The 57,518-nt window shown below is 67.6% G+C and carries 52 protein-coding genes and 1 pseudogene (2 of these 53 running past the window's edge); 37 read left to right on the top strand and 16 right to left on the bottom strand.

The window, feature by feature from the left end:
- From ABD793_RS04595 to ABD793_RS04575, 5 genes are all read right to left on the bottom strand, one after another.
- Positions 1-955, bottom strand: partial view of a TetR/AcrR family transcriptional regulator gene (locus tag ABD793_RS04595; protein WP_344855609.1) — the 5' portion only. Its footprint begins 254 nt before the window's first position; 955 of the gene's 1,209 nt are visible here — the first part of the coding sequence; its start codon is at positions 953-955; its stop codon lies beyond the left edge, outside the window.
- 118 nt (positions 956-1,073) lie between these two features.
- Positions 1,074-2,423 carry an MFS transporter gene (locus tag ABD793_RS04590; protein ID WP_344855607.1) on the bottom strand — a complete coding sequence of 450 codons (1,350 nt, stop codon included), beginning with the start codon at positions 2,421-2,423 and terminating at the stop codon, positions 1,074-1,076.
- Positions 2,424-2,519: 96 nt separating this feature from the next.
- Positions 2,520-3,920, bottom strand: coding sequence for a thiolase family protein (locus ABD793_RS04585; protein ID WP_344855605.1), 1,401 nt, complete (start codon positions 3,918-3,920; stop codon positions 2,520-2,522).
- A 26-nt stretch (positions 3,921-3,946) separates the two neighbouring features.
- The gene (locus ABD793_RS04580; RefSeq protein WP_344855603.1) at positions 3,947-5,653 is read right to left on the bottom strand and encodes an acyl-CoA synthetase; all 1,707 of its coding nucleotides are present in this window, start codon (positions 5,651-5,653) and stop codon (positions 3,947-3,949) included.
- Positions 5,550-6,182 (bottom strand): cupin domain-containing protein, encoded by a 633-nt coding sequence (locus tag ABD793_RS04575; RefSeq protein WP_344855601.1) that lies wholly within the window; start codon positions 6,180-6,182, stop codon positions 5,550-5,552. The genes ABD793_RS04580 and ABD793_RS04575 overlap by 104 nt, the downstream gene beginning before the upstream one ends.
- A 610-nt stretch (positions 6,183-6,792) precedes the next feature.
- Between ABD793_RS04575 and ABD793_RS04570 the strand changes: the two genes are divergently transcribed.
- The 3 genes and pseudogenes from ABD793_RS04570 to ABD793_RS42600 form a co-directional block, all read left to right on the top strand.
- Positions 6,793-7,134, top strand: coding sequence for a hypothetical protein (locus tag ABD793_RS04570; RefSeq protein ID WP_344855599.1), 342 nt, complete (start codon positions 6,793-6,795; stop codon positions 7,132-7,134).
- Positions 7,135-7,305: 171 nt separating this feature from the next.
- Positions 7,306-7,623 carry a transposase gene (locus ABD793_RS04565; RefSeq protein ID WP_344855788.1) on the top strand — a complete coding sequence of 106 codons (318 nt, stop codon included), beginning with the start codon at positions 7,306-7,308 and terminating at the stop codon, positions 7,621-7,623.
- A 156-nt stretch (positions 7,624-7,779) separates the two neighbouring features.
- A pseudogene (locus tag ABD793_RS42600) lies at positions 7,780-7,884 on the top strand (IS5/IS1182 family transposase); the annotation flags it as partial.
- A gap of 620 nt (positions 7,885-8,504) precedes the next feature.
- On the opposite strand, the gene ABD793_RS04560 reads toward ABD793_RS42600, so the two are convergent.
- Both ABD793_RS04560 and ABD793_RS04555 read right to left on the bottom strand, forming a co-directional pair.
- On the bottom strand, positions 8,505-9,584 hold the full coding sequence (locus ABD793_RS04560; RefSeq protein ID WP_344855597.1) for a hypothetical protein: 1,080 nt from the start codon (positions 9,582-9,584) through the stop codon (positions 8,505-8,507).
- A gap of 212 nt (positions 9,585-9,796) precedes the next feature.
- Complete coding sequence (locus ABD793_RS04555; protein ID WP_344855595.1) at positions 9,797-10,357, bottom strand: hypothetical protein; 561 nt, start codon at positions 10,355-10,357, stop codon at positions 9,797-9,799.
- A gap of 278 nt (positions 10,358-10,635) precedes the next feature.
- On the opposite strand from ABD793_RS04555, the gene ABD793_RS04550 reads away from it, so the two are divergent.
- From ABD793_RS04550 to ABD793_RS04515, 8 genes are all read left to right on the top strand, one after another.
- Positions 10,636-11,280, top strand: a complete 645-nt coding sequence (locus ABD793_RS04550) for an RNA polymerase sigma factor (protein ID WP_425548645.1) — start codon at positions 10,636-10,638, stop codon at positions 11,278-11,280.
- Positions 11,277-12,014 (top strand): hypothetical protein, encoded by a 738-nt coding sequence (locus ABD793_RS04545; protein WP_344855593.1) that lies wholly within the window; start codon positions 11,277-11,279, stop codon positions 12,012-12,014. The genes ABD793_RS04550 and ABD793_RS04545 overlap by 4 nt, the downstream gene beginning before the upstream one ends.
- A 566-nt stretch (positions 12,015-12,580) precedes the next feature.
- Positions 12,581-14,113 carry an amidohydrolase family protein gene (locus tag ABD793_RS04540; RefSeq protein WP_344855591.1) on the top strand — a complete coding sequence of 511 codons (1,533 nt, stop codon included), beginning with the start codon at positions 12,581-12,583 and terminating at the stop codon, positions 14,111-14,113.
- Positions 14,110-15,507 (top strand): serine hydrolase domain-containing protein, encoded by a 1,398-nt coding sequence (locus tag ABD793_RS04535; RefSeq protein WP_344855589.1) that lies wholly within the window; start codon positions 14,110-14,112, stop codon positions 15,505-15,507. The genes ABD793_RS04540 and ABD793_RS04535 overlap by 4 nt, the downstream gene beginning before the upstream one ends.
- Positions 15,504-17,102, top strand: coding sequence for a DUF885 domain-containing protein (locus tag ABD793_RS04530; protein ID WP_344855586.1), 1,599 nt, complete (start codon positions 15,504-15,506; stop codon positions 17,100-17,102). The genes ABD793_RS04535 and ABD793_RS04530 overlap by 4 nt, the downstream gene beginning before the upstream one ends.
- Positions 17,099-18,448: an alpha/beta hydrolase-fold protein gene (locus ABD793_RS04525; protein ID WP_344855584.1), complete on the top strand. Its 1,350-nt coding sequence runs from the start codon at positions 17,099-17,101 to the stop codon at positions 18,446-18,448. Before ABD793_RS04530 ends, ABD793_RS04525 begins: the two co-directional genes overlap by 4 nt.
- Positions 18,445-20,520: a S9 family peptidase gene (locus tag ABD793_RS04520; RefSeq protein ID WP_344855581.1), complete on the top strand. Its 2,076-nt coding sequence runs from the start codon at positions 18,445-18,447 to the stop codon at positions 20,518-20,520. Before ABD793_RS04525 ends, ABD793_RS04520 begins: the two co-directional genes overlap by 4 nt.
- Before the next feature lie 13 nt (positions 20,521-20,533).
- Positions 20,534-21,310 carry an SMI1/KNR4 family protein gene (locus ABD793_RS04515; protein ID WP_344855578.1) on the top strand — a complete coding sequence of 259 codons (777 nt, stop codon included), beginning with the start codon at positions 20,534-20,536 and terminating at the stop codon, positions 21,308-21,310.
- A 407-nt stretch (positions 21,311-21,717) separates the two neighbouring features.
- On the opposite strand, the gene ABD793_RS04510 is transcribed toward ABD793_RS04515, so the two are convergent.
- On the bottom strand, positions 21,718-22,833 hold the full coding sequence (locus ABD793_RS04510; protein WP_344855576.1) for an AsnC family transcriptional regulator: 1,116 nt from the start codon (positions 22,831-22,833) through the stop codon (positions 21,718-21,720).
- Positions 22,834-23,067: 234 nt separating this feature from the next.
- On the opposite strand from ABD793_RS04510, the gene ABD793_RS04505 reads away from it, so the two are divergent.
- The 4 genes from ABD793_RS04505 to ABD793_RS04490 all read left to right on the top strand — a co-directional run bounded on the left by ABD793_RS04505 (position 23,068) and on the right by ABD793_RS04490 (position 26,788).
- Positions 23,068-23,901 (top strand): LLM class F420-dependent oxidoreductase, encoded by an 834-nt coding sequence (locus ABD793_RS04505; RefSeq protein ID WP_344855574.1) that lies wholly within the window; start codon positions 23,068-23,070, stop codon positions 23,899-23,901.
- 25 nt (positions 23,902-23,926) lie between these two features.
- Entirely contained in the window at positions 23,927-24,943 is a 1,017-nt protein-coding gene (locus ABD793_RS04500; RefSeq protein ID WP_344855572.1) for an amidohydrolase family protein, read from the top strand.
- A 111-nt stretch (positions 24,944-25,054) separates the two neighbouring features.
- Positions 25,055-25,660, top strand: a complete 606-nt coding sequence (locus tag ABD793_RS04495) for a nitroreductase family protein (protein WP_344855570.1) — start codon at positions 25,055-25,057, stop codon at positions 25,658-25,660.
- A 51-nt stretch (positions 25,661-25,711) separates the two neighbouring features.
- Complete coding sequence (locus tag ABD793_RS04490) at positions 25,712-26,788, top strand: FAD-dependent oxidoreductase (protein ID WP_344855567.1); 1,077 nt, start codon at positions 25,712-25,714, stop codon at positions 26,786-26,788.
- A 328-nt stretch (positions 26,789-27,116) separates the two neighbouring features.
- On the opposite strand, the gene ABD793_RS04485 is transcribed toward ABD793_RS04490, so the two are convergent.
- Positions 27,117-27,326: a hypothetical protein gene (locus tag ABD793_RS04485; RefSeq protein ID WP_344855563.1), complete on the bottom strand. Its 210-nt coding sequence runs from the start codon at positions 27,324-27,326 to the stop codon at positions 27,117-27,119.
- A 798-nt stretch (positions 27,327-28,124) separates the two neighbouring features.
- On the opposite strand from ABD793_RS04485, the gene ABD793_RS04480 reads away from it, so the two are divergent.
- Positions 28,125-28,250, top strand: a complete 126-nt coding sequence (locus ABD793_RS04480) for a hypothetical protein (protein ID WP_344855560.1) — start codon at positions 28,125-28,127, stop codon at positions 28,248-28,250.
- Between the two features lie 401 nt (positions 28,251-28,651).
- Here the strand turns inward: ABD793_RS04480 and ABD793_RS04475 are convergent, their stop codons facing one another.
- Together ABD793_RS04475 and ABD793_RS04470 are read right to left on the bottom strand one after the other, a co-directional pair.
- Complete coding sequence (locus ABD793_RS04475; RefSeq protein WP_344855556.1) at positions 28,652-29,335, bottom strand: TetR/AcrR family transcriptional regulator; 684 nt, start codon at positions 29,333-29,335, stop codon at positions 28,652-28,654.
- A gap of 131 nt (positions 29,336-29,466) precedes the next feature.
- Positions 29,467-30,342, bottom strand: coding sequence for an alpha/beta hydrolase (locus tag ABD793_RS04470; protein WP_344855553.1), 876 nt, complete (start codon positions 30,340-30,342; stop codon positions 29,467-29,469).
- A 174-nt stretch (positions 30,343-30,516) separates the two neighbouring features.
- On the opposite strand from ABD793_RS04470, the gene ABD793_RS04465 reads away from it, so the two are divergent.
- The 12 genes from ABD793_RS04465 to ABD793_RS04410 all read left to right on the top strand — a co-directional run bounded on the left by ABD793_RS04465 (position 30,517) and on the right by ABD793_RS04410 (position 42,726).
- Complete coding sequence (locus tag ABD793_RS04465; protein ID WP_344855551.1) at positions 30,517-31,128, top strand: VOC family protein; 612 nt, start codon at positions 30,517-30,519, stop codon at positions 31,126-31,128.
- Positions 31,125-31,382, top strand: a complete 258-nt coding sequence (locus ABD793_RS04460) for a hypothetical protein (RefSeq protein ID WP_344855549.1) — start codon at positions 31,125-31,127, stop codon at positions 31,380-31,382. The genes ABD793_RS04465 and ABD793_RS04460 overlap by 4 nt, the downstream gene beginning before the upstream one ends.
- The gene (locus ABD793_RS04455; RefSeq protein ID WP_344855547.1) at positions 31,379-32,641 is read left to right on the top strand and encodes an alpha/beta hydrolase; all 1,263 of its coding nucleotides are present in this window, start codon (positions 31,379-31,381) and stop codon (positions 32,639-32,641) included. The genes ABD793_RS04460 and ABD793_RS04455 overlap by 4 nt, the downstream gene beginning before the upstream one ends.
- Positions 32,642-32,646: 5 nt before the next feature.
- On the top strand, positions 32,647-33,219 hold the full coding sequence (locus ABD793_RS04450) for a flavodoxin family protein (RefSeq protein ID WP_344855545.1): 573 nt from the start codon (positions 32,647-32,649) through the stop codon (positions 33,217-33,219).
- Positions 33,216-34,358 (top strand): FAD-dependent monooxygenase, encoded by a 1,143-nt coding sequence (locus ABD793_RS04445; RefSeq protein WP_344855542.1) that lies wholly within the window; start codon positions 33,216-33,218, stop codon positions 34,356-34,358. The genes ABD793_RS04450 and ABD793_RS04445 overlap by 4 nt, the downstream gene beginning before the upstream one ends.
- A 32-nt stretch (positions 34,359-34,390) precedes the next feature.
- Complete coding sequence (locus tag ABD793_RS04440) at positions 34,391-36,061, top strand: AMP-binding protein (RefSeq protein ID WP_344855540.1); 1,671 nt, start codon at positions 34,391-34,393, stop codon at positions 36,059-36,061.
- Positions 36,062-36,090: 29 nt separating this feature from the next.
- Positions 36,091-37,080: an AraC family transcriptional regulator gene (locus ABD793_RS04435; protein WP_344855538.1), complete on the top strand. Its 990-nt coding sequence runs from the start codon at positions 36,091-36,093 to the stop codon at positions 37,078-37,080.
- 58 nt (positions 37,081-37,138) lie between these two features.
- Positions 37,139-38,323, top strand: coding sequence for a cytochrome P450 (locus ABD793_RS04430; RefSeq protein ID WP_344855535.1), 1,185 nt, complete (start codon positions 37,139-37,141; stop codon positions 38,321-38,323).
- Complete coding sequence (locus ABD793_RS04425) at positions 38,320-39,270, top strand: PDR/VanB family oxidoreductase (protein ID WP_344855533.1); 951 nt, start codon at positions 38,320-38,322, stop codon at positions 39,268-39,270. Before ABD793_RS04430 ends, ABD793_RS04425 begins: the two co-directional genes overlap by 4 nt.
- A gap of 310 nt (positions 39,271-39,580) precedes the next feature.
- On the top strand, positions 39,581-40,741 hold the full coding sequence (locus ABD793_RS04420) for an NAD-dependent formate dehydrogenase (protein ID WP_344855531.1): 1,161 nt from the start codon (positions 39,581-39,583) through the stop codon (positions 40,739-40,741).
- A gap of 65 nt (positions 40,742-40,806) precedes the next feature.
- Positions 40,807-41,715, top strand: coding sequence for a LysR family transcriptional regulator (locus ABD793_RS04415; RefSeq protein WP_344855529.1), 909 nt, complete (start codon positions 40,807-40,809; stop codon positions 41,713-41,715).
- 246 nt (positions 41,716-41,961) lie between these two features.
- A complete protein-coding gene (locus tag ABD793_RS04410; protein WP_344855784.1) occupies positions 41,962-42,726 on the top strand; it encodes an IS5 family transposase in 765 nt (254 codons plus the stop codon).
- A 135-nt stretch (positions 42,727-42,861) separates the two neighbouring features.
- On the opposite strand, the gene ABD793_RS04405 is transcribed toward ABD793_RS04410, so the two are convergent.
- From ABD793_RS04405 to ABD793_RS04395, 3 genes are read right to left on the bottom strand one after another with little or no spacing between them, the layout of a single operon-like run.
- Entirely contained in the window at positions 42,862-43,617 is a 756-nt protein-coding gene (locus ABD793_RS04405) for an SDR family NAD(P)-dependent oxidoreductase (protein ID WP_344855527.1), read from the bottom strand.
- A 31-nt stretch (positions 43,618-43,648) separates the two neighbouring features.
- Complete coding sequence (locus tag ABD793_RS04400; RefSeq protein WP_344855525.1) at positions 43,649-44,641, bottom strand: LLM class flavin-dependent oxidoreductase; 993 nt, start codon at positions 44,639-44,641, stop codon at positions 43,649-43,651.
- Positions 44,642-44,677: 36 nt separating this feature from the next.
- Entirely contained in the window at positions 44,678-46,216 is a 1,539-nt protein-coding gene (locus ABD793_RS04395) for an acyl-CoA synthetase (RefSeq protein WP_344855523.1), read from the bottom strand.
- Between the two features lie 127 nt (positions 46,217-46,343).
- Between ABD793_RS04395 and ABD793_RS04390 the strand changes: the two genes are divergently transcribed.
- Both ABD793_RS04390 and ABD793_RS04385 read left to right on the top strand, forming a co-directional pair.
- Complete coding sequence (locus ABD793_RS04390; RefSeq protein ID WP_344855521.1) at positions 46,344-46,958, top strand: TetR family transcriptional regulator; 615 nt, start codon at positions 46,344-46,346, stop codon at positions 46,956-46,958.
- Positions 46,959-47,370: 412 nt separating this feature from the next.
- Entirely contained in the window at positions 47,371-48,069 is a 699-nt protein-coding gene (locus ABD793_RS04385; protein WP_344855519.1) for a GntR family transcriptional regulator, read from the top strand.
- Positions 48,070-48,386: 317 nt separating this feature from the next.
- Here the strand turns inward: ABD793_RS04385 and ABD793_RS04380 are convergent, their stop codons facing one another.
- Positions 48,387-49,346, bottom strand: coding sequence for a glutamate cyclase domain-containing protein (locus ABD793_RS04380; RefSeq protein ID WP_344855517.1), 960 nt, complete (start codon positions 49,344-49,346; stop codon positions 48,387-48,389).
- 292 nt (positions 49,347-49,638) lie between these two features.
- Here ABD793_RS04380 and ABD793_RS04375 point away from each other — a divergent pair, with 292 nt between their 5' ends.
- The 7 genes from ABD793_RS04375 to ABD793_RS04345 all read left to right on the top strand — a co-directional run bounded on the left by ABD793_RS04375 (position 49,639) and on the right by ABD793_RS04345 (position 56,535).
- A complete protein-coding gene (locus ABD793_RS04375; protein ID WP_344855515.1) occupies positions 49,639-50,376 on the top strand; it encodes a fumarylacetoacetate hydrolase family protein in 738 nt (245 codons plus the stop codon).
- Positions 50,373-51,683 (top strand): alanine racemase, encoded by a 1,311-nt coding sequence (locus ABD793_RS04370; protein WP_344855513.1) that lies wholly within the window; start codon positions 50,373-50,375, stop codon positions 51,681-51,683. The genes ABD793_RS04375 and ABD793_RS04370 overlap by 4 nt, the downstream gene beginning before the upstream one ends.
- 15 nt (positions 51,684-51,698) lie before the next feature.
- Entirely contained in the window at positions 51,699-52,097 is a 399-nt protein-coding gene (locus ABD793_RS04365; RefSeq protein WP_344855511.1) for a RidA family protein, read from the top strand.
- A gap of 10 nt (positions 52,098-52,107) precedes the next feature.
- Positions 52,108-52,890: an SDR family oxidoreductase gene (locus ABD793_RS04360; RefSeq protein WP_344855509.1), complete on the top strand. Its 783-nt coding sequence runs from the start codon at positions 52,108-52,110 to the stop codon at positions 52,888-52,890.
- A gap of 111 nt (positions 52,891-53,001) precedes the next feature.
- Positions 53,002-54,309 carry an MFS transporter gene (locus ABD793_RS04355; RefSeq protein WP_344855507.1) on the top strand — a complete coding sequence of 436 codons (1,308 nt, stop codon included), beginning with the start codon at positions 53,002-53,004 and terminating at the stop codon, positions 54,307-54,309.
- A 292-nt stretch (positions 54,310-54,601) separates the two neighbouring features.
- The gene (locus tag ABD793_RS04350; protein WP_344855506.1) at positions 54,602-55,456 is read left to right on the top strand and encodes an alpha/beta fold hydrolase; all 855 of its coding nucleotides are present in this window, start codon (positions 54,602-54,604) and stop codon (positions 55,454-55,456) included.
- A 143-nt stretch (positions 55,457-55,599) separates the two neighbouring features.
- On the top strand, positions 55,600-56,535 hold the full coding sequence (locus ABD793_RS04345; protein ID WP_344855505.1) for a dihydrodipicolinate synthase family protein: 936 nt from the start codon (positions 55,600-55,602) through the stop codon (positions 56,533-56,535).
- A gap of 108 nt (positions 56,536-56,643) precedes the next feature.
- Here ABD793_RS04345 and ABD793_RS04340 read toward each other — a convergent pair whose 3' ends face one another.
- Positions 56,644-57,518, bottom strand: partial view of a bifunctional 3-(3-hydroxy-phenyl)propionate/3-hydroxycinnamic acid hydroxylase gene (locus ABD793_RS04340; protein ID WP_344855504.1) — the 3' portion only. Its footprint extends 676 nt past the window's final position; the window shows 875 of its 1,551 coding nt (coding positions 677-1,551); the start codon falls outside the window, past its right edge; it ends in the stop codon at positions 56,644-56,646.

The following is a 57,518-nucleotide window of genomic DNA, read 5'->3' as shown; positions in this document are numbered from 1 at the left end:
CGATCGATGTCCCCAATGACCCCAAGGTCTCACCTGTCGGATCTTCCAGAGTGGCCGCCCCGGGCTGGATCACTCGTACCCAAGACACGAGCGCCATCGCCAAGGCTTTCGCTGCATCTGAGACGGTGGCAAGCACGGCGTCGAGCTCTATCCATAAGGCGTGCGCCTCTCGTTCGTGCACGGCGCGCAAGACGTCTGCCTTGTTCTTGAAATGTAGATACAAGCTTGGTCCAGTTACCCCGGCCGTCATCCCGATGCTCGACATGGCTGTTCCGTGGTACCCGTCGCCTCGCCCGAAGTGCTCCGACGCAGCGAGCAAGATCCGCTCCCGCAGCGACACCGGCATGCGTCGTCGAGCCTCGTCGTTCGGTCTTGCACGCGGTGCGGCGAGTTCTGTTGTGACGATGCCTTTGATTGCGGCGCGCACCGCCGATACCTGCTCCGCAGGGGGAACGCGAATCGCGCGACGGCCCAGATAGAACAATGCCGACTGAGTGGCGGCCAAGAGCAAGTCGATCTGTCCGAGAGTCAGATCTGGGTGCATCGACTGCAATGCCGACCGCAAGGATCCGCGCCATCGGTCCATACGGCGTGCCAGCGCAGTGTTCGAGTCCACCGGCAGATACCGGCGCTCGTGGATCCATAGACGAGCGACGAAAGTCTGGTCGACCAGCACGCCAATCGCCTCGTCGACCACCTCGAAGAATTCACCCGGACCCAGTGGATTGTCGAGCCACGCGAAGCTCTCCTCGAAAACGCGCTCGAGCACCGTCGACTTGTTCTCGAAGTGCCGGTACAAGGCCCCTGCCGTGATCCCGACCTCCTCCGCGATTCTCGCCATCGATACGTCCGGATAGCCGACCCTGGCGAAAAGACGTCGTGCGGCGAGGAGTATCTGCTGCTTGCGGTCGGGCGGCCTACGTCGCTGCCTCGGCGCACCTGGCGGTGTGGACACGACGCGATCCTAGCAGCCGTAATGTGGCCCTCCCCGAATCCTGAAGGACTTCCCTGTGCGGCTTCCCGCGCGCGGTCGCCACGTACAGCTTCGGGCCCCAGTGGTCGGGCACCAGTGGTTATTTCGCCCTCCCATCCAGCGTTCGGCCGGGGTCGAGGCCCGGCACAGGTTCCGAATGATGTGTGTGGTGGCTCCTGACCGTCAACAGGACCGCCAGCCCGAGCACAGCGGCAGCGACCACGAGCAGCGCTGCCGCCGCAGGACTTCCGGTCGCACGGCTGAGCAAGGTAGCCAGCGGCGGCGTCGCACCTGCAACCAGTACTGCGGCGAAATTCCAGCCGAGAGAAGTTCCCGAATACCTTACCGCAGTGGGGAACAGATTGACCAGGACAGGCTGGATCGTGGCAGTCACGACGTTGCTCAGGGCCGCTATGACGAGATACATCAGTGCCATGACGGCGATATTGCCCCCAACGCCCATCAGAAGCATCGCCGGATAAACGATCAACCCACACGCCAGGAGCGCGCCGGCAACGCTGCGTGCGACACCGAAGCGGTCCGCGGCCCAGCCGCCGAGGGTGTAACCCGGTAACGCAAACAGCAGGACGAAAGCTGACAACCAGTAAACTGCCTGACGCTCAACGCCAAGGGACTCAGAGAGATATATGTTCATGTAAACGATGACGAAGTACGGTGGTATACCCGCTGCGGTCGCCAACACGAACGACTGCAGCAGCGGCCGCCTGAACTCGGTGAAGATTCGCCACACAAGTGTCTTTTGTCTTCGATCACTGTTAACGAGCACGGTGAACTCAGCCGAGTCCTCGAGGCGCATTCGCAGCACAAGGGAGCACATGAACAGCGGGATCGCTGCCAAGAACGGCATTCGCCATCCCCAGGCCGACATTGCGTCCGCGCCGACCAGTAACGTGACAACTCCGACGACCAACGGAGCGAGCGCCGCTCCGATCCCGATACCCAGGGAACCCCGGGAGATCATACGTCCGCGCCGGTTGTCTTCTGCCATTTCCCCGAGGTAGGTGGCGGCACCCATGACCTCGCCGCCGGCCGCAAAGCCCTGCGCGAGACGGACGATGACGAGCAATGCCGGGGAGAGCAATCCGGCTGTCTCGTAAACAGGCAAGAGACCCATCAGCGCCGTTGCGACACCCATCATCAGGACCGTGAGCAGCATGGCGTCCTTACGGCCACGCCGGTCGCCCAAGCGGCCGAAGAACGCGCCGCCGAGTGGCTTGGCGAGGTAGCCGGCACCGAACACCGCAAGCGTCGCCAGAAGAGAGGCCGTGGAATTATCTGCCGGAAAGAACTGCGGCGCAATCACGACCGCCAAAAAGGCGTATGCATTGAAGTCGTAGTACTCGATCACGCCGCCGACCAGACCTGCCACGCTCGCGCGGCGGCGCATTGCCTGGCTTACACCTGGGCCATCCGGTTCGTTGCTCTCCATTGTCCACCTAGCACCTTCGCCGTCCAACTCCGCCGCCTGGGCAAGACACCGCTACTATGCTGGTACCAGTCCGGATTCCACTGCCGCCTTTTCGGCTCACCGCGACCGCCCCGGACGAGCGGGAGCCCCAAGAATCGTGACCGCGGAGACGGCGTTGTCCTGACCTACGATCCCGCCTCCGTTCTCCGCGAGCCCGACCCGCGCGCGGGGCAGTTGCAGTGCCTCGGCTTCGCCACGCAGCTGCAAGGCCACCTCGTTGAGCATCATGATTCCCGTCGCACCGATCGGATGACCGCGGGACACGAGGCCGCCCGACGTATTCACCGGGATCTCCCCGTCGTGTGCCGTTGCGCCCGATGCGGTGAATGATCCGCCCTGCCCTCGGGCGCAGAGGCCCAGATCCTCGACCAGAAGAATCTCCGCTATCGAGGTGGCGTCGTGCAGCTCTACCAGGTCCAGATCCGGCGGCCCGATCCCCGCCCTCTGGTAGGCGCGTCCGGCTGCCCGAGCGGCCGCACGGTCATCCTCGAACAACGACCATCGCCGACCGCCACAGGCGGAATGCCCGAGAATCGGCAACGCACGCTCACGCACGGCGCGGGACTGTTTTTCCAGGTACGTGCGTGAGCACACCAGGACCGCCGCGGCTGCGTCACCCGTCGGGGCACACATGGCGCGTGTGAGCGGCTGGGTGACCATTCTGTCGGCGAGTACCTCCTCGATGGTCATCGGGAATCGGTATTGGGCCCGGGGGTTGTCCACGGCATTGGTGTGATTCTTCGCGGCCGCGGCGGCGATCTGCTGGTCCGTGGTCCCGAAGGCCTGTTTGTGAGCCTGGGCCCACAGGGCGTAGACATCCATGGCGATCGACCGGCCCTCTTCGCCGGGACTGAAGCTGACGTCGAGTTCGGCGGCGAGCTTGCGATGTGGGGCGTAGAAGTACTCTGCGTCAAGCTGGCCCGCGGTGCCTTCGATCCATGCGAGGATGTCTCCCCGTGGCCGTGTCGGATGGTTCATTTTCTCGACCCCCACGGCGAGCGCGACCTCTGCCTCGCCGGACAGGACGTCGCTCAGGGCCCCGAAGAACGCCGTCGTCCCGCTGGCGCATCCGGCCTCCACGTTCTGGATGCACAGACCGTGCGGCAGCAAGCCTTCATCGCACAGCGGAGTGAGGACTTCCTGGCCGCGGCACGCACGCTGGCCCCAGAAGTCCATCAACACGCTCGAGAACCACGCGCGCTCGACCGGCAGATCGGCGAAGCCGGCGTCTTCGCCAACCCCGATGACCACGTTGCGACACAGGTCGAGGAACGATCGGTCGGGAAAGCGACCAGCGGGTGTGCTTGCGATGCCCAGGATGAAGACGTCCCCAGTTGCAGTCATCAGTTGCCTTTCGTAGCCGCGCGGCTTACCGGATTCCGGTCGCCAGATCCGGATCGAAGAATTGCGTCTTCGGATTCGAGCGTGGGAGGACGTCGTGCGCCAGGTGTCGATCACCGGTCAACACCTGGGCGTCTCGAGCGTCAATGAGCCCTATCGGAGTCGGGCCAGTACGGCGCGCTCAGCTTGCGCTTGTCGATCTTGCCCGTCCCGGAGACCGGAAGAGCGTCGACGAACTCCACACTGCGTGGCGACTTGTATCCCGCTATCAGTCCCTTGCTGTGCTCGCGGATTTCCTCGTCGGTCGGCGTCTGCGCCCCGGGTTTGAGCACCACGACCGCGTGCACTCGCTCACCCCAGCGGTCATCCGGGACCCCGATCACCGCGCAGGCCGCGACGGCTGGGTGCTTGGTGACGGCGTTCTCGACCTCGGCCGCGTAGACATTCTCGCCGCCCGAAATGATCATGTCCTTGATCCGGTCGGCGATGAAGAGGTAGCCCTCGTCGTCCATGTAGCCGCCGTCGCCGGTGTGCATCCATCCGTCGCGCAACGCCTTGGCCGTCGCTTCGGGCTTTTTCCAGTAACCGAGCATTACGTGGCCACCGCGCACGACGACCTCGCCGACCGTGCCCCGTGGCACCTCGTTGTCTTCCTTGTCGACCACCCGCACCTCGGCGTGCGCCACCGCGCGGCCGGCCGAACGCAATCGTGATCCCTCGCGGTGTTCCTTCCCTGACAGCATCGTGGCCACGGGAGCGAGCTCGGTCATTCCGTAGCACTGCACGAAGTCTGCCTGGGGGAAGGCGTGCATCGCCCGCTTGAGCAGAACCTCGGTGATCGGCTCGGCACCGTAGACGATGGCACGCACGCTCGACAGGTCGTATTGCGCCAGCTGCGGGTGGTCCACCAGCATCTGGATCATGCTGGGCACCAGCACGACATTGGTGACACTGTGCTCGTCGATGGCAGCCATGACCGTTGGCGGGTCGAAGGCGGGAAGTACCACGTGCGCGCCCCCGACCATCGAGTGCGCCACCCAGATCGCGAGGTCGGCGAGGTGGAACATCGGCGCGACGTGCAACGCACGCCCGTGCGGAACGACGAAGGGGCAGGTGGCCTGGCTGCCGAGCGCGGAGATCAGGATGTTCGCGTGGCTGAGCATGACCCCTTTCGGGAATCCGGTCGTGCCACCGGTGTAGAACAGGCCGGCGAGCGCCGCGCCGCCACGCACCGAGTCGGTGAGCGGCGCAGTCGCGGCGATCAGATCTTCGAATCCGAGGGCGCCTTCGAGCGGCGGCGGCCCGTCGCCCATGTGGACCACGGCACGCAGGCCCTCATATTCCTGGCGCAATGCGGCAACCATCGGGGCGAAGGTGTCATCGACCAGGAGGATCCCGGTTTCGGACTCCGTCAGGGAGTAGCCGATCTCGGCTGCGCTCCAGCGGAAGTTGACCGGGTTGAGCACCCCGTTGGCCCACGGCACGGCAAGGAGCGCTTCAAGATATCTGTCGGAGTTGTGCGACAGGATGCCCACCCGCTCGCCGTCGACCACTCCGAGCTCCCGCAGCGCCCCGGCCAACCGGGCGACCCGGTCGGCTTGCTCGGCGAAGGTGCGCACCCGCTTGCCGAAAATCGTGGCGGGCGCGTTCGGGCTCTGTCGGAGCGATCGGTGCAGACCTTGGGTCAGGTACACGATTCCCTCTCTCTGTTCTTTTGGAAGGAAACCTCGACGGACTGGGATTGCGTCAGTGTTCGTGCCGGGCTTCTGATTCGTTTGCCAGCGCAGCGATACGCTTCCGCACGTCGTCCATCGTTCCGGACGGTTCTTCGCCCTGGCGGCGCGGCGCATGAAATTCCGTGACGACTACGGTGCACGACTCCTCGGAGATCACTTGCCACCTGTGGTTCGAACCACAAAAGAAGACGACGTCGCCCTGCTTCAGGATTTCGCGGGTTCCATCGGACGCCTCGACCGCGATCGTTCCGCTGACAACCGTATCGATGGCAATACTGTCGTGGGAATGAAAGCACCCAAAGCCGACGCCGTCATACCAATGGATCCCGCTGGGCTGCGCGTCAAGGAGCTTCTTCTGCTCCGGGGCGGCCGGCGACCACTTCATCTCCGCCAATCGCGACAGCGGGGGGAAGTGTGCGCCGAACACTCGCAGACCGCCAGGATTGGCCAACACGCTGCGAACCTTGTACGGCTCGTCCGGATAATAGGGCAAGGTCGGGGTTTCGTCGTAGCCCCAAATGTGCGCCGCGCCGAAACCATCCGGGTCCGTGGACTCGACCTCCGCAATTTCAAACTTCGATATTCCGGTCTCGATCTCCCCGAGCAGAACCCTTCTCCACGGAACAATTCCCATGTCTTTCATCTCTCCTTTCGCTCAACCGGGACGACCAGAATCCTCGCGTGCGGGCCGGTGTCGTTCCACATCCGACGAAGCGGTGCGACCCGCGCTCGACCGCGTGTCTCCTCGCCCCACAGTCCAGGGAAAGCCCGGGCGACGTGGCTGATCATCACTTATTTAGCGTTTACTTAACACGGGGTGACACGGTGCCGTCAAGCCTCGGCCCGAGAGGAAGATGCACTGCCCGGCCCCGGTCGGGCACCCATCTTGCCTCGGGGCCTCTTCTTCTCTCCAGGGGTGCTCGGGGCGGCCGACGTGCGTCTTTATCCAGGTCAGGAGCTCGAACAAGCGGGTCAGTTCCCGGGGTTGAGTCTTGCTGAGCGGGCCTTTGGCGCCCTACTTGGGGGGCGATCATCGGAGGCTGCAAGCGCCGGCCAAGCCAGGGAGCTTCGCGGTGACGGTCTACTAAATATTCGTTGACAGCGGCGAGCGAAGACCGCTACGGTCGGCTCGATGGCGTGGTGGATGCAACGCACCGCGCCACGCCGTGGGTGGACTTTCGCGACGTGCTCAGCCCTCGGGCAGGACGCGCGTGCACCTCTTATGTCCGGAATTCGGGAAGGACGTTTGGTTTATGCCAACCGTGCAGCTTCGGCGTTATCAGGTCAAGTCGGATGAGCTGGAAGGCTTTGTCAATCGTTGGCATCTGGTGTTGCCCGTGCGGCGACAGTATGGGTTCGAGGTGCTCTTCGCCTTCGTGGACAGGTCTACGAACCAGTTCGTGTGGGCAGTCAGCCACGAAGGAGAGAGCGACGAATTTGATGCTGCCGAGAAATTATTGATGGAGTCCCCCGAAGGGGCCGCCATAAGGGCGGATTATCAAGCCGCTGATCACTCCGGTCGGCTTCCTGTGGAACTCCTGGATGAAATGTTCATCGCCAAGGTCGACGTCCTCCATCAAATCTGGGGCGACTAATTGAACGGGCGCTTCAGCTCGACCTGTGGTCGTGATTGAGCAATATTTGAAGCGACCTGCACCTGCCGGCGGAGCCTCTCAATCCGGCTTTTGACGTCCAGCACTGGCGCACGTTGCAACGACATCCGCACGATCGGGACGAGTTGTGGGTGCTGATGGAGCCGTCGATCCCTGCGGCCGCAGGGTGGTGGTCGTTCCCGGACTGATCCGCGGGCGGTGTTCACGGCGATCGTGTTCGCGCTGAGCATTGACTGCGCGTGGCGGCATCTCGCACCCTCGTTCGGCGTGACCGTGCCGACTGCACACCCGACCTTCACCGCATGGACCGAGGCCAGCTTGTGGCAGCAGCTGCACCACGCAGTCCTGGACGAACTCGGCAGTCACGGGACGATCGACTGCTCCCTGGTGGTCCTCGACGCAGCGTCGGTCAGGGCGAAAAAGGGCTCTGTTGATCTACGTGTGGTTCGGTTGGGTGGTTCGGGGCAGTAGCCGTCGAAGACAGGGGAGATCGGGCCGTGAGGGTTTTCCGGGGCTGACCGGACCGCACTCCGTCGACCGCGTTACATCGGGCTTGAAACACTCATGACAGGGTCGCACGACGGTCACTGGTCAACGTGAGCCCCGTCATCCGCTCACGACGAGGCCCGTGAACCTGCACAACTCCACGCCGACAGGGCCAACAACATCCCCGCGCTGCGCGACTTGCTACGCCGGCGCGGCATCATCCCGCGTATCGCCCGCAAAGGCATCTAATCCGGCGAGAAACTCTGACGACACCGCTGGGGCATCGAACGCACCATTGCCTGACTCTCCGGACCTTCGCCGAGCGGGACAACTCGCACGTCGTGCGCTGGTCGGAGTTTCCCGAGGGCGGGCGCTTCGCGGCGAGGGAGCGCCCGGAGGTTCTCGCCGGTTACTGCGGTGGTTCTGGCAGGCCTGATCTTCATGTTGTTGGCACGGTCAACCTGCGCTGTAGGCGCGTACGTCGAGGGCCGCTGCGGTTCGGGCGGCGATGGAACACGCCGGGAAGGTGGTCCAGGACGGCGCGGAACAACAGCACCGCCAAGGGAACGGCCGCCAGCGCAACCTTGAACGACGACGTCACCACCCAGGGTCGCGCGGCCGGGTTACCGGCCGCGCGAGTTCCGGTGCAGCACAGTAGCGCGAGCTCGTTGGGAAAGACGACGTAGTGAGGTAACCCGAATAGGGTTCCGCGATCGGACGGCACCAGTAGCCTTCCGGCCGGGCCGGGTTGGAATGGTCTTCCACCGGAACCGTGCCTCGCGTCTACCACCGGGCCGGGTCCCTCGGTAGGCGGTGGGGATAGGCGCGGTCGAATTTTCCGCGGAGAGGGTTTCGGTCCTTCCGTGTCAAATGCTGTAGGGCCAGACGCCGAGCGAATGGGCGCCGAACCACAGTCCGGCCAGCACCACGCCGCTCACGGCGAACACAGTCGTGCGCCCGCGCCAGCGGGAGAACCGGATCGCGGCGACAATGAGCAGCGGGAATGCGGACAGCAGCAGCCGCACCCGGTCCTGGATGAGCCCGGAGTGCGCGACAACCAGTGCGACGGTGCCGGCGGTGTAAAGCCAGACCGGCCACGGCATCCGGGTCCGCACGGTGGCGACGACGGCGGCGATGATCACGGCCGCGGTCAGCACCGGGAACGCATCCCGCGAGGTGGTCACCGTGTCGAGTACCCAACGGGCGGTGGTTGCGCCGAAGTCGACGTGGTTACCCCACGCGCGCTCGGTGATCCCGAAATACCCGCCGGGCACGCCGGAGACCAGACTCACCCACAGCAGGTAGCCGAGCATTCCGAGCGGGGCGACCGCAACCGCGACCACGGCCGCGATCCGGTGCGTGCGGACGCGGAACAGGTGGATCAACCCGGCCACCATCACCACCGGGATCAGCGGGCCTGCCATGGGTGAGGTGAGCCCGGCCGCCGCGGCGCCGAGCCCGGCCAGGACCCAGCGGTGTTCAAGGATGGCAACGAGCGTCCAGGCAGCGAGCGCAACGAGCAGCGCCTCGGGGTAGGGCATGGCGTACACCACGGACATCGGCGCCCCGGCGGTGAGTGCGACCGCGACCAGCTGGCCGCGCCGCCCGGCCCCGAGGTGCCGGGCGAGACGCGCCACCCCGTACCCGGCGGCGATCGACGTCGCGAGCGACAGGGTGAGCGCGGCAGCCAGGAGGTGCCCGCCGAAGTACAGACCCGACAGGCGCACGGCCAGGGGGTAGCCCGGGAAGAACGCCATCGGCGCGGAGGGGAAGTATTCGCCCTGCGAGTCGTAGGTGACGGAGGGGTCGAATCCGCTGTAGCCGTAGTCGGCTATGCCGAGGTAGAAGTGGCCGTCCCAGGCTTCGATGTCGAAAGCGCGGTGGTTGGCGGCACACATCACCCAGGTGACAAGCAGGCCAAGGGCCCGGACGGTCAACACGATCACGGCCGGCTGGGCGAGTATGCGGAAGCGGGCCAGTCGCGATGGCCACAGCTGGTTCCCGTTCTGCCCCTGTTCCGGATCAGGGCCGGTCGGTGCCACCCCGTCCTGTTGGCCCACCGGACGGGGCACATGAAGCGGCTGGCCTGGAGCGTCTTCCCGGATGGCACCGGTACGCCCCGGTATGAAGGAGATCATCTCGCGAACCGCGTCGTATATCAGCTTCGGAAGGGGCCTTCGATCACCTGGCCGTCTTTGAGAGTGGCCCGGACATAGTTGGTGGTCGGCTCGTCGACCGATTCCGGAAACGCGCTCTTCGCGGCGAAGGTGCCGTCACGCACGACTGCGGGGGTCACCGAGTTGTCCGGCCCCACGAGCGACACCGCGGTCACCTCGCTGCTCGCGATTCCGAAGTGGACGGACCCGGTGGCCGGAAAGCCTTCGTTCCACGAGCTGAGGTAGTCGAACGGACGCGCCGCGGTGAGATCGCCGTACACGTGGCGGCGCGTGTCGACGCCACCCGCGATGCCTGTGCCCTTGCCGTTCTTGACGAGACAGACCGCCGCGTACTCGTCATTGCGGATCACCAGGAAACCATTCTCCGCATCGAGGTCAAACCGCACGCCCGGCCGCCAGCTTGCCGGATCCGGCACATCCTGACCTGCCTGAACACACTCCCTGGTGATCTCGTCATCGGAGGTCTCAACCGCGGACCGGACCGCACTGCCCGCGGCGGCGTTGACGGTCGGGCCCGCGTCGGGAATCGACGCGTTCGCCACCGCGCCACCGGCGATGAGCGTGGCGATCGCGGCTGCTACCGCCAACGGGAGAGCCCACTTGTTCGTTGTCATGCCCGGTGTGTTCCCGACCGGCCCGCTAGTGTTGCGTTAGTGACCCACGTCACGACATCGAAGATCGACAGGTGATCGACGGCCGTTTCCGCGGCTAGTATCCGACGGGAGCATGCTGCGTTCCTCGCGGCACGGCTGAGGTCCCGTCTCGAGAGCACTGTCGAGTCGAGTGGGACAACAACCCGGAGACGACGGCTGGAGAGTGGGTGCGGCGACCAGAAACGCGTGCTGGACAAGGCAGTGACGCGGCCCGCCAAGCTCGTCCGCCGAGTGACGACCAGACGCTGTGGGAGCAGGCAGCGCGCGGGAATGGTGCCGCGTTCGGCGAGCTGTACAGGCGGCATGCCGAGGCCGTGTGGAACTACGCCTACCGGCTGACCGGCTCCTGGGCATCGGCCGAGGACCTCACCTCCGCGACGTTCCTCACCGCGTGGCAGAAGCTGTCCGACTTGATACTGGTCAACTCCAGCGCGCGACCGTGGCTGTTCACCGTGACCAGCAACTTGGCCCGCCACGAATACCGCCGGCAGGGCCGGTTTTCCCGGATGCTGACGCGGCTCCCGCTCAACGACACCGCGCGCGACCATGCCGACGACGTCGCCGACGCGGCCGACGCGGACAGCCGGCTGCGCCGGGTGCTTGACGCCGTGAGCAAGCTGCCCAAGGGGGAACGGCGGGCCGTCGAACTGTGCCTGCTCGGTGAGCTGTCTACCGCCGAGGCCGCCCAGGTGCTGAGGATCGCCGAGGTCAGCGTGCGGGCGCGGATCTCCCGCGCCCGCACTAAGCTGCGAAGTTCGCTGCGCGACATTGGCACGGGCACCGAACCGGCAGGCAGTGAGGAGGGGCGATGAACGATCCCGATGACCTGCCGGAGCCACGACCTATGCCCGAGAGCCTGCGGAACCGGTTGTGGGCCGAGATCGAGCCGCAGTTGGAGACGCGGGCTTCCGGCAGCCGATCCAGGATGTTGCGCGCACCGTCGGCCGTGGCCGCGTCGGTGGTTGCGCTCGCCGTCGGGCTCGCGATCGTACTCCCGCAGTTCCGTGACCGGGGCCAGGACAACGTGACCGGCGCCGGCTCCCCCGGAGCCGGGCAACCGGTCAACCCCGGGGACCTGCACCTGGTCAGGGAGTGTGTTCAGGCCGGCCAGGATGTGCCGGATCCGGCAAGCTGGCGGCCGGGCGTGCGATTTGACCTCGATGCGGAGAATGGTTTCCTGGTCATCCGCAGCGACGAGTACGCGGCGGTCTGTGTACTCAAGAACGGCAAGGCCACCAGAATCGAGGGTGGCGTCGACACGCGCCGCCACGTGTACGGCGATCTCACCGCGGCGCGTCCGTTCGACTACCTCAGCTCGTGGAATTGGGGCTCTCCGGTCGCCGGGTCCGTCCACTTCGGAATCGTGACCAGCGAGGTGACCGCGGTGTCGCTCGTGGGGCCGGACAACTCGGTGACCCCCGCAGTCGTGCGCGACGGCACCTTCGCCGCGAAGACCAAGTTCGCAGAGAGCAGCGGCCAGCCGACCACCAACCACATCCGGGCCACCCTCAAAGACGGCCAGGTGATCGAAGGCCCCTTCCGCTGACCACCTTTGCGATGAGCCGGGCTGGTACTTCTGCGATTGGGCGAATCCGCCGTTCTGGCCGTCGCCCGAAGGGCGGAATCGATCAGCTCCCCCGCGGAGCTCTGCGCGTCCGCATCCACGCCCAGCTCAGCCGCTGCCGCGACCACTGCACTCACCCGTTCACCCAGCACCGAACCCGCGGGCGGCACACCGAGGTGCCCTTCTCGGCGCGGAAGCTCACGAGGTCTCCCCCGTGCACCTCCGCCCCCGAGCCGGCCAGACCGACCTGACCGACCTGACCGCGGGTCCTCGCCTTTGGCCGACGAGCCTCGCCCGGGACGACCGATGTATCAGCGAGCTCCCCGAATCTTCGACATCCGTCTGTTCTGTGCCCCGGCGAGTGCCGATAGCTTGACTCAGTCGGCTGCCGAGGCAGCCGGTACCTCTGATCGATGTGCTCCTGCGCTCAAATTGTGAGGTGGGCATGGTCTCCCACCCGCCGCTCGATTGCGCGAGAGCCACCACGACGGGAGCGGAATGCACCGGAACAACAGGCTACGTCCGGTGCGGGATGCAGGAGGAATTCGATGACCAGCTCGCTGTCCGATCTCCCGGTCACGGCAGGAGCCGCGCGGGCCGAAGGCGACGGCCCGTTCCGGCGGCTGATCCTCAAGGGTGTCACGGTGATCGACGGAACCGGTGGCCCGGCTTACGGCCCGGCCGACGTGGTCATCGAGGGAAACCGGATTGCCCAGGTGATCACCGTCGGCAACGCGACGTCGCCGACCCAACCGACGGAGTGGCCGGGATACGGATCGGAGGACCACGTTCTCGATCTCACCGGTCAGTACCTGCTGCCCGGACTGGTCGACGTCCACGCGCACATCGGCAGCGCCCAGCAGGTGCCGAACGCGGACTACGTCTACAAACTCTGGCTGGGGCACGGGATCACCAGCATCCGCGAGCCTGGGTCGTTCTTCAACGGCCTGGACTTCACCCGGGCCGAGGCGGCGCGAAGCCGGGCAAACGAGATCACCGCGCCGCGGATCACTCCGTACGTCTTCTTCGGCGAAGGGCGCAGCACTCCGATCGGCAGCCCGAAAGAGGCAGCCGAGTGGATCGCCGGTGCCGCGGAACGCGACGCCGGCGGCGTGAAGTTCTTCGGGGCGCCGCCGGAGGTCTTCCGGGCCGCGTTGCACGAGGCTCGGCAGGTCGGGCTGTCCACCGCCTGCCACCACGCACAGCAGGAGGTGGCCCGGACGAACGCGCTGACGACCGCCCGCTGGGGGCTGACCAGCATCGAGCACTTCTACGGTCTGCCGGAGGCGATGTACGGGGATCGCACCGTGCAGCGGTATCCGGGCAGCTACAACTACCTCGACGAGCCTGCCCGGTTCGCCGCGGCCGGCGAGGTGTGGACGCAGGGCCCGGAACCGGGCAGTCCACGCTGGACCGACCTGCTCGACGAGCTGGTATCCCTTGGCACCACGATCGACCCGACCTTCACCGTCTACGTCGGGACCCGCGATGCAGCCCGGGTGCGCACGTCGGAGTGGCATTCCGCCTACACCGCCCCTCAGCTCCGGTCGTTCTACGAACCGAGCCCGCAGCGCCACGGTTCGTTCCTGTCCGACTGGGGCACCGAGCAGGAAGTTGCCTGGCGCAGGAACTACCTGCGCTGGATGGCGTTCGTCGAGGACTACAAGAACCGAGGTGGCCGGGTCACGGTCGGATCGGACGCCGGTTTCGTCTACAACCTCTACGGCTTCGGCACGATCAGCGAGCTGGAGTTGTTGCGTGAGGCCGGCTTCCACCCGCTGGAGGTGATCAGGGCGGCGACACTGCACGGTGCCGAGCTGCTCGGCGTGGGCGACGAGCGCGGCAGCATCGAACCCGGAAAGCTCGCCGACCTGCTGGTGGTCGGCGAGAACCCACTGGAGAACTTGAAGGTCCTCTATGGACACGGCCACTTCCGCGTGTCCCCGCGACACGACGGCCTCCGGACCGGCGGAGTCCGCATGACCATCAAGGACGGCATCGTCTACGACGCGGGTCAGTTGCGCGCCGCCGTACGCGAGATCGTCGCCGACCACACCGACCGGGAGAGCGGATCAGCATGACCAGTGCGACAGAGGGAACCGGAACCGCGGGGCGGGCGCCCGCATCGGGCCTGACGCAAGCAGATCTGGCCGGCGTCGTCGACGACGTCATGGCGGAGCACGGCACGGCGGCCTTCACCGCGGCCGTTCTCACCGGCGACCGGATCATCCAGGCCGCACGAGGGCTCGCCAACCCCGAACTGGGCATCCCGATGACCGAGGAGTCCCTCGTCCAGATCGGGTCGACCACCAAGCTGTTCAACGCCACCCTGGTGCTCCGCCTGGTCGAGGAAGGGAAACTCGACCTCGACCAGCCGATCCGCGAGATCGTCGACGGGTTCCGGCTGGCGGACCCGGCGGCGACCGGCCAGGTCACTGTCCGGCACTGCCTGAGCATGACCTCCGGCATCGACGGCGGTCCGTTCACCGACCTCGGCTACGGCACGGACGTGCTGGCCCGCTACGTCGCCGGTCTCGCCGGCCTGCCACACCTGTTCCCGCCCGGCGGGGGCTTCAGCTACAGCAATGCCGGATGTGTCGCCGCCGGCCGGGCGGCCGAGGTCGTCACCGGCCGGTGCTGGGACGACCTGGTTCGCGACTACGTCTTCGACCCGGCCGGGATGACCGACACCGAGACGACTGTCGAGCGGCTGCTGTTCAAGCGGTACGCGGTCGGGATTTCCCCGGACGGGACGGTCATTCGCCCGTGGACTCCCTCGCGTGCGCTCGGGCCGGCCGGCTCCACCTGCGCGGCGACGGCTGCTGACCTGGTCCGCTTCGCGCGGAACTTCCTGCCCGGCGCACAGAACGACGGCGGCGGGATCCTGTCGGCCGAGTCCGTTGCCCGGATGACCGAGCCCGTGGTGGACGTCGCCACCGGTTTCCCGGCCGATCAATGGGGTCTCGGGGTAGGCATCAGCCGCACGCCGACGTACTCGATCTTCGGTCACCCGGGGTTCAACCTCTCCGGGTGCTCGATCCTGTGGTGGGTCCCGGAGCTCGACGTCGCGCTCGCGTGTGCGACGAACAAACCCTCGGCCTACGGGGACCTGGTCGACTGCGCCGGCCGGATCCTCGAGCGGCTCGGCGGTTCCCGGCCCGCCCTTCCGCAGCCGGCTCCGCGGCAGGAAGAGGTACCGGCCGGGGTGGACGGCGCGTACGAGTGCGGCGCGGCGCGGTTCGAGGTGCAGACCGACGGGGATGGGGAACTGGTCCTCAACCTGGGCGGGCAGGGGGTGTTGGCGGGGCACCGGCTCACCACGAAGCTGGTGCCCGCCGGCCGCCACGGCTACCTGCCCGATCAGCCGCTGCAGCCCGGCCTGAGCTATCCCACGGCGGTGGCGTTCGCCGAGTACGCCGGGGTTCCGGTGCTCGTCATCGGCAATGCCGCCCGCAAGGTGGAGGAGCAAGCGTGACAGTCCGGCAGATCGCCGATTCATACTGGGCGCAGCTCAAGCGCAGCGAGCCCTACTACGCGGCGCGGGCCGGTGAGGCACCCGAGGCCATCGAACCGGTCGACGAACCGGCCGAGCAAGCCCGTGCCGAGGCGGCACGCAACCTGCTCGCACAGCTGGATGCGGTGCCCTCCGAGGACGCCTCGGCCGACGCCGACCTGGCCGCTGTGCTGCGTCACCTGCTGATCGCCGACGCACAACGCGCCGACCAGATGTGGCACGTCCACCTGATCGCTCCTTACCAGACGCACTGGGCATTCCGGCTCATCGCGGAAAACGTGGTCGCGCCACAGCCCGCCCGGGAACGCGCACGCCTGACCGACGGATTCACCGAGCGGATCCGGTCCCTCGCCGGGGTACTCCGGGGACAGCGCGCCCGCGGCATCATCCTTCCGCGGCCCGCGTACGCCGGTGCCCGAGCCACCTGGCAAGGACTGCATACCGAACTGCCGGCACTGCTGGCGAGCCCTGCAGTCGAAGCCGCAACGGCCGACGTGCTCGCCGAACTCGACGAAGCGGAAGCAGCCGCAGGCCACCAGGTCGGAGTGGCCGCGCAGCCCGGCGGCGAAGAGGTCTACCGCGCGTGGGTGCGGCGGGAAACCACCCTGCCGGTCGAGCCGGAGCAGCTGCACCGGAGCGGTCTTGAACAGTGTGCCGAGCTCACCGAGCGGATGGCGGAAATCCGGGCCCGTCTCGGTGGCCCCCGGGACGAATCCGGCGTCCGCGCGTGGCTGCGGTCCCAGTCGCACCTCTACGCGAAACGGCCAGAGGACGTGGCCGCCACCTACCGAAAGCACCTGGCTCACATCGAGCCGTCGCTGCAGTCGCTGTTCCGCACCCTGCCGCGTGCGCATTACGACGTGCGCCGGCTCGACCCGGTGGCCGAAGGCTCGATGACCTTTGGCTACTACCAGCCACCGGCCCCGGAGGAACCGCAGGGGCTCTACCGGTTCAACGGCTCGAGCCTGGCCGAACGATCGCTGCTGACAGCGGCCGCGCTGATCCTGCACGAACTCGTGCCCGGTCACCACCTGCACCTGGCCGGCCAAGCCGAGAACCCGGGGCTGCACCCGGTGCAGCGGCATGTGAGTGCCAGTCCGATGGCGTTCGCCGCGTTCAGCGAAGGGTGGGCCGAGTACGCGTCCGATCTGGGCTGGGCCGCGGGCGTCTACGACGACGACTGGGATGCCTACGGCCGGCTGGCCCACGAACGGTTCGTGACCCAACGGCTGGTCGTGGACACCGCGTTGAACCTCGGCTGGTGGGACCTGCCACAGGCACGGACATTCATGCAGGAAAACACCCTCGACAGCGACGTCCAGATCGCCAGCGAGACCGTGCGTTACGCCACCGACCTGCCGGCGCAGGCGCTCGCCTACCGCGCCGGCTACCTCGGCTTCCGGCAGGCCGCACGGAGTGCCGCCGGGGCAGACCTCCGCGACATCCACGAGGCGATGCTCGGAGCGGGTGCCGTCCCGCTGCCGCACATGCAGCAGCGAGTCGGGCGTCTCACCGCCCCCGGGCCGGCGGGTACCCCGGGAGAGGACAGGACATGATTCGCAGCGCATCGATCAGCCGGTTCGCCGCACAGCACCGGATCGAGCCGGCCGCCGCGCTCGGCCGGTTGCGTGCCGAACTCGAGACCGCGCGGGGTCCGCTCGTCGAACCGATCGACGGAAGCGACCGCGTCCTGGTCACCTTCGTCTACCTCGAGCCTGCGACAGCAGTGCGGATTTCGTGCGAGCTCTGGCCGTACGAGCTGGACACACCCGGCCTCGGGCCGGTGATGAGCCGGATCGAGGGCACCGATGTCCGGTACGCCTCGGTGGAGGCGGATCCACGAGTCCGCGTGCCCTATCAGTTCCAGATCGACCCGCCGTCGTTCGGCGCCAGCCTGGAGGATGCGCACGCGCTCATCTCCGACCGGGAGCGGCTCGAATCGTTCATGGGTGCGTTGTTCGAATCCGGGCGAGCGGATCCGTTCAACCCGGTCCGGCACTATCCCTATACCGCTCTGCTGGGCGGCGACCCGGACGGCACCGCGGGCGAGGACAGGTGGGAGTCGATCCTGACGTTGCCGGACGCCGAACCACCCAGCAGCCTCGACGGCGAACCGGTCCAGGGCAGGCTGGAGCGGCACGTCCTGGCGGGTGGCGCCTTCCCCGGTGACCGGGAGGTCGTGGTGTACCTGCCACCCGGCTACGACTCCGGCACCGAGTACCCGCTCGCGGTCCTGCTCGACGGCGAGCTCTGGCGCAAGAGCGGACGGGTGGACGAGGTGATCGACGCGGCGATCGTGGACGGCACGCTGCCGCCCTTGATCGTGGCTTTCTGGTCCAATCTCACGAGTGCGTCCCGGATGAGCGAGATGAACGTCAACCCGGCCCTGCCGGTCGCACTGGCCGACGAACTGCTTCCGTGGCTGCGCAGCCGCTACCGCGTGCAGTCAGATCCCGCGCAGATCGTCGTCGGCGGGCAGAGTTACGGAGGTCTCGCCAGTGCTTTCACCGCGCTGCAGCGACCCGAGGTCTTCGGCGCGGCGCTGCTGATCTCGCCGTCGTTGTGGTTCACCCCGCCGGGCGAGGACGAGCACCCGGCGGTATCCCCGGGTGGCTGGATGGCCCGGCAGTACGCGGAGCGTGGACCCGCGCCGATCCGCCTCTACGTGTCCGTCGGGACGCTGGAGTGTGCACCGATCCCGAAACCGGGCATGAACGGGCAGTCCATGCTCGACCTGGCCCGCAACTTCCGGGACGCGGTCGCTGCCGCCGGATACTCGGTCGCCGGGTATCGAGAGGAACCCGGCGGGCACAACCACATCACCGTGCGGCGCGTCGTCGTGCCCGGACTGGCCGCATTGCTCCGGGCACCCGCAGCGCTCACCGCACAGGAGACCGTATGACCTCCCGCCAGCTCGGTACCGGCGAGCTCGCCGGATTCACCCGGTTCCTGCGCTGGCGGGAGCTGAGCTCCGGCGGACTGGTGTCCCGCGTCGAGGACCTCAGTGCCGGCAGCGTCACCTGGACCGACCCGGCCGGTGCGAGGTACCGCACGGATCTGGCGTCGGGACGGATCGAGTCGCTCGAACCGCCGGTACCGGCGGTGGCGCCGCAGCCCGTCCGGCCACCGGACGCCGAGGGCCTGCCCGCAGTTTTCGAGGTACCCGGCCCGGACGGTCACCGCCTGACCGAGGCCGGGCACAACCTGGCACTGCGTCTCGACGACACCACGGTGCACCCGTTGACCACCTCCGGAACCGCGGAACGACCGTGGCGGATCAACGCGCAGGTGAGCACGCTGCTACCCGCCCCACCGGTGTGGTCCCCGGACGGACGCCGGGTCTTCAGCATCCGCGCCGACCTGACCGGGATCCCGGAGTACCCGCTGGTGGATTGGCGCACCTTCCCGGTCACGACCGATCACGTACGCATATCCAGCGAACGATCGGGCGTTCCGAGGTTCACCGCCGCGTTCGTCGACACCACGACGGGCACGCTGACCGGGACCGACCTCGTCGACGACGACCGCACCCTGCTCCCCCTGCGCTGGACGGCCGACGGTGCGGCGTTCCTGGCCGTCCTGGCGACCGGAACCGGGGTGATCGAGCTGGTCCGCATCGACGCCGAAACCGGCACGGTGCGCGCACTCACCAGCGACAAGGTCCCGCTGCTCATGCCCTACCTCGGGCCGCTGCTGGGCGCAATCCTCACCCCGCTGCCGGTCCCGGGACAGCTCGGGTGGCTCTCCGACGCCGACGGAGATCTGCGGCTCTATCAGGTCGACCTCGGGTCAGGACAGCGAGTGGCGCTCACTCCGCCGGGAATCCAGGTCGTCCGGGTAGTGGGCGTCGATGCCGAACAGCACCTGCTGCTGCTCGTACGCAGCGACCCCGAGCGCCCCTACGACGTTCACGTGGCCCGAACCGCGCCGGACGGATCCTTCTCCGTACTCACCGCGGAGGCCGGCGCGCACAACGCCATCCTCGCGCCCGACGGCCGGGCATTCGTCGACGTCCACTCCGCGCTCACGCGCCCACCGCGCAGCGAGGTCCGCGAACTGAACGGCAATTTCCTCGGCACGATCACGGCCGCGGACACCCGGGCCGCCGACGAACTCGGCCGAGCCGAGCCTCGAGAATTCCGGGTCAAGGCCGCGGACGGCCACACCGATTTGCACGGCGTCCTCTACTTGCCACCGGATTTCGACCCCGGACGCCGGTATCCCGTGATCGACTCCGTCTACGGCGGACCGCAGGCAATCACCTACCCGCAGTCGTGGGCCGATCCGCCGGCGCCGAGCGGCACCTTATGGACCGGGTTCTCGGGCATCGCGCAAGCGTTCGCCCAGCTCGGTTTCATCGGAGTCGTCCTCGACGCCCGGGGCACACCCGGGCGCGGCCGGGACTTCCAGGCCGCCGCGACGCAGGGCTTCGGCACGCTCGGGGTCCAGGATCGAGTCGCCGCCCTGCGCGCTCTCGCGAACCAGCACCCCTGGATCGACATCAGCCGTACCGGAGCGATCGGCATTTCTTTCGGCGGGTACTTCGCCGCGCGCTGCGGCATCGTAGCGCCGGACATCTATCGCGCGGTGGTGGCTGCTGCCGGTCCCTACGATCCCGAGCTGACCCCGCCGTACTGGTTCCAAGCGCTACTGGGTGCGCCCCTCTCCGGGGACCCCGCCGCCTTTGCCGAGGCAGGCGTCGTCGCCCACGCCGGCACGTTCGAACCCGAACTCCTCCTGATCCACGGCACCCACGACGTGAACGTCCCGCTTGCCACGACCATGCGTTTCTCGAATGCGCTCGTACAAGCCGGAAAACATCACGAGCTGCTTCTCCTGCAAGGCCAGAGCCACCAGCTCGCAGGCGGCCCCGGCGAATTCGCCCTACGTGAAGCAGCTCAATTCTTCCACACACATCTCATCGACAAACCTCACCAACGCCAAGGGACAGCGACTCCGGCCATGGAGCCGTAGTACCGGGCCTCAGGTGGCCAAGCTGGTTCTGCGGACACCTCGTGTTGCCCGCGAGGGCAATGTTGCATGGATCTCGTGCCAAGTCGGCAGCGTTGGTGGGACGCTTGTTTCGGCCGCGAAGTTGGCTGGTGATTCGAGAGGAAAAGGCAGTTTGAACAATCTGCACGAGGGTCGTCGGGGCTCCAGTTCGGCACCGCCGAAAACGGCTCGGGAGTGGCGTGACTATCTGCGAGAATACAGTGAACTGTGTGTGCGCTCGGATGACGAGCCCGGCCACGGTGGCGGCACGGCGGAGCAGCGGGCAGCAGGCTGGTTGGGATGCGAACCCGCCACCGAAGCGGCTGTGGCGGCAGCCGAGCATCGTCTCGCTGTGCGGTTTCCGACCAGCTATCGTGGGTTCTTGCTGGCCAGCAATGGGTGGACCGGCGTCGGCGGGTGGATCGAAGAGCTGTACTCGTGTGCTCGCCTTGCCTGGTTCCGTGACACAGCCGAGGGCGGCATCTCCATCGACGTTGCCGGGGACTTTTTCGGGGAATGGGGTGCGCCCCCGGAGGACGACAGCGCCCGGAATCCGGTGACGATCTTCGAGCGGTCGCTGCTGGTGGCCGGCGGCCAGGATTACTGGTTGCTCGACCCTGCCGAACCCGCCGCAGACGGTGAGTGGATTGCCTGGCGGTACGAGCCGGACCAGGGAGAAGTATCGCAATTCGCGAACTTTGCGGAGCTGTTCCATTTCTGCCGGAACGAAGGCAACACGGTTGCACCGTCGCCTGCCACCGAGTCAGATTGAGCACGTCGCTGCTGACGGTGGTGTGCTGGGACCGATCTGGGGAGCCCACTCCGGCGGCGCGTCGGTTCCGTCGGCGAAGCGGGTCGCACTTCTGACGCTGCTACCGCGAATCAGCAGCTCATCGAGGACGAGTCAGCCGACTGAGGTTTGCAGGAGGACCAGTTCGCTCACGAGCAGCCGCGGACTCCACCGCGGCGGAATCTTGTTTTGCAGTCAGTGACACAGTCGGGTGTCCGCCGGCCAGCACGAGGCGAGCTTCCCGTCGGTGGCGACGGTCCAGGGCCTGAATCTGCCCAATGCGGCAATCTCCTTCTTCGGCCGCCCTTCCGCAATCGGATGTGGTGCTCCATCAGCGGAGTAGCGGAAACTTCGGCACAGCCCGGTACGCCCAAACGCGACCGGGAACCTCAGGCCGGTACGTCCGATGGCTCGGACGAATAGCGCGGAAGATGCTTGCCGAGGGTGTCGGCCAGTTCCTGGGCTCGCCGGACCAGGTCTTCCCGGTAGGTGATGATGTTGTTCCAGTACAGGCACAGAGTGCCGCTGCGGGTGTCGTCGTTGCACACCGGCAGGCCCAGCCAGCTGTGGAAACCTTCGGAGACAACGAGGTCGGCCACAGAGCGCAGGAGCGGATCGGTGGCGGCATCGGCCACGAACACGTGTTGGTTGTGTTTGACGATGTTGGGCAGGATGATCCCCTCGGCCTGGCCTTTGACGCGGATTTCCTCGACGTAGCGAGAGGAGAGCCCCCGCCAGCGCATTGTGGACGGCCACGGAGACAGCGTCGGATCGCCGGGCAAGACATTCCCGGCGGCCACGTGGACTCGGTCGGCGCCCAGCGACGCGGTGGCCACGTCGCAGGCGAGGTCGAGCAGTTCGGACATACTGCCGGCGCTCGACGCCTGCTTGTCGAACTGCTCGAAGTGGTCCGGCCGGGCAGCGGTGCTGCCGGTGATCGTCTCGACGACGTGCGTCGAAAGTGACTCCTCGATTCCAGGTCCCTGCTCGACGTGGCGGACGTAGAACTCGAGAGCGTCGCTGTCGGATTCGAACGACGCCAGTACGACCAGTTCGTAAGCTCCAGTGGTCAGGTGGACCTCATCCACCTGGGGCATCGACGCCATCCGGTCGGCGACGACGAACCGCTGGCCCGACTCGACCCGCACCAGGACGATGAGCCGCGACGGCGGCGCTTTGTGGTCCATGGTGGCCACCACGCGCATACCGTCGCGCTCGATCAACCGGCGGATCCGCTGGCGCACGGTCTTCTCCGACACCCCGACCTTGGCGGCCACCTCGAGGTTGGACATGCGCCCGTTCTCGGCCAGCAATCCGAAGATCTTCTCATCCAGCGCATCAGGCTCGCGCACATCAACCTCCTTGACTCGGACATGGTAGCACTGCTGAATCTGAATATCGACCATCATGGCCGATATTCGGCGCCGACCGGACAGGACCCTTTCCGCCCTCCGGCAACCCGAAGTGCATCCGAGCAGGGGGTCCGGATACGTCGTCGAGGGCATACCCAGCCGACCTGCGCAGGACCTCGGTCATTGACTTTCCGCCCTCGACGAAGTACCTGTGACAGGTCCGACTATAGTACCTACAAGGTCGATATTCGGACTCTGCAGATCTACGGTGCCCGAATCCGGGTGTGCAGTGTTCGGTCGTCGAGGCATCCGGCCCGGCGCCGGCCGATCACTCGTCAGCCAATCCGCGCTGGGCAACGGAGGAACCAGGAGAGGACGCAGCAAGGCATGCGATTTGCTTTCAGGACTGCCCCCCAGGACACCACCTGGGCCGAGCTACTGACCGTCTGGCAGGCGGCCGACGACATCGAGGTCTTCGAATCAGGATGGACCTTCGACCACTTCTATCCCATCTTCTCCGACAGCCGGGGGCCGTGCCTGGAAGGCTGGACTGTCACGACCGCACTGGCCCAGGCGACCAAGCGGCTCCGCTTCGGAACCCTGGTAACCGGCATCCCCTACCGGCATCCCGCCGTCCTCGCCAACATGGCCACCGCCCTCGACATCATTTCCGGAGGCCGGCTCGAGCTGGGGATAGGCGCCGGCTGGAACGAAGAGGAATCGGCCGCCTACGGCATTCCGCTCGGTACGCCCGCGCAGCGCAGCGACCGGTTCGAGGAGGCCTGTGCAGTGCTCACCAGCCTCATGAGCGAGGAGACGACCACCTTTTCCGGCCAGTACTACCAGCTCACCGACGCCCGCAACGAACCCAAAGGCGTCCAGCTCCCGCACCCGCCGATCTGCATCGGAGGCAACGGCGAAAAGCGCACCCTACGCACCGCGGCCCGATTCGCTCAGCACTGGAGCTTCCTCGGCGGGACCCCACAGGAATTCGCCCATAAGCGGGACGTCCTCCACGCCCACTGCAACGACCTGGGCAGAGATCCGAGCGAGATTCTGCTGTCGAGCCCGGTGATGTACGACGGAGACGCGGCAGCCACCGCCGCAGCGGCTGCCGCGCTCGGAGACGAAGGACTGGACCTCGCCATCATCCCCCTGAAGCCACCGCTCAACCCGGCGGTACTCGAACCTCTCGCCGCCGCCCTCTCCGAGCTCGGATAACAGGACACAAGGAAGACCGGAACACATGATCGTCGACGTACACGCCCATTACTTGCCCACTTCGTACCGGCCCTGGTTGGAAACGTTGACCGCGATGCCGGAGAGGCCACCCGCGCCCGCGGCGAGCCCGACACCAGAGGCAGGTCGGATCTTCGCAGCGATGTCCGACGAACCGGGGATGATCGAGCAGCGTATTGCCATGATGGACGATGCCGGAGTGGAACGGCAGATTCTCTCTCCTGGCAGCATGGCACCTTACTCGACCGAATTCCGGTCGGCAGTCGAGGCGGCGCGCGTGCTCAACGACAGCTACCACGAACTGGCCGATTCGCACCCCAATCGATTCGCTTCCCTGGTTTCGCTCCCCTTGCCACATATCGATGCGGCTCTCGAAGAAATGCGGCGCGGGCTGGACGAGTTGGGCATGGTCGGCGTGTACCTCAGCTGTTCGGTGTTCAACCGCTCCACCGCCGAAGAGGAATTCGAACCGCTCTATGCCGAGATGAACGCGCGTGGGACAACCCTCTTCTTTCATCCAAGCCAGAATGGCATCTGTTCACCATTCATCAATGACTACGGCTTCACCGCGGCGGCCGGGGCGTCCCTGGAGGACACCGCTATCGTCCTCCATCTGATCAAGCGAAACATCCCGGCGCGCTATCCGAACATCAAAATTATCATTCCTCATCTGGGTGGCCTCATCCCCATGCAGCTGGCCCGACTCGACGGCCAGGCGCACACGCCGGACCTGCTCAGTCCACCAAGCGCGATGGCTCGCAGCCTCTACTACGACACCGTCGGATGGGGTTCACAAGCCGCTCTCCGGTGTGCCTGCGAAGCCTTCGGCGCCGACCACATCGTGCCGGGGAGCGACTTTTCCGCTCTGCTGACGGTCGAGTCCTACAAGCGGACGTTCGAGTACATCAAGGAATCCCGGTTGTCCGACAGGGAAATCGAGAAGATCCTGCACAGCAATGCGCTGACTCTCTTCGACTTCGACAAGGCACTACCGCGGACCGCTCCCCCTCGGCCTCGAAGCTGACCACCCCGACGGGAGCCGGCACGACCGGCCTTCGTCCACTTCGCCTCCCGCCATGAGTTGGTCAGCAGGAGAGCGACATCAGCACGAAAGACGAAATAGTGGAGGTAACGCATGGATGTGTTTGCGGCGATGGAGTCGGCCATGACCATGCGATGGCTGTCCGACGAGCCGGTACCAGATGAGCTGGTCGAGAAACTGATCTGGGCCGGCACCAGAGCACCAAGCCCGGAGAACTCTCAACTCTGGGACTTCATTGTGGTCAAGTCACCGGAACAACGTGCTCGGCTGCACGAGGCGATCGTTCCCGACGTCTCGTCACTCGACACCGTCCGCGGGAAGCTGGCAGGTGCTGCCGATCCGACGAAGCGCCGCATGGGAGAGGGCGCGTACCACCTGTTGGCGACGCTACGGGACGCTCCGGTTCTCATCTTCGTCTGTGCGTCATCGTTCGTTCCCGGCGACCCGAGAGAGGACCGCTACCAGTTCTCCGCCATTTACGGGGCCACGCAAAACATCCTGGTCGCCGGAAGGGCGCTCGGCTTGGGGGTCGCGCCGACCGGCATACATCATCTCAACACCAGAGGCGTCCGAGCAGTGCTTGACGTGCCGGATCACAAGATCATCGGCATGACCGTGGCGGTGGGATGGCCGACCCGTCCGTTCCGTCCGGTCAAGCGGAAGCCGATCGCGGATATAATGCACTTCGATACCTGGTGAATGTGCAGTTCCTTGAAAAATCGTTCAGTAACTTTCCCTAGGAGGACTGCAATGCGCCGAGTGATCATCGCCGGTGCGGGAATCGTCGGGTTGAGCACCGCACTTTCCTTGCGCCAGGCAGGTTTTGAGGTTGCGGTCCGGGAGAGGGCGCCGCGGATCAGGGAGACCGGCGCCGTTCTCGGGGTGTGGCCGCACACGATCCGGGAACTCGAACGAATCGGGCTCGGCGCGCGGCTGGACGAGATCAAGGCGGAACGGAGTTTCGTACGCTATCGCGATTTCTCCGGTGCCGATTTCACCATGACCAAAATGCCGCCGGCCCGAACGGTGTATCGTCCCCAGCTCAGTGCGTTACTTGCCTCCGCCGTCGGTGAGGACGACCTGCGAACCGGCAAGGAACTCGTCGACTACATCGAAGACCCTGCTGGTGTCACCGTTTACTATGCCGATGGTGACCACGAACGCGCAGATCTGCTCGTCGGTGCCGATGGGCTGAACTCGCGGGTGCGCACGATTCTCGCCCCGGGTACCGAAAGCCACCACCAGGGCGGGCACCATGTGTGGCGGGCGGTCCTGCCTTTCGACCGCGACATCGGCGATGGGGCCCCGGTGCTCGGTCGCAACCGCACCCGGGGGACGCTCATTCGCCTCGCCGACGGTTCTTGTTGCTGGGTGATCGCCCAATTCGGCGCCACCATCAGTACCACCATGACCAGCAAGGAAGAAGCCCTCGCCAGGGTATCGGACCTGCACGACGGGACGTGGCCGTTCGCGCTGCGCGAGGTCGTCCTGGCCACCCCGCAGGACTCGGTCCTGCACAGCCGGGTCGCCGTGGTGCCGGCTATTTCCCGCTGGGCCAGCGACCGGGTCGTGCTCGCCGGAGACGGGGCGCACGCCATGTCCCCGCACATCGGGTCCGGGGCCTCGCTGGGTATCGAGGACGCGCGCGTGCTCGGCGACTACCTCAGCCGTGCCGACATCGCACCGGCATTGACCGCATACCAAGACGACCGGCTCGACCGTTACCGGCAAGTGCGGCAGCACGCGGATGCCATGGCCGCGGCGCCGACACCGCTGTCCTATGTGGAACGATTCTCGGAATACCTGACCTGGCTCCACACCACCTGAACCCACCCGGTTGCGCGGCAATAGCCCACGAACACGGGCATCTGCAGCTGCAATGCCAAATTCACCACGTTGCCGAACCCAGCTTGGCGTTCCGGACGAGCTCCACTTTGATCTGGCTGGCGTCCTGACGGCGGTGGATTTCGAGTCGGCGTGCTCCGGCCGGATGCAGACGAGCGTCGTCGTCGAGCTGTACAGCCGTCGAGGACCTAGGCCACGTTCGCGTCCCTGCTCGAGACGGCTGTACAGCTACCCGGACTGGCGGCGGTACGCCAAGCCCCGACCGTTACGTGATCGGGGCACAACCTCGGACGCCCACGGCGGCGACCGTTCATCGCCGCCGCCGGGCAAGCACGTTCAGCAGCGCGCAGAACACGTCGTACGCGGTGTCCCGGTTCGCCTTCCGACGGTGGAACAAGGCGACGCACATCGCGATTACGAGACAACAGGCGAACAGGCCGATGAGGCAGGCAACAAACACTGCAGTCCAAGACGCAGCGTCACTGCTCTCCAGCAGCAGCCATGAGACAAGAACAGGCATCAACAGCTCCCGAAGTCAGGCGGGGAGCCGTCCGGTCTGGCTCAGGCTCCCCGCAAGGATTGCTTCGGGAGGCCGCCGGCCGAGACGTAGCAGGCGGCAACGAGCAGGCACGGACAGTAACGAGGCCACAGGCCCGGCGCCCCGAGCGGGGCTGCGCAGCTGTGGGTCGTCGACAGGGAGAAGACCCTACCCCAACCCGATGCCGTTTCCGCCAATTCACCGCCACCGCCCACACCAGCTTGCAGAACTGCTCTGGTCCGAACCCCATGAACGGGGAATCCACTCCGACCGCGACGCGCTCGCGGCCGACATCGTGCTTCGCCGCCGAAGCCAACCTCCAGCTCGCGTACACCGCAGTCGGCCCGGCGCCCGACTGCGGCTCGACGCGGCTCCTGGAGGCTCGGCACCGCGCCAGCCACTGAACGTCGGCCTGACCGGCCGAGCGGTGACCGGTACCGAGGACCTCGACGACGAAGCCGCCGCGATCACGAGGATCGTCGCCACGCCCGACGGAGCCGAGGGAGCGAACGCTTTCCGGGAAAGCAGACGCCCTCGTTCTCACCACCGCAGTGTCTCTGACCACGATGGACGCTCACCTGGGCAGCTCGGCGAACGTGTCCAGCTCGTCGATGGCGATCACGATGCGGTTGATCGTTCCTGCCCGGATCAACGTCGTCGCGGCGCGCCGGAGGAACTCTCACAGCTGGTCGACCACTTCGGGCTGAGTCAGGGGTTGTTCGGCGTGTGCGCTGGACCGGGTTACTGTCGGCCCGAGCGAGCGAGGCCGGCTACCAGGAGATGGCGGAGCGAACGCTCAAGGCGCAGGAGGAAACCGAACGCGCGCTGTCGAAGATCGTCGCCCGGTTTTCCGAACTGCAGCAGCGGGTGGACTCCGTCGAACGGATCCTCAAGGAGATCGAGTGAACTGACCGGCCATCGAACATCGGCCTGCCTGGGCCGCCGAGCTGCCACTCGGCGACCCAGGAGTGGAGCAGCACCACTCGCCCTGCTCGACGACGCCGTTCGACCTCGCTGCTGGCCGGTCCGCCCGGGTTCGCGTCGTGCGGCTGGCCGCTCGGACCACGCGCTGACCTTCGTCTTCCATCACGTGGCGTTCGACGCCTGGTCGACCGGCCTGGTGTTCGGCGAGCTCTGTCGAGAGTTCGCCGGCGGCCCGGTCGCGGACCGGTCCCCTCTCGTACTGCAGTACGCCGATTACACCGCCTGGCAACGAAACAGGTCATCAGCGGCCGACTGGACAACCAGCTCGGCCACTGACGAGACCGCCTCGAACCGCTGGACCTGCCCGGCGGGCGGCCATCGCGCTACTCGTTGGCGGCGAAGTCCCCTGGTTCACCGTTCGAGCTCAGGAGCCGGGTGAGGTAGTCGAGGTCTTGCTGGAGCAGCGCGGCTGCCCCGAGTGGAGTGGGCGCGGCCGGGGTGCGGCCGGCCTCCCTGACCACCATCTTCACCGCGTTGTCCGCGATCTGTTCGGCCACCGGCTCGGCAGGGTGCCCCGGAGACGGATGGAACCACCAGGCCACCCAGTTGCACATGCCGATGATCGACAGCGCGGTGACGCGTGCGTCCACGGGGCGGAAGAGACCGGCGGTGACTCCCTCCTCGATGAGTTCGGTGATCTCGCGGAGAACGGCCCGCCGGCTCTTGAGGTGCTTCTTCGCGATCTCCGGCGGGAGCGCCTGATCGCTGCGGTCGAGCGTACGGAACTGCTCCGGCCGTTCGGCACGGCGCAGGACCAGGGTGTGCACGAGCATGCGCAGCTTCTCGGCCGGTTCGAGATCGGTGCGCTGCCGAACCTCCCGCAACGAGTTTGCCGCGCTCCGGGCGGTCGCCTCGACCATCGCGACGAGCAGCTCGTCCTTGCTCTTGACGTAGTTGTAGAGGTTGGGGCGGCTCAGCCCGACCGCGTCCGCAACGTCCTGAAGGGTGGTCCCGTCGTAGCCACGTTCGGCGAACAGCCGCATTGCCTGGTCGACGATCTCGCTCATCAGCAGCTTGCGCCGGGGCGTGGTGCCCCGGCGGGGCTCCGCGCGCCCACCGGATCGCCCCCGTGGCCCGGAGCCCTCCGCGGTCACCACATCCACCCCTCGCTCTCAGCCCTGTCCGGTTGCCGACCATCCTAGCCGCGGGCCGCGGGCATCCGTGCCGCACACTCGGACGCGAAGGCCAGCTGCCGCAGGTGCAGCGCACGAGAGAGCCGATGGTGGTCGAGGTTGTGCCCAGCGCCCGCCTGGAGCCGGGCGTCCACCCACGGGGCGGCGTTGAAGTACCCGGCGAACGCCGCCACGCGGCTCTCCTCGACGACCCACAGGCCGTCGTACTCGGCGAGCGTGTACTGAACCGGAACGATCACCGCGGCGGCCAGCTGCGCCACCTGTTCCGGCCACCCCCCGACGATCTCGAGCATCTCCTCCAACGGGACGGCCTCCACCGATACCTTCGCCGACTCCACCGTGCCGGCATCGACGGTTCCTTCCGGGCCGTAGAGCAGAGCGCGTCGCTGTTCGGCCGGCAGTTCCACCGGCCCACCCGCCGGCAGGGTGCGCCACGCGTCGACGATGTGCGCGGGAGACCGGTCGCCCACGCCGTGAATCGAGATACCCAGCAACGGCCAGTGCGGATGCCGCGCGGCGACGTGCACCGCGATGGCCGAGCCGATGGAGTGGCCGAGCAGGACCACGCCCGGACGCCCTTCGCCGTGTTCCGCCCACAGGGCACCGATCGCGTCGTCGAGAGCTTCGGCGTGGTCACCGAAGCTCGTCGCACCACCGGGAAGCGGGGCGCTTCCACCGTAGCCGGGGCGATCCACCGAGAACACCGGGAACCCGGTCGCCGCGCCCAGGTCGAGCAGCGAGTGGCCGGGCACGTCGAAGTACCTGCGGTTGTAGCCGCCGCCGTGCAGGGCCACGACCAGCGGGGCGCCTGCCGCGCTGCCGCCCGCCCGGCTTCCGGCGACCTTCCGCCCGCTGACTGGGAGATCGACGTCCGTCGTCATATCTCCTCGCTCCTTCGATTGAGGGTCCTAACAGGAATGTCCTTATTCTGACGAGTAAGTACTACTCCGTCAACTCCGCGCTCTCGTTGATACTGATGCGTCAGTATATTGACGAGTGAGACAGACGAGGCTTAGGCTCGGTCCCACGGAGTTCATCGCGAGAGGAGTACGGAAATGTCATCCCCGCAACGAGATCGGCCGGCGCACACGGTGCGCGGCGTCGACCATGCAGCGTTCCCCACGTTCGATCCGCAAGCCACCATCACCTTCTACCGGGACGTCCTCGGCTTCCCTGTCGTCCACGCGACCTGCGCGCTCGGGTGGGGGCCCGGTGAACATCCGGACTTCATCCACTTCTTCTTCGACATCGGCAACGGCGACCGGCTGGCGTTCTTCTACTACTTCGGGGTGGAGCCCTACCGCGATGCCGACCTCCCGGATCTGCTGCACCGCGCGCGGCACCTCGCCATCCACGTGGACGGTGCGGAGAACCTCCTGGAGTACCGGCGCCGGCTGGATGCCAGCGACTGGCCGTGCGAGCTGCAGGTGCGGCACGAAACCGTCGAGTCGATCTACGTCACCGATCCCAACGGGTATCTGATGGAGATCACCCGCCCGCTGCGCGCGATCACCGCCGAAGACGACATCGACGCGAACCTGAGCGTCGACGCACTCATGGACGTGGCCGGCGAGCCCGAGCCGTCCCTGGAGAAGTTCTATGCGCGGAAGGCGAAACTGATCGCCGAGCGCTACGAGGGTGAGCCGGAACTGGTGACCTTCGCATGACCACGCTGTTCGTCCTCGACGTCGACGACTTCCGCCCGCTGGCCGAAGTCGCAGCCAAGGACCCGGACGTGACGGTCCGGCGGCGTGGTCCCTATCTCGAAGTCTCCGCGCCCGGCGCAATCCGCATCGAGCGCAATGCCACCGGGTGCCGCAACGCCATCTGGTACAGCTCGGTCGCCGCGGTCCAGGACGGCCGGGTCAGTCACTGGGACAAGTCGGAGCTGGTGGTCGTGCCCACCGGAACAGGCGAGTGAGCGCGCTGGCGGTGGACCGGCTCGGTGCGGGCCGGGACGTCCACACCGAGCCGGCGCCTCCCGGCGTCACGGTGAGCACGCACCAGCTCACCACCTTCGACGGCGCCAAGGTCGAGGGCGTGCTGCACACCCTCGGCGACGCGACGACGGTGGTCACCCTGATGCATCCACGTCAATCGGTGACGCACCACCCGATGATCCCGCTACTGCTGCGCAGCGGTGTCTCGGTCTGGACCCAGGGCACTCGCTCGCCGAACAACGACATTGCTCTGGTCCACGAGCAGGCACTGCTGGACGCGGCGGCCGGACACGTGTTCCTCCGCGACGCCGGGTTCGAGGCCGTGCTGACGTTCGGCCACTCCGGCGGCGGAACGCTCTCGGCGTTCTACATCGAGCAAGCGTCGCTCGAGCCTGAACTGCGGTTGGACGTGACACCGGCCGGCCGGCCGATCGCGCTGGCGGGCGCGCGGATGCCGGTGCCGGACGGTGCGATCTTCCTCGCGCCGCATCCGGGACAGGGGAAAGTGCTGCTGAACTGCATCGACCCCGCCGTCACCGACGAATCGGACCCGATGTCGGTGGATCCCGCGCTCGACCTGTATTCGCCGGGCAACGGGTTCGCGACGCCACCGGCGCCGAGCCGCTATCGCATGGACTTCCTCCGCGCCTACCGCGCGGCGCAGCGGGATCGGATCGCCCGGATCGACGCCCGTGCCACCGAGCTCGCCGCCGAGACGTCGCAGGCCCGCACGCGCTTCGCGCACACCGGGGACCGTGACGATCGGCGCGCCTGCCTGGTGCCGCGGCTCATCACCACCTACCGCACCGACGCCGACCCCGCCTCCGTCGACCCGTCGATCGATCCGAACGACCGGCACTACGGCTCGTTGTTCGGCGGGCGCCCCGACCTGATCAACTACGGTCTGGTGGGTTTCGGCCGGATCACCACTCCCGACGCGTGGTTGTCGACCTGGTCGGCGAACCACTCCAACGCGGACTTCGCGCGATGCGCGCCCGGTGTCCGGCTGCCGACCCTCTACCTGGAGTTCAGCGGCGACCAAGCCGCGTTACCGGGCGTCAGCGCCCGAATGTTCGCGGCGCTGGCCACCGGAGACAAGATCCGCCAGGTCGTCAGGGGACAGCACTTCGGGCAACCGGTTGCCGACGGCGAGCCCACGGGATACGCCGCCGCTGCCGTCCACGTCGAACGCTGGCTGGCCGACCGGTTCGCCACCGCAGCACCACCGAGAACGAGGTGAAGGAAGTGGGCTCCATCGGAGTCGTCTACGACAGCGGCTACGGCCACACCGCCGCCCAAGCCAGGGCGGTGGGAGAAGGTGCCGCCTCGGTGCCGGGTGTCGACGTCGCACTGTACTTCGGCGAGGAAGTTGCCACCGACCCCCGGCAGCTCGACCACTGCGACGCACTGATCTTCGGCACCCCGACCTACATGGGCAGCGGCTCGGCGGTCTTCAAGACGTTCATGGAAAGCAGCGCGAAGATCTGGACCGACCAGGGCTGGAAGGGCAAGCTCGCAGCGGGTTTCACCAACTCCAGCGGGCATTCCGGGGACAAGCTCAACACCCTCACCCAGCTCTGGCTCTTCGCCATGCAGCACGGAATGGTCTGGATCGGGCTCGGCCTGCTCGACGGCAACGGCCGCAGCACAGGCTCGGACCACGAGCTGAACCGGCTCGGCGCCTACGCCGGTGCCATGGCGCAGTCCAATTCGGATCAGGGGCTGGAAGGCATGCCGGACAGCGATTTACGAACGGCGTCGGCCTTGGGACAGCGCGTCGCACAGCACGTCGCGCACTGGCAGGGAGGTGGACAGTGACGTCCGGAAAGCCCGGGAAGATCCTCGTCGTGGGCGGCGGCCCGGCCGGGCTGTTCTTCTCGATCCTCGCCCGGAGGGCGCTCCCCTCCGCCGCGATCCATGTCAGGGAGCGGAACCCGCACGGGGTGACCTACGGCTGGGGCGTGGCGTTCACCGAGAGCGCGGCCGACGCACTCCGGCCGGCCGCGCCGGACGTGGTCGACGCGCTCACCACCAACACTCGGCACGATCGGATGGTCATCAGCCTGGACGGGGCCGGCGTGCCGGTCCGGGTGGGAGGCAGCCACCTCAACGCCCGCTGGGCACTGCTGGCAACCCTGGAGAAGTTCGCGCTCGAGGCCGGGGTCACCATCGAACACGACTGCGACACCGCGGTGACCGAAAACGACCTGACCGACTGGGATCTCGTCATCGGTGCCGACGGCGTCAACAGCCTCACCCGTGAACACTTCGCCGAGCACTTCCGGCCCAGTGTCGAACTCGGGAGCAACTGGCTGGCCTGGTACGGCACCCCGAAGCCGTACCCGCCCTCGATCATCCTCCAAAACAGCGACCACGGGATCCTGATGGCCCATGCCTCGCGGTTCTCGGCGGAGATGAGCAACTTCACCGTCGAGGTGGGCCAGGAGACGTTCGATCGGCTCGGCTTCGCCGACCTGACCGAAGACGAGTCCCGCGAGCTGTGCGAGCGTCTTTTCGCCGGTTCACTGGACGGTGCACCGCTGCGCAGCGACCATTCTCCCTGGTTCCAGACGAAGTTCGTCCGGTGCGCGCGCTGGACCCACCGCAACCTCGTGCTGATCGGGGACGCGCTGCACACCGTCCACCCGTCGATCGGGTCCGGCACCCGGCTCGCGATGCGGGACGCGGTCTATCTCACCGAGGCGCTGGTCTGCGCGGGGTGGGACGTCAAAGTCGGCCTCGAGGAGTTCGAGCGGGTGCGCAAGCCCGTCGCGGACGCCTTCCAGACCGCCGCGAAACGCAGTATCGCCTGGTACGAGGGTCTTCCGTCGCGCACCATCAGCCATCCCACGAAGTTCGCGCTCGAGTACCTGATGCGCACGGGCCGAGTCTCCTACCGGGACTTCCGGCGGGAAAACCGTGAAGTGGTCCTCGGTTACGAACGGGACCTTCGTTGACCACACCGGGCGCCGCAAAGGAGAGACACGCAATGACGTTTGCTCCCGACACCCCCGAGAAGCTCGTCCGCTATCCGGCCGCGGAGGAGGCTCGCTATGTCCGCGAAGGGCTCTGGGAATCGTCCACCATTGCCGAGCATCTGCACACCATCGCCCGGAAGCACGGCGACCGGGATGCCGTGGTCTGCGGCGAAGCCCGGCTGACCTTCGCGGAGCTGGACCGCATCACCGACCGGCGCGCGGCCGGCCTGCACCGGCTCGGGCTCGAGCCGGGCGGAGCTGTCCTGCTGCAGGTGCACAACACCGCCAACACCGTCATCGCGTGGTACGCCCTGCTCAAGGCCGGTCTGGTTCCGGTGTGCACGCTGCCGCTGCACCGCGGGCACGAGATCGGCGAGATCGCGCGGCAGACCCGCCCGGTGGCACACCTGGTCGCCGCCCGCGATCCTCGCTTCGATCTCGTCGGGTTCGCCTTCCAGCAGGCCGAGGCAGCCGGGGTGGAGCGCACGGTCCTGGTCTCCGACGGGCCGGCAGACGACCCCCGGGCTGTCGAGCTGGACCGCCTGGGCAACGACATCGACGCCGCCGAGGCCCGCGCGATCGTCGAGGGCATCCAGGCCGGTCTCGGCCGGCAGTCGCTCGCGGTGTTCCAGCTTTCGGGCGGCACCACGGGAGTGCCGAAGGTCATCCCGTGCCTGCAAGCACCCTACTGGCACTACGGAGCGAGCCTCGCCCGTGCCATGGGCTGGGCGCCCGGGGACCGGATCGCCTTCATGATGCCGATCGTGCACAATGCGGGCGTCATCATCGGCCTGCAGGGCCCGCACAGCGTGGGGGCGACCCTCGTGCTGGGAGTTCCCGACGCCGCGGCCGCACTCGACCTCGTCGTCGGCAACGCGGCCACCGACGTGTTACTCGGTCCGTTCGCCTTCGACCTGGCGCTGGATCCGGGGATGGCGGCCGCCACCGCACTGCGAAGGGTCCTGTTCAGCGGGAAGAAGGTGCCCGGCAAGCACATGGAGACGCTGGCGGCGCGAGGGATCTGGGCCGGGCAGATCTTCGGCATGAGCGAAGGCCTGTGCCTGACCACCCCGCTCGACTTCCCGCCCGAGGCCCGTGCGGCGAGCGTCGGCGTGCCGATCTCTCCCGCGGACGAGATCCGGCTGTACGAGCCGGGAACCGAGGTGGAGGTGGCACCCGGCGAGGTCGGGGAGCTCTGTGCACGCGGGCCGTACACCCTGCACGGCTACTACGACGCCGCCGAGCACAATCGGCGCGCCTTCACGGCCGACGGGTTGTACCGGAGCGGCGATCTGATGGCGGAACGCACGATCGGCGGCGCCCGGTGCTACACCGTCGAAGGCCGGATCAAGAACATGATCAGCCGCGGTGGCGAGAAGATCAACACCGAGGAAGTCGAACTCCTCCTCGGATCCCACGAAGCGGTGGCCGAGGCGGCCCTGGTGGCGATGCCCGACCCGCGTCTGGGTGAGCGGGCGTGCGCCTTCGTGGTGACCCGCAACGGCCGGCAGCTCGACCTCGCCGGGGTCCGTGCGCACTTCGAACGCCTCGAAGTCGCGAAGTACAAGTGGCCGGAGCGGGTCGTCGTGCTGCCCGAGATGCCGCGGGTCAGCCAGGTCGGCAAGGTCGACCGCCGCCGTCTGCGACAGATCGCGGAAACGCTCGGTGCCGAGACACCCTGAGCACTTGCCCGCGCGAACGGAGGATCGTGATGGGGACTCCGGTACCGCTGCACCGGTACCCAAGGTTGCGGACAGCCGACGTCGACGAGGCCCAGTCCGCGGCCGGGCGGGTGATGTCGTCGCACCGGCTTCGCGTAGCCCGGCCGCGGGAATTCGGTGTCCGGCTGCACGCGGTCGGCATCGGCTCGTCCACGCTGCTGTACGCCGTGTACCACGGCGAGGCGGAGGTAACCGCACTCGCGCCGATGGACTACTGCACTCTCCAGCTGATTCTGGCCGGGGCAGTGGACGTGGTCACGGACTTCGGCCGGCGCCGAGCCGGAGCCGGGCAGGCGTGCGTCATCTCGCCCGGCGAGCGGCTGCGGCTGCGTTTCGCGCCAGGAACCGTTCAGGTTGCCGCAAAGCTGCCCCGTGACGTGGTCGATCGGGGGTACTCCAGACTCGGTGCCGAGCCCGCCGGCCCGGTCAAGTTCGAGCTCGCGGTCGCCGACGGCTCACCGTGGCCCGCGCTGCTGAGGCTGGCCGTGGACACAGTGGACCGCTTCGACACCGGCATTCTGCCACCGGGCACAGGTCTCGAGCTGGAGCGGGTGCTCGTCTCGGCTCTCCTGCTCGGCCAACCCCACGACCCCGCATGGGTACGGTTCCGCGGCGGTGGTGCCCGCGGATACCGCGCGGCGGGCGTCGCCGCGGAGGCTCTCCAGGCAGACCCCGCGACATCGGCGACACCCGGGCAGCTGGCTCGCGCGGCCGGGGTCAGTTTGCGCACCTTGCAGGAAGGGTTCCGCTCGCGGTTCGGCACGACGGTGACCGCCTACCACCGCGAGCGACGGCTGGAGCGCGCGCACCGGATGCTGTCCGCCGCAGGGGAAAGCCGCGCCATCGCCGAAATCGCGGTGGAGTGCGGGTTCGGTCACCTCGGCCGGTTCGCGCGCGACTACCGGCTGCGCTACGGGATCACGCCGTCGACCACGCTGCACGCCTCGCGCATGACGGACACCGCCGCGCCGACCGGATAGACCGCAGTGCCGCCGGAAAGCAGACTTGGTGCAGCGTCAGCGCAGACGAAGGAGCGATATGAGCCAAGCAATTCCCGCACTCGACCACCTCGACGGTGCACTGTCCACAACGGACGTCCGGCAAGCTCACACGGAAATGCGCGAAGCCTGCCCGGTGGTGCACAGCGACCGCCACGGCGGATTCGACTTCCTGACCCGGTACGACGACATCCGCGGGGCACTGACCGACACCGCTTCGTTCTCCTCGGCCGATGGTGTGCACATCCCAGCCGACTCGTCGCGGCCGCCGGTACCGGCCTTGGAGTTCGACGAGCCCGAGCACGCCGAGTGGCGCAAGGTCCTCGACGGCCCGCTGACCCCACGCGCCGTACGCGCGTTCGAACCGGTCATCGCCGAGGTCGCCGACCTCCTGATCGACGACTTCGCGACCGCCGGCGAGGCGGACCTGGCCGACCGGCTGACGGAACCGCTGCCGGCCATCGTGATCGGCCGGATGATCGGGCTCGGCCAACCGGAAGCGGTGCGCGCCCGCGGTCTCGCGGCGGCGTTGTTCGCCGCCACGGGTTCCGGGGACTTCCCGGCGCGGTTCGAGGAGTTCTCCGAGCACACCCGACGCTGGCTGGCCGACCGCCGGGAGAATCCCCGTGCCGACATGCTCACCGAGATGGCGAGCGGTGTCGTACGAGGCAAGAAGATCGACGCGGCCGGCGCGACCGGGCTGCTGCTGGCCTATCTCGTCGGCGGGCACCACTCGACGGGCTCGGCCCTCGGCGGGCTCATCCGGCACGTGCTGACGGTGCCCGGTCTGCGCGACGAACTCCTCAGCGACCGAAGCATGCTGCCACGGGTGATCGAGGAGAGCCTGCGGCTGACCACACCGCTGCAGTTGTTCGCGCGCACGCTCCGATGTCCGGTCCGGGTCGGTGACGAGGAACTGGCCGGTGGCAGCCGGGTGCTGCTCGATCTCGCAGCCGCCAACCGGGATCCGCGGGAGTTCGCAGCCGCAGAGGCGTTCGATCGCCACCGGACCCGTAACCGGCACCTCAGCTTCGGCGCAGGACCACACGTCTGCCAGGGACAGCACCTCGCCCGTGCGGAACTCCGGATCACCGTCGGCCGCCTCCTGGACCGGCTGCCGGACCTGCGCCTGTCCGGGGAACCGGTCGAGAGCGGCCTGGTCGGCGGCTCCCTGATGACCCACTTCGCGCTGCCCGTGGCCTTCACGCCGGAGAAGGCTGCATGACCGGATCGGCACCGCTCCACCTCACGGTCGGACGGCGGACGGCGATCGCGCAGGACGTGGTCGAGTTCGAGCTGCATCCGCGTCACGGCGGTGATCTCCCGGAATGGCAGCCCGGCGCGCACATCGACATCGTGATCGGAGCCGGATCGGTCCGCCAGTACTCACTGTGCGGTGACCCCGGAGACCGCACGAGCTACCGGATCGCCGTCCTTCGCCGGTCCGACGGCCGGGGCGGATCCGCGTGGCTGCACGAGCAACTCCACGAGGGCGCGCGGGTCGTGGTCCACGGTCCTCGCAACCACTTCCCGCTGGAACCCGCGCCGCACTACGTGTTCCTCGCGGGCGGGATCGGGATCACCCCGCTGCTGCCCATGATACGCAAGGTTTCCGGTGAAGGCGCTGACTGGTCGCTGCACTACGGCGGCCGCACCCTGGCTTCCATGGCCTACGCCGGCGAACTGCGGGCCATCGACGCGAGCAGGGTGCGCGTGTTGCCGTTCGACGAGTGCGGACTGATCGACCTCGCCGCCGCACTCGACGAGGCGGCGCCGGAGGCCCGCGTCTACTGCTGCGGCCCCGAGCCACTGATCGCCGCCGCCGAGGCGGCGTGCGACCGTCGCGGATTAGCACTGCGTACCGAACGGTTTTCGCCGAAACAAATCGGCTCCGCCCAAGGGGACGCTCCGTTCACCGTCCGGATCGCTTCGACCGGGGCCGAGCTGACGGTGCCCCCCGATCGATCCATTGTGGACGTCCTGATCGAGGCAGGGGTGGATATGCTCACCTCCTGCGAGGAAGGCACCTGCGGCACGTGCGAGACGGCGGTCCTGGACGGCCGTCCGGACCATCGCGACTCGGTGCTGACCGAGGAGGAACAGGCGGCGGGCGACCGCGTCCTGCCATGCGTCTCGCGGTCACTCACTCCCCGGCTCGTGCTCGACCTGTGACCCGGCCGGGGATCGGGCCGGGCGCAAGCGCATGCTCGTGTTGTCCCCTGCCCGTGATGGGCGCCGCCTGACCGGACGGTGCGCCCGCTGTCTCTTGCTGTGGTCCGGTCGGCATGTGGTCTGCGGTGGTCGGCCCGCGTGTTCCGGGATCCGATGCGGACGGCACGGCAGCACTCCACGCCCGGTCCGCCTGATCCGTCCGGTGCCGATGGACGGTGTCGCCGGTCAGTCGTCCGGAGCTGCCTGATGGAGTCGGCCCCGCTGCGGAAGGACACTGGAGACACCGCAGACGACAGGGAGGTCACCCCCCATGGCGAAGGTGTTGCTCGTTCTCTACCCGGACCCGGTCGACGGATATCCGCCCGCCTACGCGCGCGACTCGATCCCCACCATCGAGAGCTATCCCAACGGCCAGACGCTGCCGACGCCGGAGTCCGTGGCATTCACCCCGGGCGAGTTGCTCGGTTCGGTCTCCGGTGAGCTCGGGCTGCGGAAGTTCCTGGAGGATGCCGGCCACACCCTCGTCGTCACCAGCGACAAGGAGGGCACCGACTCGACGTTCGAGCGGGAGCTCGTGGACGCGGATGTGGTGATTTCGCAACCGTTCTGGCCCGCCTATCTGACACCCGAACGGCTGTCGAAGGCGAAGCACCTCAAGCTCGCCATCACCGCGGGGATCGGCAGCGACCACGTGGACCTCGCGACGGCGATCGAGCAGGGCGTCACAGTCGCCGAGGTCACCTACAGCAACAGCATCGGCGTCGCCGAGCACACCGTGATGCAGGTTCTCGCGCTCGTGCGCGATTACCTCCCGCAGTACCAGATCGTGGTCGACGGCGGCTGGAACATCGCCGACGCGGCGAAGCGCTCGTACGACCTGGAGGGCATGGACGTGGGCGTCTTCGCCGCAGGGCGGATCGGGCGCGCCGTCATCGAACGCCTCGCCCCGTTCGATGTCCAGCTGCACTACACCGACCGCCACCGGCTGCCCGCGGACGTCGAGCAGACCTACGGTCTGACCTTCCACGACGATGTTCGCTCGCTCGTGCGGGAAGTCGACGTCCTCACGGTGCACGCGCCGCTGACCGACGACACCCGGGGACTGCTCGACGACGAGCTGCTGGGCACTATGCGCCGCGGCTCCTACATCGTCAACCCGGCACGGGGCGCGATCGCCGACCGTGACGCGATCGTGCGGGCGTTGGAAAGCGGGCAGCTCGCCGGATACGCGGGCGACGTGTGGTATCCGCAGCCGGCACCCGCGGACCATCCCTGGCGCTTCATGCCGCATCACGGCATGACCCCGCACACCTCCGGCACTTCCCTGCCTTCGCAGGCCCGGTACGCGGCAGGCACGCGGGAAATCCTCGAGTCGTTCTTCGCCGGACGGCCGATCCGGCCGGAGTACCTCATCGTCGAGAACGGCGCGTACGCCGGTACCGGTGCGCACTCCTACGCTACAAAGGACTGAACGCCCCGGGGTGAGCGCACACGACGACCCCGGAGCGGGCCGTGCCGAACTGTGAAGGGGTCCGTGTGCTGCTCACCCAACTCGAGTACTTCGTCGCGGTCGCCCAGGAGCAGCACTTCGGCCGCGCCGCGGCAGCATGCTACGTCTCGCCTTCCGCCCTGTCCGAGGCGATCCGCAAGCTGGAGACCGAACTCGGCGTGCCGCTGGTACGCCGGGGACGGGTCTTCCAGGGCCTCACCCCCGAAGGGGAACTGGCACTGACCTGGGCCCGGCGGATGCTCGCCGACGAACGGGCCCTGCAGGACGGGCTCGCTGCCGCGCAGAAGCGGCTTGCCGCGGAAGTGCGTTTCGGCGTCATCCCCTCGGCGCTCGCCCAGGCCGCGGCGTTGCTCACCACCGTGACCCAGCGGAACCCCCTCACGCACGTACGAATGTTCACCAACCTGACCACCGAGCAGATCGTCCGCCGGCTGCAACGGTACGAACTCGACGCCGGGCTCATCCACCCGTCGGTCGACGACGACGATCTCCTCGTCACGCCGCTGTACGACGAGCCCCTCGTCCTGGTCGGCGCACCGGAGATCATCCCGGTCGACCGGGATGATCTCCCCGGCCGCGAGGTGACCGGACTGCCGCTGGCCCTCCTCGAACCCCACATGCGAGCCCGCCAGCTGCTCGACACGGCGTTCCGGAGACTCGAGATCACCCTCGCCCCCCAGATCGAAAGCGACTCCGTCGACGGCCTGCTCGCACTCGCCCGCACCGGCGGATGGGCCGCCGTCGTCCCCCGATCCGCCACCGGCCCCGGCTGGGACCCGCACGGCCTGCAGGTCGCCCAGCTCGTCGAACCGACCGTGACCATCTCGATCGCGCTGGCCCAGCTCGCCGAAGAGCCCAGATCCGCACTCGCGGCGGCCTTCGACAACGCCGTGTCCGGCAACCACAGACCGCCGGGTCACCCCGGCGCGGTCTGAGAGGGTGTTTTGAGACGTGGTCGAGGTGTCTGTGGGTTGCGGTTGTGGATCTTCGTGGGTGTGTTGCCCTGGTGATGAGGTGAGCTCCTGGTAGGTGGGTGGTTGTCTACGCCAGTCCGTCTGCCAGGAGCTCGTGTGTGACTGTCGCCTGCCTGTGTTTGTCTGGTGTGCCCGGCCCGTCGGGATTCGGCAGCGCTGCCGTGTCCGGTGTACCCGTCGTCGTCGATGACCGATGTGCGGTGAGCGCTGCTGGAACCGTTACGTCCTTTGCCGGGTAACACCTTCGGCAAGGGTGGGTGCCCGGAGGAACACCCGCGGCGGGTCCTCTTGGACGACGTCTTCTACCTTGTCCGTGGTGGTGTCGCCTGGGCGCAGCTTCCGCGGGGCTTCCCGCCGTATCAGGCCGTCTACGGCGTGGTCCGCCGTTGGGTCCGTGCTGGTGCCTGGCGCGGAACCCACGACGCCCTACGCGACCGAACCCGGGTCGCGGCCGGCCGTGACCCGACGTCCACCGCCGCGGGCATCGATTCCCAGACCGTGCGCGGCGCTGACACCGTGCCCCGTGCAGCGCGGGCTATGACGCGGGCACGAAGACCAAGGGGCCGTGAACGTCACATTGCCGTGGATATCCTCGGCCTGCTGCCGGGCGCCGAGGTCACCGGGGCCGGTATCCAGGACCGCGACCGAGCCCACCGCCTACTGGCGGCCTGGCAGGCCTGCTCCTCCACCATCAGTCTCGTCTGGGCCGACAGCGGCTATACCGGACGCCTGGTGACCTGGGCACACAAGGTCCTCTCCCTGACCGTCGAGATCGTCAAACGAACCGACACGACCGCCGGGTTCCGGGTCCCGCCCCGACGCTGGGTCGTGGAGAGAACGTTCGGCAGGATCGTCAAACATCGCCGCTGCGTCCGCGACTACGAAACCCTGCCAGACCACCACGAAGCCATGATCCACATCGCCATGATCATGACCACGTCCCGCCAACTCACCCACACCCCAACCCGATAACCCCAGTTTCAAAACGCGGTCTGAGGTCCCCGGCACGGCCGTTGCGGCATCCCGGCCGCGACCACCGTGCCGGGTCCGGATACGGCCGTCGGATCCCCTCCCGCACCGGGGAACGGATCCGACGGCCGGGGTGGGTCAGACCAGGGAAGCGGACAGCCCGCCGTCGAGGACGTAGTGGCTGCCGGTGATCCAGGGGGCGCGGTCGGAGGCCAGGAAGGCGGCCACCTCGGCGATGTCCTCCGGGGTGCCGAGCCTGCCCTGTTTGGCCGCGACGAGGTCGCCGAAGGGCACCTGGGTGGCGGCCTCGAAGTCCGGGACCAGGCGTTCGACCATGGCGGTGTCGGCGAAACCGGGGCAGACCGCGTTGACGCGGATACCTGCCGGGCGCATCTCCACCGCGGCGACCCTGGTCAGCTGGATCACCGCGGCCTTGGTCGCGCAGTAGGACCCGAGCAGCGGGCTGCCGCCGATTCCGGCGATCGAGGAAATGTTGACGATATTGCCCTTGGACTCCGCCAGGTGCGGGGTCGCCGCCTTCATCGTCACGAAGGTGCCGCGCACGTTGACCGCGAAGATCTTGTCGAAGCTCTCGGTGGACTGCTGCATCAGCGGCGAGGAGACCTCCACCCCGGCGTTGTTCACCAGCACGTCCAGCCCACCCAGCAGCTCGACGGCCCGCTGCACGGCAGTCTGGACCTGGGCCTCGTCGGTGACGTCGCAGTTCGCCACGCCGTGCGCGCCGATCTCGCCCGCGGCCTTCTCGGCCGCTTCGGCGTTCAGGTCGCTCACCACGACCCGGGCACCGCGTTCGGCGAACAGCGCGGCGATCGCCTTGCCGATCCCGGCCCCGGAACCGGTGACGAAGACCCGCTTCCCGTCAAGTTCAGGCATGTTCTTTCCTCTCAGTCGGTGGTGCGGGGAATCAGGCCTCGACGACCGTGGGCAGGATTTCTTCCTTGAGCCGCTTCATGTCGTCCAGTGTCTTGGCCACCGGCACGTCCTGGAACGGCGGCCAGAGGAACGGCATGGTCAGCCCGGCCTCGCGGTAGCGCTTGAGCTGATCGGTGATCTGCCGGGCGGAGCCGACGAGCAGATTGCTTCCCTTGCCCATCGGGCTCTGGTCGGCGTCCTCCTCGGTGATGACGAACCAGATCATGCTGGAGATCTCCAGATCGTCCACCGACCGCGGGGTGTCCAGCTCGGCCAGTTCCCGCTGGATCGCGGTTCGCCAGGTGCGGATGTCCTCGGGCGAGTCCTGAATGCCGATCCAGCCTTCGAGCCCGTACTTCGCGATGCGGGTCGCGGCGCGCTTGGGATCCTTGAGCCCGCTGAAGAAGATCGGCGGATGCGGCTTCTGCACCGGTTTGGCACCGAACCCGCTGCGCGCGAAGTCGGCGAACTCGCCGTGGTACTCGAACACGTCGTTGGTCCAGATGCCCTGCAGCACCTCGAGGGTCTCGCGGACGTGCTTGTTGCGCTTGGGGAAGATGTGCGAGGCGCTGGCCGCGGCGAACTCCTCCGGCATCCAGCCGGCCCCGACCGCCACGTTCAGCCTGCCGCCGCTGAGATGGTCGATGGTGGCCAGCTCTGCGGCCAGCACCCCGGGAGACCGGTACGGGGTGTCGATCACGCTCATCCCGATGCGGACCTTGGCGGTCTTCGCGGCCAGCCACGGGATCAGCGGCATGCCCTGCAGGAACTCGCCGCGCGAGCTGACCGGCAGCCCCTTCGGGAAACCCTCGATCATCCCGAAGGCGTGCTGCATCTCCTCCGTGTCGGAGGCCTCCGGCACGATGATCCGGTCCAACGTCCAGACCGAATCGAAGTCCAGGTCCTCGGCGAGCGCGGTGAGCTGCTCGAGTTCGGGCACCGTCACCTTGTCCCGGAAGTTGGGCAGGTAGAGCGCGAGTTTCATGGTCAGACAGCCTCCTTGCTGTGGTGTTCCTTGTGATTACCGGGGAATCCGGGTCAGCTGGGTGCGGATCTCGGTCTTGAGCACCTTGCCGACGGTGGAGCGCGGGAGTTCGGGCCAGACCTCGATCTGCTTGGGCGCCTTGACGCTGCCGATGCGCTCCTTGACGAACGCGGTCAGCTCGGCGGGATCGAGTCCGGCCCCTGCCCGCAGCTGGACCACGGCGGTGACTCGCTCACCCCACTTGTCGTCGGGCAGCCCGATCACCGCGCAGTCGCGGACCGCGTCGTGGGCCATCAGCGCCTGCTCCACCTCGGCGGAGTAGACGTTGAACCCTCCGGTGATCACCATGTCCTTGGCACGGTCGACGATGTGGAGGTAGCCCTCCTCGTCGAGGAACCCGATATCGCCGGTGTGGTGCCAGCCGTGCGCGGAGGCTTCCGCGGTGGCCTCGGGATCGCGGTAGTACCCGGCCATCACCAGCGATCCGCGCACGCAGATCTCGCCGCGCTCGCCCGCCGGCACCGGCTGCGACTGCTCGTCCAGCACGGCCACGGTGACCAGTGGCGAAGGACGGCCCGCCGAGCTCAACCGTCCGGTGTGGATGGTGCCGTCGGGCCGGCGGTGCTCGGCGGGCGCGAGGGTGGAGATCATCATCGGCGCCTCGGACTGCCCGAACAGCTGGGCCATCGGGCCGATCCGGTCCAGCGCCTCGGCCAGCCGGGTGGTCGACATCGGTGCCGCGCCGTACCAGAAGCACTGCAGGGACGACAGATCCGTGCGGTCCAGCGCTTCGTGGGCGAGCACCAGGTAGATCAGCGTCGGGGGCAGGAACGTGTGGGTGACCCGGTGCCGCTCGATCAGTGCCAGGAACCGGCCGACGTCGGGTGCAGGCATGATCACCACTTCCCCGCCGCGGGCCAGGATCGGGAAGCACAGGACGCCTGCCGCGTGGGTCAGCGGAGCCTGTGCCAGATACACCGGACGGCCTTCGAACGGGTAGCTCATCAGCGTGATGGCCGACATCGTCTCCAGGTTGCGACCGGTCAGCATGACCCCCTTCGGCCGCCCGGTGGTGCCGCCGGTGCCGACCAGCGCGGCCACGTCCCCGGGCGGCTCGGCCTCGACCGCGGGATCATCCGCCGCGGCGGCCAGCCAGTCCGGGAAGCCGACCGCCCGTCCGTCGCCGTTGCCGAGGCGCACGAGCGTGGTGAGTTTCGGCAGGCTGGGGGCGATCTCGGCGATCAGCGCGTCGAAGGCGGGCTGGTAGATCAGGGTCGAGCAGTCGAAGAGCTCGAGCAGCTCGGCGTTCTCGCCCGCCGCGTTGCGCGGGTTGATCGGGCACCACACCGCCCCCGCGCGGGCGATGCCGAATACGCAGGTGAACGCGGTGGGATCGTTGGCGGAGAGGATGCCGACCTTGTCCCCCGGCCCGGTGCCGGTCCGCCGCAACGCGCGCGCCACGGCCGCGGCCAGCTCGAGGACCTCGCCGTAGGAACGGGTCTCCTCCCCGAGGGTCAGGCAGGGCGCGCCGGGGTCCAGCGAGGCCCCTTTTTCGAGGTAGAAGAACAAAGACATCGTCGTCCACTCCTGAACTCCGTCGGTGGCACCCAGGACTGGTGATGACCTTGGCCGCCGTTTGGACGAATGTCAAGATTTTCTCGGACGATTGGCCAAATAACTTGGTGATGGTAGCTTCGGGGCCGTGACCAGCGCAGCTGCCGAGAAGCACCGGACCCGGGTCGACAAGTTCGCGGCGCGACAGCGGGAACTCGCAGCCGCGGCCCTGGTGGCACTGGCGGACCTCGGCTACGCCCGCACCAGCCTGCGCACCATCGCCGAGCACACCGAGTTCTCGCACGGGCTGCTGCACTACTACTTCGCCGACAAGGTGGACCTGATCACCTGCAGCGTGCAGCAGTACAAGGCCGCCTGCGTACAGCGCTACGAAAGCGGGATCGGCACCGCTGCGACCGCGCAGGAGTTCGCCGCCTCCTGTGCCGACGGACTGGCCACGGCACTCGCCGAAGCTCCCACGATGCACCGGCTCTGGTACGACCTGCGCACGCAATCGTTGTTCGAAAAGGCTTTCCGCGACGACGTCGCCGAAATCGACGACAGTCTCCAAGCCATGATCTGGCGCAACGTACGCACCTACGCCGATCTCGCCGGAACCCGGCCCACCTGCTGCCCGGCCGACGCCTACGCCCTGTTCGACGGCCTGTTCCAGCAGGCACTGCTACGCCACCTCACCGGCTCGAACACAGCACTGGACGACCTCCGTCGCGGAATCCGCGAACTGTTCCCGCGGCTGATCTGAATACTGAGGTGTGCGCAGTTCCGCCGGAGTGCCGAAAGCCCGCAGCTCGCGGTGGAGAGGGGCGCCATGGTCCCGGCCGGACGTGTCAGTCGAGGCATCCCCGTGGAAGCCGGGCGATCGGATACGGAGTCGATCGGATTCCAGGTTCGGCGCGAGTGAACCCTCCTCGAACGAAGTTGCTGTCGCCGAATTGCTTCACTCGAACCGACCTGACAAGATGTCATATACGACATACGCTCGCACCAGTCTGCCGGTTTCTCGATCTCGGTCGGCTGTCCGGTACGGCTTGCACCTGCAGGTCGCGGCTCGCAGAACCCTTGCCGCGCCCCGAGCGGCTGAACCGGTTGGGGCAGTATTGCGGGCCGATGCAGCGACTCGCCCCGCGGGGCGTATCTGAGATACCATGGCAATCATGACTGCTCCCTCGTCGCTTCCGCTGATCGAGCGTCCGGACAAGAGCCTCACTGACATGGTGCTTCAGACGATCCGGGACAGCATTGTCAACAAGACACTCCCGCCGGGAAGCCGGGTGAGTGAGGCGAAGGTGGCCGCTCAGCTTCAGGTGAGCAAGACGCCCGTTCGCGAGGCGCTGCTGAGGTTGCGCGAGGTCGGTTTGGTGGTGCCGTGCGAGCGAGGATTGCGGGTGGTGCAGCCGTCGATCAAGAGCACTCGTGACGCCTACGAGTTCCGGGCCGGCAGCGAGCGGAGTTCGGCGTTTTTCGCGGCAAACCGCGCCGATGACGAAGAGCGCGGTCAGTTCGTGCGGCTGGCGCAAGCGTCCTTGCGGGCCGCCGAAGCCCACGATGGTGCGGCGTTTCGACAGTACGACCGGGATTTTCATCACGAGATCGCGCTCGCCAGCCGCAACGCGATCCTGGCGCAGACCGTGGCGGACTCGCTGGTCCTGACGTCGGTGCTGCGCGAGCGGGACATCGCGCCCTCGCACGATTCCATCGCCTGCGGGGAGCAGCACGTCGAGGTTGCCCGCGCAATCCTGTCAGGTCGAGCAGAACGCGCCGGTGAACTCATGTGGGAGCACGTCCTTCACGTGATGTCACTCGTGCTGCTGGCCGATCCGGCCGAACAGGAGTCAGGCGCCGGCGACACGTAGCCCAGAGAACGTTCGCTCCCGGCCACGACATGCCGCACCGGTGCCGCGGACGTTCGGGAGCGGCCACCCACTGCCTTTCACCCGTCTCCGGCAACCCGGGTGGTCGTCCCGAACATGCGCGCGGCGGAGTGCGTGGTCATCAGGCCGATCCCGGTCGGTGCCACCTGCCGAGGTAGGACGCCGCAGACCCCAGAGCACCCGGCTCCGGGAGACCACGAGCCGGCCAGGGAAGCGTCCGTCCGGTGCACGCTCGCGGTCGCTGAGCTACGCCGGAACGCTGGACGCTTTTCGCACTGGCTGGACGCTCTTCGCACCGGTCAGTGCGCGTTCCAGGGCTCGCCCAACAGGCTCTGATGTACGACGCCGGCCAGGAGCTCGGCGTGCGCGGCGACATACCGCAGCGGAATGCCGTCGTCGCCGACGAACCCGGGGTCGTCCACGCCGCCGCTGCGCAGGCCGGAGGCCAGGCCGAGCCCGGTCCACTCACGGACCTGCTCCCCGGACATCGCCAGCTCGGCGCGCCGGGACAACACCGCCAGCGCCGCAGCGATCGCGTAACAACCCAGATTCGACACCGCCGCCGGAAGGAACTGGTCCACCCCGGTCGCGGCGAAGAACCCGCCCGCCACCGTGACGCCGGCCGGGGTCAGCGATTCGGCGGCCTCCCGGATCCCGCCGAAGCCGATCTCGTTGCCGTTGTCTCCGACCGCGACGGTGAGCGCACCGGCGGCCTGTGCGGCACGGAAGTACTCGTCGGCATAGGGGTCGCCGGCCTCGACCGGGGTGCCCCACACCAGGTGCCGTCCCCCGATTGCGTTCCGGCCCAGCTTCTCCACCCCGATCACGACACCGAACGTCTCGGCGAACGCACGGGCGGCGGCATCGCCGGTGAAGTCCGCCTCGCGCAGCGTGACCCTTTCCAGTGCAGCGTGCTCGGCGATGCGCGCGACCGGGCCCAGCGCCTCCGCGTCGATGACGATGGTCACCTCGCTGCCGAGCAAGGCCAGCGCGCGGGCCAGCGCGAGTGAACCGATCGGTCCGTCCACCTCGCCCTGCGGGAAGCGCGCCGAGTCGACCAGCCCGGTCACGATCAGCACCGGCTCCGCCTGCCGCTCCAGCAAGGCCGCCGCGACGTCGTGGGTGAGCGGACGCTCGCGCCCCTCCCGGGCCAGCGCGTAGAAACCGCTCATGATGCCCGACGGGCTCGTCGGCGGACGCATCTCCACCGTGGCCAGGCGGTCCAGGCTCTCGAAAGCGGGCAGTGCTTCGGGCTTCATCGAATGAGCCACCTCTCGCGGTACACCGTATCTCGACAGGCTCATTCAAGGCCGACCTGGGCGTAAGGTCAAGTCCTGGCTGCGGTCATAACCCATGCACACAGGCTGTTGTCGAACTTCGAGATACGAGATATGGTCGCCGCGAACCAGGGCTCCGATGGAGAGGACCAGCATGCGGCTAGCCAGCGTGATGCGAGACGGGCGTCCAACTGCCGCCGTTGTCGAGAGCCGAGGGGTCGTCACGATCGACTCCGTGGTGCCGGACGGTGCGACCCCGGCACCGGCAGACGCAATGGGATGGATCGAGCCCGCGCCGTGGACCCGGCTCGCCGAAGCAGTGGCGCGAGCGGGGGACGACGTGTTCACCGACTCGGCCGCCGAGACTTTCACCGCGCCGTACCGGCACCCGCGCAAGATCTGGGGCATCGGGCTGAACTACCGGGAGCATGCCGCCGATCTGAGCGAGTCCGCGCCCGAGCAGCCGGCGTCGTTCATCAAGGGCGACCACACCATCATCGGCCCGGATGAGCCGATCGTGGTGCCGCGCCAGAGCGAGCGCACCACGAGCGAGGCCGAGCTGGGGCTGATCATCGGCAGGCTCTGCCGGGACGTCGAGGAATCCGAGGCACTCGATTACGTGTGGGGCGTCACGACGATCCTCGACCAGACCGCCGAGGACATCCTGCGGCTCAATCCGCGGTTCCTGACCCGGTCGAAGAATTTCCCCTCGTTCTTCTGCTTCGGCCCCGAACTCGTTCCGCTCGAGGAGGTGCTTCGCTCCGGACCGCTGGAGACGCTCGAAGTCAGCACGATCGTCAACGGGACCGACCGGCGCAGCAACACGGTGGCGAACATGACCCACCGTCCGGCGTCGCTGGTCAGCTTCCACAGCAAGATGATGCCGCTGTTTCCCGGCGACATCATCTCGACCGGAACACCGGGGGCGATCGTCGTCGGCGACGGCGACCGCGTGGCGGCGTCGATCCCCCGAGTCGGGCAGCTGCGCACGTCGGTGACGGTGCAGCGATGAACCTGCCATCCGGTGTATTGCCTCGCGGTCCGCTCGAAACCCTGCGTGCCCAGCCGCTCGACGCCTCCTGCAAGGGCATCCCGCTGGGCACGACCACCTCGCTGGACGAGATCGGCCGGCACGGCTGGAACGTCGCCCGCGGCGATCTGGCCCTGCCCGTGCTGACCCTCGGCCGCCGCGCGGTGGCGTCAAACCTGGCGACGATGGCGACCTACTGCGCACGGCACGGCGCGTTGCTGGCTCCGCACGGCAAGACCACGATGTCGCCCCAGCTGTTCGACGCCCAGCTCGCGGCCGGCGCGTGGGGCATCACCTGCGCGACGCCGACCCAGGCAGCGGTGATGCGGCGGTTCGGGGTCCCCAGGATCGTCATGGCCAACGAACTGACCGAGCCCGGCGCGCTGCGCTGGATCGCCGGCGAGCTGGACCGCGACCCCGGCTTCGAGTTCCTGTGCCTGGTCGACAGCGTCGGCACGGTGGAGCTGATGCAGCAAGTCCTGCGCGAGGCCGGGGCCCGGCGCCCGGTGCAGGTGTTGCTGGAAGTGGGCCCTGCGGGAGGTCGCGGCGGGGTCCGTGACCGCGAAGCCGCGTTCGAAGTCGGTGCGGCGGTCCTCGCCGCGCCGAACCTGCGCCTGGTCGGGGTGGAAGCCTTCGAGGGTGTGGTCACCGGCGGTGACGCGCCGGAAGACTTCGCCACACTGGACCGGTTCTTCGCCCTGATGCGGGCGATTGTGGTCGAGCTGGCCGGCAAGAACCTCTTCGAGACCCAGCAGGTGCTGGTCAGTGCCGGCGGCAGCAGCTACTTCGACCGGGTCATCGCCGGCCTGTCCGGCTGGGACGAGGTCGCGCAGCCGGTGCAGCTGGTGCTGCGCAGCGGCTGCTACCTCAGCCACGACTCGGGCAAGTACCGGCGACTGTCTCCGTTGGACGGCCGCCGCGCGCCGGGCGAGGATCTGCGGCTGGTCGAGGGCCTCACAGGCTGGGCGGCGGTGCTAAGCACCCCGGAACCGGGGGTCGTGGTGCTGGGCGGCGGCAAACGTGACTTTTCCTACGACCTCAGCCTGCCCGTTCCGAAGGCCGCGCACACCGCCGAGGGCACGACACCGTTCGGGGAAACCGCCGAGGTGGTCAAGATGATGGACCAGCACATTTTCCTGCGCATCTCGGCCGGTGCACCGGCCCTGCGGCCGGGCGACGTGGTTTCACTGGGCATCAGTCATCCATGCACGTCCTTCGACAAGAACCGTTTCATCCCCATCATCGACGAGGACCACACCGTCGTCGACGGAGTCATCACCTTCTTCTAGAAAGGTTGATATCGCTTGTCACGCAAGACTTTCACGGTACCGACGGCGCAGCGGCCGGCGGCCGCGCTCTCCGCGGCAGCCGGTGTCGGCCGGTTCGTCGCGATCTCCGGCCAGACGGGTTCCCGAAACGGCGAGACCGTCGTCGAGGGCTTCGAAGCACAAACCCGCCTGGCGCTGGAAAGGTTGTTCGCCGCACTCACCGCAGCGGGCGCGTCCGAGACCGACGTCGTCGACGTCGGGGTGTTCCTCTCCCGCGGGGACGACTTCGACGAGATGAACCGCATCTACCGCGAGTACTTCTCCGAGCCCTATCCCGCGCGGACCACCGCCACCGTCGGGCTGCGGCCCGGCGTGCTGTTCGAAGTCAATGCCAAGGCCGTCCTCGACGACCGTCCCTCCGACATCACCGGCTAGGAGCACAACCATGGATCTGCACCTCAACGGAAAGGTCGCTCTGGTACTGGGCGCGGGCGGCGGGCTCGGTGGCGCGATCGCCGAGGGGCTGGCCGACGAAGGTGCTTCGGTGGGCCTCGCCGACATCAATGGAGACGCGCTGACCGGCGTCCAGGAGCGCATCGGCACCAGGGCCGCCACGACCGCAGTCAAGTGGGATCTGGGCGAACTCGACCGGATCGAGAGCAACCTCGCCGCGGTCACCGAACAGCTCGGCCCGATCGACGTCCTGGTCAACCTCACCGGTGGCCCTCCGCCCACCCCGGTGGCAGGCCAGCAAACTGCGGAGTGGGAGCGCCATTTCCGGTCGATGGTGCTGTCGGTCATCGCGATCACCGACGCGGTCCTGCCGGGGATGCGCGAGCGCGGCTGGGGCCGGATCATCACCTGCGCCTCCAGCGGCGTGGTCGCCCCGATCCCCAATCTCGGCCTCTCCAACGCGCTGCGCTCGAGCCTGCTCGGCTGGAGCAAGACCCTTGCCCGCGAGATCGGCCGCGACGGGGTGACCACCAACGTCGTGGTCCCCGGCCGCATCGGAACCGGCCGGATCGTCGCACTCGATCAGGCCAAGGCCGACCGCGAAGGGCGCACCGCCGAGGAGGTGTCGGCCGAGAGCGTCGCAGGTATCCCGGTCGGCCGCTACGGCGACCCGCGGGAGTTCGCGGACGTCGTCACCTTCCTCGCCAGCCAGCGCGCCGGCTACCTCACCGGAAGTGTGGTCCGAGTCGACGGCGGCCTGATCGCCTCCGTCTGAGCGCAGTCGCCGGGCCTTCCCCCACCGAGTGCGCACCAGGGAACTCGGACCGTTGAGCGTCGGCCGAAAGGGAACAGGACAATGCCAGATTCAATGCAGAGTTTGGATCCGATGAAAAGCGAGGGTGTCCTCGAAGCACACAAGGGTGCGATCTACCGACGGGTGACGCGCCGCCTGATGCCCTTCCTGATGCTGTGCTACGTCGTAGCATACCTGGACCGGATCAACATCGGTTTCGCGAAATCCTCAATGGAACTCGACCTCGGATTCAGCGACGCGGTGTACGGGCTCGGCGCAGGTCTCTTCTTCATCGCGTACTTCTTCTTCGAGGTGCCGAGCAACATGCTCATGCACCGGATCGGTGCGCGAGCGACCATTTCCCGCATCATGATCTTGTGGGGAATCGTTTCGGGCTGCACCGCACTGGTGACCCAGGAGTGGCAATTCTACCTGCTCCGCCTCTTGCTCGGAGCAGCCGAAGCAGGCTTCTACCCCGGCATACTCCTGCTGCTGACGTACTGGTTCCCCGCACAGCGCCGGGCAAAGGCAGTGGCGTTCTTCGTGATCGCCATCCCGCTGTCCGGCGTTCTCGGCGGGCCGGTCTCCGGGCTCGTCATCGGAAGCACCCACACGCTGCTCAACCTCGCGAACTGGCAGTGGTTGTTCATCATCGAAGCGATACCGTCGATCGTTCTCGGTGTGATTGCTTACTACTACCTCGACAACCGGCCACGTGAAGCGAAATGGCTCACCGACGCGGAAGCCGGCGTGATCGAGGCAGATCTTCGTGCCGACGCCGACAAGGCCGGGAGCGTGTCCGGAAAGACAGTGACGAGCTTCCTCGGCACCTTCCGGAACAAGTGGGTGGCGTTGCTGTCGCTCCTGGTGCTCTGCCAGGCTCTCGGTATCTACGGTCTCAGCTTCTGGCTGCCCACGCTCGTGACCGGCGTCGGCATCACCGGCCCGATCGCCATCGGCCTGTTCAGCGCCATCCCGTTCGGCCTGGCCATCGTTTCGATCGTTCTGACCGGCCGCAACTCCGACCGTCTCACCGAACGACGCTGGCATCTCGTGGTGCCTTTCACGGTGGCAGCAGTCGGCTTGACCCTCAGCGCACTGCTCACCGGCCGGCCGGTGCTCGGGATCGTGGCCATTTCCCTGGCGGCGATCGGCTGTTACACGACGACATCGCAGGTGTGGACGGTCGTACCGGCGTTCATGACCGGAGTGGGCGCCGCAGCGGGAATCGCGGTGGTGAACTCCATCGGCAATCTGGGCGGGTTCCTTGCTCCCTATTTCGTGGGCGCGACCTCGAGTGCGACGGGCAGTCCCGCGGTCGGGCTCATCGGCATCGCGGGCACGCTGTTGCTTGGTGCAGCTCTCACGCTGGTTCTGCCACGCGATCGCGTCAATCGCTGACCCGCGGTCCTGATGTCCGAGGCCGGCACACCCGGCCACCCGAAGTATTCGAGAGGATGAGCATGCGACGAGCAAGGATCTGCGATCCCGCCCGGCGGGTCGCAGACGATGGCACCACGGGCCGTTCGGCGAATCGAGGGAGCCGGTGAACGTGCGCAGCTCGGCGGATGTCCCCCGGCGGAGTCCCACCGGAACGAGCCCCGCGCCGAGTGCGGTCGACTTCGCAACACTCCCCCGCCTGGACGAGGAGTTCAGGCAGACCTTCGAAGCTCGCATCGTCCACACGGAACGGGTGGCCCTGCACGTCGTGACCGGTGGCCGCGGCCCGGCTCTGCTGCTGCTGAACGGCTGGCCACAGACCTGGTACGCATGGCGTCACGTCATGCCGGAGCTGGCGCGCCATTTCACCGTGGTCGCGGCCGAACCACGTGGTTTCGGCCGCTCCGAGAAGCCGCCCGGCGGTTACGACACCGGATCGCTTGCGGCGGATCTCGTCGCCGTTCTGGCCAAGCTGGGACACCGGCGCTATGTGGTCGCCGGACACGATGTCGGGATGTGGATCGGCTACGCACTCGCCGCCGATCACCCCGGCCGGGTCAGCCGCCTCGCGGTGGCCGAGGCCAACATCCCCGGTGTGTCGGAACCGCCGTTCTTCAGCAGCGAAACGGTCAACAATCGGTTGTTCCACTTCGGATTCAACCGTTTGGAGAGCCTGAACGAGGCGTTGGTCCGCGGACGTGAGGAGTTGTACTTCGGCCACCAGTTCGCGACCAAGACCGCTCCCGGCACGACCGTCGGCCGCGACGCGATCGACCACTATGTCGAGACCTTGGCCGCTGGCCCGGAGGCGTTGCGGGCCAGCTTTGCGCCTTACCGCGCCCTCGACGAGACCATCCGCCAGAACCGGGAGCGCGCACGGACACCACTGTCGGTACCGGTGCTGGCCATCGGCGGAGCCGCCGGTACCGGCGGTCAGGTCGGGCGGACGATGTCGTCCCTGGCCACGCACGTGGACAGCCGCGTGCTCGCGGACTGCGGTCATTACCCCGCAGAGGAGACGCCCGCAGAGTTCCTGGCCGTCCTCCTGCCGTTCCTGCTCGCCGATTCGGTACCCGCGCACGACGAGCCCGGTCCCACGGGCAGTTGACGGGGACAACCACGACCATCCCGCCGGAACTGTCTGCGGCGGAGCCGACCGGCAGGGGTCCCGGCAGTTCGCACTGTGCGACTTCCGTTGGACGGCGGATCGCCCACTCTCACCGCACATACCGAATCTCGAGGTAGGTACAAATGCCCGCGCTGTCCCGACATGCCAAGGGCGTGTACTCCATCGCTCCCACGCCCTTCACCGACCGGGGATCCGTCGACCACGCTTCCCTCGACCGGCTCGTCGACTTCTACGCCGCGGCGGGCGTCGACGGTCTCACCATCCTCGGCCAGCTCGGCGAAGCACCCAAGCTGGACGCCGCCGAGGCTCGGGACATCGTCACCCGAGTCACCGCACGGGCACCCTTCCCGATCGTCGTCGGAGTGTCGTCGCCCGGGTTCGCCGCGATGCGTTCGCTCACCGGTGCCGCGATGGATGCCGGAGCAGCCGGCGTCATGATCGCCCCGCCACCCACGTTGCGCACCGATGATCAGATCGTCACGTACTACGCCGGCGCGGCCGAAGCGATCGGCGACGAGGTGCCGTTCGCGATCCAGGACTACCCGCTGACCTTCACCGTGCAGATGTCTCCTGCGGTCATCCGCCGCATTGCCACCGACAATCCGGGCTGCGTCATGGTCAAGCACGAGGACTGGCCCGGATTGGAGAAGATCAGCACCCTCCGCGGATTCGACCGGGACGGCGAAATGCCCCGGTTGTCGATCCTCTGCGGCAACGGCGGGCTGTTCCTCGACTTCGAGACCGAGCGCGGTGCGGACGGCGCCATGACCGGATACTGCTTCCCCGAGATGCTGGTCGACATCGTCCGCAGGTCCGCCGCGAACGAGCGGGAAGCTGCCCACGACTTGTTCGATGCGCACTTGCCGCTCCTGCGCTACGAACAGCAACCCGGGGTGGGTCTGGCGGTACGCAAATACGTCCTGCATCGACGTGGTGTCCTGGGCAGCGCGGCCCAGCGTGCCCCCGCGACGCATCTGACGCCGACGGCACGCGCCGAAATCGACTACCTGCTCGCCCGCCTCGCGCGCCACGACGTTCGCGCGAAACTTGCCGGCTGAGCCGAGCGCGGAGGGCCGTCAGCCGATCCGAATCACTGGAATTGGCCGGCAACGTAGGCGTCGCAAGTGGTTCTCGTTGTGCGGTCATGGTTGTCACGGGACGTGCGGCTACGTCAGGGATGATTCCCGCATACAGGACGCCAGGAGCTCACGTGCGACCTCGTTCGGATCGGGTCCGGCGGCGAGGACGTAGTGATCGGGGCGCTCGGCGATCGCCGCGGCACCGAGCCGGTCGAACCAGCGGTGCAGCGTGCCGTCCACATCGGCCACCACACCGTTCCCGGCGAGCTCACCGATCACGATCACCGGGACACCGGCGGCGCGCAGGGCCGGGACGTCGACGCCGCCCAGGCGGTCCTCGCGCACCAGCAGCCGGAAGCCGCCGCCGACGACCTGGTCCAGGAGCCCGGTCTGCCGGCCGTCATCGACCTTGCCCTGCACCGAGCGGATACCGCCGCCCGGACCGTGCAGGCCCGGACCGAGATCGGGGAGGCGGATTCGCTCGGGCTCTTCGCGGGAGTCGCGACGGGCGCGCATCGTTTCGTCGCGTTGGCGGGCGAGTTCGTGGTCGGTCAGGGTGTGCTGACGCCCGAGCTCCATGCTGGTTGCGGTGAGCCCGCGGACATGCGGTTCGCGCTCACTCTGGTAGGTGTCGAGCACTCCGGGTTCCCGCACGCCGGCCAGTGCAAGATCCAGCTTGAACGCGAGGTTCGCGGCGTCGCGGATCCCCGAACACATGCCCTGCCCGAGGAACGGCGGCATCTGGTGGGCGGCATCGCCGGCGAGCAGGATCCGTCCGTCGCGCCAGCGTTGCGCGATCAGGGACCGGAACGTGTAGGTCGCGACGCGCACGATGGCGGCATCGTCCGGGGTCAGATACCGCTTCACCCGCTGCCAGGTCTGCCCGTCGGAGAACTCCCGGCCCACGTCCGCGTCATCGAGCATGAAGCAGAACCGCTGGTGTCCCCCACCGGTGGTGATGA

This window comes from Amycolatopsis ultiminotia (assembly GCF_039536925.1).
GTDB classification, from domain to species: domain Bacteria; phylum Actinomycetota; class Actinomycetes; order Mycobacteriales; family Pseudonocardiaceae; genus Amycolatopsis; species Amycolatopsis ultiminotia.
Note: the sequence above shows the minus strand (reverse complement) of the source record. Positions and strands in the feature narration are given on the sequence as shown.

What these genes read in the sequence shown, in the direction of transcription:
- ABD793_RS04465 (WP_344855551.1), top strand. Translation starts at nt 30,517, where the DNA reads ATGTCATCCCCGCAACGAGATCGGCCGGCGCACACGGTGCGCGGCGTC.
- ABD793_RS04385 (WP_344855519.1), top strand. Translation starts at nt 47,371, where the DNA reads ATGACTGCTCCCTCGTCGCTTCCGCTGATCGAGCGTCCGGACAAGAGC.
- ABD793_RS04430 (WP_344855535.1), top strand. Translation starts at nt 37,139, where the DNA reads ATGAGCCAAGCAATTCCCGCACTCGACCACCTCGACGGTGCACTGTCC.
- ABD793_RS04505 (WP_344855574.1), top strand. Translation starts at nt 23,068, where the DNA reads ATGCGATTTGCTTTCAGGACTGCCCCCCAGGACACCACCTGGGCCGAG.
- ABD793_RS04345 (WP_344855505.1), top strand. Translation starts at nt 55,600, where the DNA reads ATGCCCGCGCTGTCCCGACATGCCAAGGGCGTGTACTCCATCGCTCCC.
- ABD793_RS04355 (WP_344855507.1), top strand. Translation starts at nt 53,002, where the DNA reads ATGAAAAGCGAGGGTGTCCTCGAAGCACACAAGGGTGCGATCTACCGA.
- ABD793_RS04405 (WP_344855527.1), bottom strand. Translation starts at nt 43,617, where the DNA reads ATGCCTGAACTTGACGGGAAGCGGGTCTTCGTCACCGGTTCCGGGGCC.
- ABD793_RS04435 (WP_344855538.1), top strand. Translation starts at nt 36,091, where the DNA reads ATGGGGACTCCGGTACCGCTGCACCGGTACCCAAGGTTGCGGACAGCC.
- ABD793_RS04590 (WP_344855607.1), bottom strand. Translation starts at nt 2,423, where the DNA reads ATGGAGAGCAACGAACCGGATGGCCCAGGTGTAAGCCAGGCAATGCGC.
- ABD793_RS04580 (WP_344855603.1), bottom strand. Translation starts at nt 5,653, where the DNA reads ATGCGCCGCGCCGCCAGGGCGAAGAACCGTCCGGAACGATGGACGACG.
- ABD793_RS04420 (WP_344855531.1), top strand. Translation starts at nt 39,581, where the DNA reads ATGGCGAAGGTGTTGCTCGTTCTCTACCCGGACCCGGTCGACGGATAT.
- ABD793_RS04485 (WP_344855563.1), bottom strand. Translation starts at nt 27,326, where the DNA reads ATGCCTGTTCTTGTCTCATGGCTGCTGCTGGAGAGCAGTGACGCTGCG.
- ABD793_RS04440 (WP_344855540.1), top strand. Translation starts at nt 34,391, where the DNA reads ATGACGTTTGCTCCCGACACCCCCGAGAAGCTCGTCCGCTATCCGGCC.
- ABD793_RS04395 (WP_344855523.1), bottom strand. Translation starts at nt 46,216, where the DNA reads ATGTCTTTGTTCTTCTACCTCGAAAAAGGGGCCTCGCTGGACCCCGGC.
- ABD793_RS04360 (WP_344855509.1), top strand. Translation starts at nt 52,108, where the DNA reads ATGGATCTGCACCTCAACGGAAAGGTCGCTCTGGTACTGGGCGCGGGC.
- ABD793_RS04380 (WP_344855517.1), bottom strand. Translation starts at nt 49,346, where the DNA reads ATGAAGCCCGAAGCACTGCCCGCTTTCGAGAGCCTGGACCGCCTGGCC.
- ABD793_RS04510 (WP_344855576.1), bottom strand. Translation starts at nt 22,833, where the DNA reads ATGCCCTCGACGACGTATCCGGACCCCCTGCTCGGATGCACTTCGGGT.
- ABD793_RS04540 (WP_344855591.1), top strand. Translation starts at nt 12,581, where the DNA reads ATGACCAGCTCGCTGTCCGATCTCCCGGTCACGGCAGGAGCCGCGCGG.
- ABD793_RS04425 (WP_344855533.1), top strand. Translation starts at nt 38,320, where the DNA reads ATGACCGGATCGGCACCGCTCCACCTCACGGTCGGACGGCGGACGGCG.
- ABD793_RS04470 (WP_344855553.1), bottom strand. Translation starts at nt 30,342, where the DNA reads ATGACGACGGACGTCGATCTCCCAGTCAGCGGGCGGAAGGTCGCCGGA.
- ABD793_RS04475 (WP_344855556.1), bottom strand. Translation starts at nt 29,335, where the DNA reads ATGAGCGAGATCGTCGACCAGGCAATGCGGCTGTTCGCCGAACGTGGC.
- ABD793_RS04495 (WP_344855570.1), top strand. Translation starts at nt 25,055, where the DNA reads ATGGATGTGTTTGCGGCGATGGAGTCGGCCATGACCATGCGATGGCTG.
- ABD793_RS04575 (WP_344855601.1), bottom strand. Translation starts at nt 6,182, where the DNA reads ATGAAAGACATGGGAATTGTTCCGTGGAGAAGGGTTCTGCTCGGGGAG.
- ABD793_RS04490 (WP_344855567.1), top strand. Translation starts at nt 25,712, where the DNA reads ATGCGCCGAGTGATCATCGCCGGTGCGGGAATCGTCGGGTTGAGCACC.
- ABD793_RS04460 (WP_344855549.1), top strand. Translation starts at nt 31,125, where the DNA reads ATGACCACGCTGTTCGTCCTCGACGTCGACGACTTCCGCCCGCTGGCC.
- ABD793_RS04525 (WP_344855584.1), top strand. Translation starts at nt 17,099, where the DNA reads ATGATTCGCAGCGCATCGATCAGCCGGTTCGCCGCACAGCACCGGATC.
- ABD793_RS04535 (WP_344855589.1), top strand. Translation starts at nt 14,110, where the DNA reads ATGACCAGTGCGACAGAGGGAACCGGAACCGCGGGGCGGGCGCCCGCA.
- ABD793_RS04370 (WP_344855513.1), top strand. Translation starts at nt 50,373, where the DNA reads ATGAACCTGCCATCCGGTGTATTGCCTCGCGGTCCGCTCGAAACCCTG.
- ABD793_RS04500 (WP_344855572.1), top strand. Translation starts at nt 23,927, where the DNA reads ATGATCGTCGACGTACACGCCCATTACTTGCCCACTTCGTACCGGCCC.
- ABD793_RS04520 (WP_344855581.1), top strand. Translation starts at nt 18,445, where the DNA reads ATGACCTCCCGCCAGCTCGGTACCGGCGAGCTCGCCGGATTCACCCGG.
- ABD793_RS04545 (WP_344855593.1), top strand. Translation starts at nt 11,277, where the DNA reads ATGAACGATCCCGATGACCTGCCGGAGCCACGACCTATGCCCGAGAGC.
- ABD793_RS04570 (WP_344855599.1), top strand. Translation starts at nt 6,793, where the DNA reads ATGCCAACCGTGCAGCTTCGGCGTTATCAGGTCAAGTCGGATGAGCTG.
- ABD793_RS04400 (WP_344855525.1), bottom strand. Translation starts at nt 44,641, where the DNA reads ATGAAACTCGCGCTCTACCTGCCCAACTTCCGGGACAAGGTGACGGTG.
- ABD793_RS04480 (WP_344855560.1), top strand. Translation starts at nt 28,125, where the DNA reads ATGGCGGAGCGAACGCTCAAGGCGCAGGAGGAAACCGAACGCGCGCTG.
- ABD793_RS04375 (WP_344855515.1), top strand. Translation starts at nt 49,639, where the DNA reads ATGGGATGGATCGAGCCCGCGCCGTGGACCCGGCTCGCCGAAGCAGTG.